Annotated in this window: 57 protein-coding genes and 1 other RNA gene (2 of these 58 only partly in view); 26 read left to right on the top strand and 32 right to left on the bottom strand. The window is 66.3% G+C overall.

Going from position 1 to position 55,753, the window contains the following annotated elements; all coding sequences use genetic code 11:
• The 3 genes from KZX42_RS14570 to KZX42_RS14560 all read left to right on the top strand — a co-directional run.
• Positions 1–552 carry the 3' portion of a PAS domain-containing protein gene (locus tag KZX42_RS14570; protein WP_248120439.1) on the top strand. 1,386 nt of this gene lie to the left of the window's left edge, so the window shows 552 of its 1,938 coding nt (coding positions 1,387–1,938); the start codon falls outside the window, past its left edge; it ends in the stop codon at positions 550–552.
• Positions 553–559: 7 nt separating this feature from the next.
• Positions 560–1,024, top strand: coding sequence for a response regulator (locus tag KZX42_RS14565; RefSeq protein WP_282438959.1), 465 nt, complete (start codon positions 560–562; stop codon positions 1,022–1,024).
• 69 nt (positions 1,025–1,093) lie between these two features.
• Positions 1,094–2,053: an aldo/keto reductase gene (locus tag KZX42_RS14560; RefSeq protein ID WP_248120435.1), complete on the top strand. Its 960-nt coding sequence runs from the start codon at positions 1,094–1,096 to the stop codon at positions 2,051–2,053.
• Positions 2,054–2,197: 144 nt separating this feature from the next.
• Here KZX42_RS14560 and trxB read toward each other — a convergent pair whose 3' ends face one another.
• The 7 genes from trxB to KZX42_RS14525 all read right to left on the bottom strand — a co-directional run bounded on the left by trxB (position 2,198) and on the right by KZX42_RS14525 (position 6,507).
• Positions 2,198–3,205, bottom strand: coding sequence for a thioredoxin-disulfide reductase (gene trxB / locus KZX42_RS14555; RefSeq protein WP_248120433.1), 1,008 nt, complete (start codon positions 3,203–3,205; stop codon positions 2,198–2,200).
• Between the two features lie 69 nt (positions 3,206–3,274).
• Positions 3,275–4,261, bottom strand: coding sequence for a mitochondrial fission ELM1 family protein (locus KZX42_RS14550; protein ID WP_248120431.1), 987 nt, complete (start codon positions 4,259–4,261; stop codon positions 3,275–3,277).
• The gene (locus KZX42_RS14545) at positions 4,258–4,680 is read right to left on the bottom strand and encodes a VOC family protein (protein WP_248120430.1); all 423 of its coding nucleotides are present in this window, start codon (positions 4,678–4,680) and stop codon (positions 4,258–4,260) included. Before KZX42_RS14545 ends, KZX42_RS14550 begins: the two co-directional genes overlap by 4 nt.
• Before the next feature lie 4 nt (positions 4,681–4,684).
• A complete protein-coding gene (gene greA / locus KZX42_RS14540) occupies positions 4,685–5,158 on the bottom strand; it encodes a transcription elongation factor GreA (protein ID WP_248120429.1) in 474 nt (157 codons plus the stop codon).
• Positions 5,159–5,303: 145 nt separating this feature from the next.
• Positions 5,304–5,504 (bottom strand): hypothetical protein, encoded by a 201-nt coding sequence (locus KZX42_RS14535; protein ID WP_248120428.1) that lies wholly within the window; start codon positions 5,502–5,504, stop codon positions 5,304–5,306.
• Between the two features lie 54 nt (positions 5,505–5,558).
• Positions 5,559–6,224, bottom strand: a complete 666-nt coding sequence (locus tag KZX42_RS14530; RefSeq protein WP_248120426.1) for a glutathione S-transferase — start codon at positions 6,222–6,224, stop codon at positions 5,559–5,561.
• Positions 6,225–6,282: 58 nt separating this feature from the next.
• Positions 6,283–6,507, bottom strand: a complete 225-nt coding sequence (locus tag KZX42_RS14525; protein WP_248120424.1) for a cysteine protease — start codon at positions 6,505–6,507, stop codon at positions 6,283–6,285.
• 130 nt (positions 6,508–6,637) lie between these two features.
• Between KZX42_RS14525 and KZX42_RS14520 the strand changes: the two genes are divergently transcribed.
• Positions 6,638–7,942, top strand: coding sequence for a cation:dicarboxylase symporter family transporter (locus KZX42_RS14520; protein WP_248120423.1), 1,305 nt, complete (start codon positions 6,638–6,640; stop codon positions 7,940–7,942).
• 194 nt (positions 7,943–8,136) lie between these two features.
• Positions 8,137–10,050: a methyl-accepting chemotaxis protein gene (locus tag KZX42_RS14515; RefSeq protein WP_248120421.1), complete on the top strand. Its 1,914-nt coding sequence runs from the start codon at positions 8,137–8,139 to the stop codon at positions 10,048–10,050.
• A gap of 56 nt (positions 10,051–10,106) precedes the next feature.
• On the opposite strand, the gene carB is transcribed toward KZX42_RS14515, so the two are convergent.
• From carB to KZX42_RS14495, 4 genes are all read right to left on the bottom strand, one after another.
• Positions 10,107–13,403 (bottom strand): carbamoyl-phosphate synthase large subunit, encoded by a 3,297-nt coding sequence (gene carB / locus KZX42_RS14510; protein ID WP_248120419.1) that lies wholly within the window; start codon positions 13,401–13,403, stop codon positions 10,107–10,109.
• A gap of 25 nt (positions 13,404–13,428) precedes the next feature.
• Positions 13,429–13,743 (bottom strand): ribonuclease E inhibitor RraB, encoded by a 315-nt coding sequence (locus tag KZX42_RS14505; RefSeq protein WP_248120416.1) that lies wholly within the window; start codon positions 13,741–13,743, stop codon positions 13,429–13,431.
• Between the two features lie 197 nt (positions 13,744–13,940).
• Positions 13,941–17,276 (bottom strand): TonB-dependent receptor, encoded by a 3,336-nt coding sequence (locus tag KZX42_RS14500; protein ID WP_248120414.1) that lies wholly within the window; start codon positions 17,274–17,276, stop codon positions 13,941–13,943.
• A 295-nt stretch (positions 17,277–17,571) separates the two neighbouring features.
• The gene (locus KZX42_RS14495) at positions 17,572–18,270 is read right to left on the bottom strand and encodes an HAD family hydrolase (RefSeq protein ID WP_248120412.1); all 699 of its coding nucleotides are present in this window, start codon (positions 18,268–18,270) and stop codon (positions 17,572–17,574) included.
• Between the two features lie 129 nt (positions 18,271–18,399).
• Between KZX42_RS14495 and KZX42_RS14490 the strand changes: the two genes are divergently transcribed.
• Positions 18,400–19,668 (top strand): S41 family peptidase, encoded by a 1,269-nt coding sequence (locus tag KZX42_RS14490; protein ID WP_248120411.1) that lies wholly within the window; start codon positions 18,400–18,402, stop codon positions 19,666–19,668.
• Positions 19,669–19,826: 158 nt separating this feature from the next.
• Here the strand turns inward: KZX42_RS14490 and KZX42_RS14485 are convergent, their stop codons facing one another.
• The 4 genes from KZX42_RS14485 to tkt all read right to left on the bottom strand — a co-directional run bounded on the left by KZX42_RS14485 (position 19,827) and on the right by tkt (position 25,479).
• Positions 19,827–20,009: a YbdD/YjiX family protein gene (locus KZX42_RS14485; RefSeq protein WP_167334135.1), complete on the bottom strand. Its 183-nt coding sequence runs from the start codon at positions 20,007–20,009 to the stop codon at positions 19,827–19,829.
• Between the two features lie 43 nt (positions 20,010–20,052).
• Positions 20,053–22,140, bottom strand: coding sequence for a carbon starvation CstA family protein (locus tag KZX42_RS14480; RefSeq protein ID WP_248120407.1), 2,088 nt, complete (start codon positions 22,138–22,140; stop codon positions 20,053–20,055).
• A 106-nt stretch (positions 22,141–22,246) separates the two neighbouring features.
• Positions 22,247–23,440: a formate-dependent phosphoribosylglycinamide formyltransferase gene (purT, locus tag KZX42_RS14475; protein WP_248120405.1), complete on the bottom strand. Its 1,194-nt coding sequence runs from the start codon at positions 23,438–23,440 to the stop codon at positions 22,247–22,249.
• A gap of 47 nt (positions 23,441–23,487) precedes the next feature.
• Positions 23,488–25,479, bottom strand: a complete 1,992-nt coding sequence (gene tkt, locus KZX42_RS14470; protein WP_292047482.1) for a transketolase — start codon at positions 25,477–25,479, stop codon at positions 23,488–23,490.
• A gap of 96 nt (positions 25,480–25,575) precedes the next feature.
• Here tkt and KZX42_RS14465 point away from each other — a divergent pair, with 96 nt between their 5' ends.
• The 3 genes from KZX42_RS14465 to ssrS all read left to right on the top strand — a co-directional run bounded on the left by KZX42_RS14465 (position 25,576) and on the right by ssrS (position 26,369).
• On the top strand, positions 25,576–25,842 hold the full coding sequence (locus KZX42_RS14465; protein WP_248120403.1) for a hypothetical protein: 267 nt from the start codon (positions 25,576–25,578) through the stop codon (positions 25,840–25,842).
• The gene (gene zapA, locus KZX42_RS14460; protein ID WP_248120402.1) at positions 25,842–26,156 is read left to right on the top strand and encodes a cell division protein ZapA; all 315 of its coding nucleotides are present in this window, start codon (positions 25,842–25,844) and stop codon (positions 26,154–26,156) included. Before KZX42_RS14465 ends, zapA begins: the two co-directional genes overlap by 1 nt.
• Positions 26,157–26,208: 52 nt before the next feature.
• Positions 26,209–26,369, top strand: a non-coding RNA gene (gene ssrS / locus KZX42_RS14455) — 6S RNA.
• A gap of 5 nt (positions 26,370–26,374) precedes the next feature.
• Here ssrS and KZX42_RS14450 read toward each other — a convergent pair.
• Positions 26,375–26,521, bottom strand: coding sequence for a hypothetical protein (locus KZX42_RS14450; RefSeq protein WP_248120400.1), 147 nt, complete (start codon positions 26,519–26,521; stop codon positions 26,375–26,377).
• Here KZX42_RS14450 and KZX42_RS14445 point away from each other — a divergent pair.
• Genes KZX42_RS14445 through KZX42_RS14430 form a run of 4 tightly spaced genes read left to right on the top strand, consistent with a single transcriptional unit; the run spans position 26,520 to position 28,781 of the window.
• Entirely contained in the window at positions 26,520–26,942 is a 423-nt protein-coding gene (locus KZX42_RS14445; RefSeq protein WP_248120398.1) for an antitoxin Xre/MbcA/ParS toxin-binding domain-containing protein, read from the top strand. The two genes, KZX42_RS14450 and KZX42_RS14445, sit on opposite strands and share 2 nt — an antisense overlap.
• Positions 26,939–27,421 carry an RES domain-containing protein gene (locus KZX42_RS14440; RefSeq protein ID WP_248120396.1) on the top strand — a complete coding sequence of 161 codons (483 nt, stop codon included), beginning with the start codon at positions 26,939–26,941 and terminating at the stop codon, positions 27,419–27,421. The genes KZX42_RS14445 and KZX42_RS14440 overlap by 4 nt, the downstream gene beginning before the upstream one ends.
• Positions 27,418–27,963, top strand: a complete 546-nt coding sequence (locus KZX42_RS14435; RefSeq protein WP_248120394.1) for a 5-formyltetrahydrofolate cyclo-ligase — start codon at positions 27,418–27,420, stop codon at positions 27,961–27,963. The genes KZX42_RS14440 and KZX42_RS14435 overlap by 4 nt, the downstream gene beginning before the upstream one ends.
• A complete protein-coding gene (locus KZX42_RS14430) occupies positions 27,960–28,781 on the top strand; it encodes a TIGR00282 family metallophosphoesterase (protein ID WP_248120392.1) in 822 nt (273 codons plus the stop codon). Before KZX42_RS14435 ends, KZX42_RS14430 begins: the two co-directional genes overlap by 4 nt.
• A 31-nt stretch (positions 28,782–28,812) precedes the next feature.
• Here KZX42_RS14430 and KZX42_RS14425 read toward each other — a convergent pair whose 3' ends face one another.
• The 3 genes from KZX42_RS14425 to purL all read right to left on the bottom strand — a co-directional run bounded on the left by KZX42_RS14425 (position 28,813) and on the right by purL (position 32,878).
• Entirely contained in the window at positions 28,813–30,087 is a 1,275-nt protein-coding gene (locus tag KZX42_RS14425; RefSeq protein ID WP_248120390.1) for a cytochrome P450, read from the bottom strand.
• Positions 30,088–30,236: 149 nt separating this feature from the next.
• Positions 30,237–30,665 (bottom strand): DUF305 domain-containing protein, encoded by a 429-nt coding sequence (locus tag KZX42_RS14420; RefSeq protein ID WP_248120388.1) that lies wholly within the window; start codon positions 30,663–30,665, stop codon positions 30,237–30,239.
• Entirely contained in the window at positions 30,662–32,878 is a 2,217-nt protein-coding gene (gene purL, locus KZX42_RS14415) for a phosphoribosylformylglycinamidine synthase subunit PurL (RefSeq protein ID WP_248120386.1), read from the bottom strand. The genes KZX42_RS14420 and purL overlap by 4 nt, the downstream gene beginning before the upstream one ends.
• A gap of 112 nt (positions 32,879–32,990) precedes the next feature.
• Here purL and KZX42_RS14410 point away from each other — a divergent pair, with 112 nt between their 5' ends.
• A complete protein-coding gene (locus KZX42_RS14410) occupies positions 32,991–33,134 on the top strand; it encodes a hypothetical protein (RefSeq protein ID WP_248120384.1) in 144 nt (47 codons plus the stop codon).
• Complete coding sequence (locus KZX42_RS14405) at positions 33,131–33,379, top strand: Tat pathway signal protein (RefSeq protein WP_248120383.1); 249 nt, start codon at positions 33,131–33,133, stop codon at positions 33,377–33,379. Before KZX42_RS14410 ends, KZX42_RS14405 begins: the two co-directional genes overlap by 4 nt.
• A gap of 59 nt (positions 33,380–33,438) precedes the next feature.
• On the opposite strand, the gene KZX42_RS14400 is transcribed toward KZX42_RS14405, so the two are convergent.
• Positions 33,439–34,236: a hypothetical protein gene (locus KZX42_RS14400; protein ID WP_248120381.1), complete on the bottom strand. Its 798-nt coding sequence runs from the start codon at positions 34,234–34,236 to the stop codon at positions 33,439–33,441.
• 116 nt (positions 34,237–34,352) lie between these two features.
• On the opposite strand from KZX42_RS14400, the gene KZX42_RS14395 reads away from it, so the two are divergent.
• The gene (locus KZX42_RS14395) at positions 34,353–34,751 is read left to right on the top strand and encodes a hypothetical protein (protein WP_248120379.1); all 399 of its coding nucleotides are present in this window, start codon (positions 34,353–34,355) and stop codon (positions 34,749–34,751) included.
• 56 nt (positions 34,752–34,807) lie between these two features.
• A complete protein-coding gene (locus KZX42_RS14390; RefSeq protein ID WP_248120377.1) occupies positions 34,808–35,005 on the top strand; it encodes a hypothetical protein in 198 nt (65 codons plus the stop codon).
• Between the two features lie 5 nt (positions 35,006–35,010).
• On the opposite strand, the gene KZX42_RS14385 is transcribed toward KZX42_RS14390, so the two are convergent.
• The 6 genes from KZX42_RS14385 to purC form a co-directional block, all read right to left on the bottom strand.
• On the bottom strand, positions 35,011–35,847 hold the full coding sequence (locus KZX42_RS14385) for a hypothetical protein (protein WP_248120376.1): 837 nt from the start codon (positions 35,845–35,847) through the stop codon (positions 35,011–35,013).
• 31 nt (positions 35,848–35,878) lie between these two features.
• Entirely contained in the window at positions 35,879–36,541 is a 663-nt protein-coding gene (gene purQ / locus KZX42_RS14380; protein ID WP_248120374.1) for a phosphoribosylformylglycinamidine synthase subunit PurQ, read from the bottom strand.
• A 33-nt stretch (positions 36,542–36,574) separates the two neighbouring features.
• Positions 36,575–37,792 carry an MFS transporter gene (locus KZX42_RS14375; RefSeq protein WP_248120371.1) on the bottom strand — a complete coding sequence of 406 codons (1,218 nt, stop codon included), beginning with the start codon at positions 37,790–37,792 and terminating at the stop codon, positions 36,575–36,577.
• Between the two features lie 37 nt (positions 37,793–37,829).
• A complete protein-coding gene (locus tag KZX42_RS14370; protein ID WP_248120369.1) occupies positions 37,830–38,309 on the bottom strand; it encodes a YbhB/YbcL family Raf kinase inhibitor-like protein in 480 nt (159 codons plus the stop codon).
• A gap of 89 nt (positions 38,310–38,398) precedes the next feature.
• A complete protein-coding gene (gene purS / locus KZX42_RS14365) occupies positions 38,399–38,635 on the bottom strand; it encodes a phosphoribosylformylglycinamidine synthase subunit PurS (RefSeq protein ID WP_248120367.1) in 237 nt (78 codons plus the stop codon).
• Positions 38,635–39,393, bottom strand: a complete 759-nt coding sequence (gene purC, locus KZX42_RS14360) for a phosphoribosylaminoimidazolesuccinocarboxamide synthase (protein WP_039244425.1) — start codon at positions 39,391–39,393, stop codon at positions 38,635–38,637. The genes purS and purC overlap by 1 nt, the downstream gene beginning before the upstream one ends.
• A 315-nt stretch (positions 39,394–39,708) precedes the next feature.
• Here purC and KZX42_RS14355 point away from each other — a divergent pair, with 315 nt between their 5' ends.
• Positions 39,709–40,032: a DUF1476 domain-containing protein gene (locus KZX42_RS14355; RefSeq protein WP_248120365.1), complete on the top strand. Its 324-nt coding sequence runs from the start codon at positions 39,709–39,711 to the stop codon at positions 40,030–40,032.
• A 182-nt stretch (positions 40,033–40,214) separates the two neighbouring features.
• Here KZX42_RS14355 and KZX42_RS14350 read toward each other — a convergent pair whose 3' ends face one another.
• From KZX42_RS14350 to purB, 4 genes are all read right to left on the bottom strand, one after another.
• On the bottom strand, positions 40,215–40,847 hold the full coding sequence (locus KZX42_RS14350) for a fasciclin domain-containing protein (RefSeq protein WP_248120363.1): 633 nt from the start codon (positions 40,845–40,847) through the stop codon (positions 40,215–40,217).
• 106 nt (positions 40,848–40,953) lie between these two features.
• A complete protein-coding gene (gene purU, locus KZX42_RS14345) occupies positions 40,954–41,805 on the bottom strand; it encodes a formyltetrahydrofolate deformylase (protein WP_248120361.1) in 852 nt (283 codons plus the stop codon).
• Entirely contained in the window at positions 41,805–42,317 is a 513-nt protein-coding gene (locus KZX42_RS14340; RefSeq protein WP_248120359.1) for a DNA-deoxyinosine glycosylase, read from the bottom strand. Before KZX42_RS14340 ends, purU begins: the two co-directional genes overlap by 1 nt.
• A complete protein-coding gene (gene purB, locus KZX42_RS14335; RefSeq protein WP_248120357.1) occupies positions 42,318–43,616 on the bottom strand; it encodes an adenylosuccinate lyase in 1,299 nt (432 codons plus the stop codon).
• Between the two features lie 163 nt (positions 43,617–43,779).
• Here purB and KZX42_RS14330 point away from each other — a divergent pair, with 163 nt between their 5' ends.
• The gene (locus KZX42_RS14330; RefSeq protein ID WP_248120355.1) at positions 43,780–44,100 is read left to right on the top strand and encodes a multidrug efflux SMR transporter; all 321 of its coding nucleotides are present in this window, start codon (positions 43,780–43,782) and stop codon (positions 44,098–44,100) included.
• Positions 44,101–44,221: 121 nt separating this feature from the next.
• The gene (locus KZX42_RS14325) at positions 44,222–44,371 is read left to right on the top strand and encodes a hypothetical protein (RefSeq protein WP_248120354.1); all 150 of its coding nucleotides are present in this window, start codon (positions 44,222–44,224) and stop codon (positions 44,369–44,371) included.
• 4 nt (positions 44,372–44,375) lie between these two features.
• Here KZX42_RS14325 and KZX42_RS14320 read toward each other — a convergent pair whose 3' ends face one another.
• Together KZX42_RS14320 and KZX42_RS14315 are read right to left on the bottom strand one after the other, a co-directional pair.
• Entirely contained in the window at positions 44,376–46,067 is a 1,692-nt protein-coding gene (locus tag KZX42_RS14320) for a lytic transglycosylase domain-containing protein (RefSeq protein WP_248120352.1), read from the bottom strand.
• 94 nt (positions 46,068–46,161) lie between these two features.
• Complete coding sequence (locus tag KZX42_RS14315; RefSeq protein WP_248120350.1) at positions 46,162–46,974, bottom strand: uracil-DNA glycosylase; 813 nt, start codon at positions 46,972–46,974, stop codon at positions 46,162–46,164.
• 195 nt (positions 46,975–47,169) lie between these two features.
• Between KZX42_RS14315 and KZX42_RS14310 the strand changes: the two genes are divergently transcribed.
• The 6 genes from KZX42_RS14310 to glyS form a co-directional block, all read left to right on the top strand.
• On the top strand, positions 47,170–48,825 hold the full coding sequence (locus tag KZX42_RS14310; RefSeq protein ID WP_248120522.1) for an electron transfer flavoprotein-ubiquinone oxidoreductase: 1,656 nt from the start codon (positions 47,170–47,172) through the stop codon (positions 48,823–48,825).
• A gap of 102 nt (positions 48,826–48,927) precedes the next feature.
• Positions 48,928–50,808, top strand: a complete 1,881-nt coding sequence (locus KZX42_RS14305; protein WP_248120348.1) for a tetratricopeptide repeat protein — start codon at positions 48,928–48,930, stop codon at positions 50,806–50,808.
• 62 nt (positions 50,809–50,870) lie between these two features.
• Positions 50,871–51,743, top strand: a complete 873-nt coding sequence (locus tag KZX42_RS14300; RefSeq protein WP_248120346.1) for a 4-(cytidine 5'-diphospho)-2-C-methyl-D-erythritol kinase — start codon at positions 50,871–50,873, stop codon at positions 51,741–51,743.
• Between the two features lie 209 nt (positions 51,744–51,952).
• On the top strand, positions 51,953–52,792 hold the full coding sequence (locus KZX42_RS14295; protein ID WP_248120344.1) for a fasciclin domain-containing protein: 840 nt from the start codon (positions 51,953–51,955) through the stop codon (positions 52,790–52,792).
• A gap of 109 nt (positions 52,793–52,901) precedes the next feature.
• Positions 52,902–53,795, top strand: coding sequence for a glycine--tRNA ligase subunit alpha (locus KZX42_RS14290; protein WP_248120342.1), 894 nt, complete (start codon positions 52,902–52,904; stop codon positions 53,793–53,795).
• A protein-coding gene (gene glyS, locus KZX42_RS14285; RefSeq protein WP_248120340.1) for a glycine--tRNA ligase subunit beta crosses the window boundary here: on the top strand, positions 53,795–55,753 show its 5' portion. Its footprint extends 114 nt past the window's final position; the window shows 1,959 of its 2,073 coding nt (coding positions 1–1,959); the start codon lies at positions 53,795–53,797; its stop codon lies off the right edge, out of view. Before KZX42_RS14290 ends, glyS begins: the two co-directional genes overlap by 1 nt.

Below are 55,753 nucleotides of genomic sequence, written 5' to 3'. Positions count from 1 at the left end.
CAGTATCCGGAGGCCAAGGCTTTTTCGGCCTCGCTGCGCACGCGCATCGCCGCCCTAGCGCGCGCGCACGAGTTTGTTCGCCCCCACACCGAAACGTCCAGGACGACGATCGGCGCCACGACCCTGCACACCTTCCTGGCGGACTTGTTCAGAGCCTATGCCGACGAGGTTGGCCTGCCGCGCGTCATCATCGACGGGGACGATGCGGTGTTCGACGACCAGGCGGCGACATCCGTCGCCCTGCTGTTCCACGAACTGGCCACCAACGCCGCAAAATACGGAGCCCTGTCCGACAAGGCCGGGACCGTGCTGCTGAACACGACCAGAGACGAGGATCGCTTCATCCTGACCTGGACCGAGCGCGATGGTCCGCGTGTCGAGGGACCGCCGACACGCTCGGGCTTCGGATCGTCGCTGGCGACACTGTCGGTGCAGGGGCAGTTGGGCGGCAAGCTGGATCGGCAATGGAACCCGGACGGGTTGAAGGTCATCGTGGATTTGCCCGCCACCGCCCTGTCGCGCCGCCGAGCCGCGATCTCGGGCGGGCTATAACTTTTCATTGAAACCCATCCTTCTAAACCGCGTTACGTACGCCAACGATCAAACCTTCCCCGCCATGACCGCTCGCATTCTCATCATCGAAGACGAAGCCCTCGTGGCCATGGAACTCCGCTTTGTGCTGGAGGACCTGGGACACGACGTGATCGGCGTGGCCGCCACCGCCAAGGCCGCGCGCGACATCGCCCGCGAGAACGATGTCGATCTGGCCCTTGTCGACATCCATCTGTCTGACGGTGCGACCGGCATCGATCTGGGCCGCGAACTGGGCCAGGACATGGGCGTCAGCGTCCTGTTCATGACGGCCAATCCGGGCATGGTGCGCAACGGCGTCGCGGGCACCATCGGCGTCCTGTCCAAACCGACCGATGAGCGCGCGGTTCAGACCGGCGTGGACTATGCTCTTCGCCGCCGTCAGGGGCAGCCGACCGATTACGCGCCGCCGGGTCTTCAACTGTTCGGCTGATAAACTCATAGGCGGTTGCGGCGGCTCCTCCGCCCCCTATGTCCAAGGCTCCCCGAAATGGAGCCTCCCATGAACAATCTCGCAAAACGTCCCTTGGGCGGCAGTGGTCTGGATGTCGCGCCTCTCGTCTTTGGCGGCAATGTCTTTGGCTGGACGGCGGACAAGGCGACATCGTTCGCCTTGCTTGATGCGTTCATGGGGGCCGGTTTCGACGCCATCGACACGGCCGACGCCTATTCGCGCTGGGTTCCCGGTCACTCGGGCGGCGAAAGCGAGACCATCATCGGGGAATGGCTGCACGCGCGCGGCAATCGCGAGGCGGTCAAGATCTTCACCAAGGTGGGCTCCGACATGGGGCAAGGCCGCAAAGACCTGTCCCCCGCCTGGATCGAGAAGGCGGTCGAGGACAGTTTGCGTCGGCTCCAGACCGACTACATCGATCTGTACCAAACCCACTGGCCCGACCCGGACACGCCACAGGAGGAAACGCTGCGTGCGCTCGACAGTCTGGTGCAGGCGGGCAAGGTGCGGGTCATCGGCACATCCAACCACACGGCCGAACAGGTCGCTGAGGCGCTGTCGATATCCGAACGCGAGGGACTGGCCGCCTACGCCTCGCTCCAGCCACACTACAACCTCTATAGCCGCAACACCTTCGAAGGGGCGCTGCAGGATCTGGCGGTTCAGAAGGGGCTTGGCGTCATCACTTACTTCAGCCTGGAAAGCGGCTTCCTGACCGGCAAATACAAGACCGTCGACCAGATCGCCGGGGCCAAGCGAGAGAGCGCGCTGCAGGACAAGTTCGACGAGCGCGGCGTGCGCATTCTGGCCGTTCTGGACGCCATCGCCCAAAAGAACGAGGCCACCCCCGCTCAGGTGGCCTTGGCCTGGCTTCTCGCGCAGCCAGGCGTCACCGCTCCGATCGTCAGCGCCACCACGCTGGAGCAACTGTCCGATACGCTAAAGGCCGCGACCCTGGCGCTGTCGGACGAGGATGTGGCGGAACTGACAGAGGCTTCGGCTTCTTAAGCCGCGCGCGCCCATTCAAATCCGTCATCCCCGAGCTATCCCGAGGATCCATACGCCCGGTGTCGGAGAGTGCGAACCGTCTTCGACGGAGGCTATGGATCCTAGGCGCAGGGCCTAGGAGGACGGATCTTTTTGGGTTGCGGCCTACCAGACGCCGATCTTCTCGGCCTCGGCGTGGCTGATGGGGTGGTTGGCCTTGGCGTGGTCTTCCTCGGCCAGGAAGCGGCTGGCCTCAAGGGCGGCCATGCACCCCATGCCGGCGGCGGTGACCGCCTGGCGATAGACGTCGTCGGTGACGTCGCCGGCGGCCCAGACGCCTTCGATAGCAGTGGAGGCTGTTCCGGGCTTGACGCGCAGATATCCGCCCGAGTTCGTCTCAAGCTGACCCTTGAACAACTCCGACGACGGGGCGTGGCCGATGGCGATGAAGACGCCGTCCGCCGGGATTTCACGGGTCGCGCCATCCTTGACGTTCTTCAGGCGCACGCCGGTGACGTTCCTGGCCATGCCGTCGACGACGCCCACGATCTCTTCGATGGCCACGTTCCAGATCACCTCGACCTTGGGGTTGGCGAACAGGCGGTCCTGCAGGATCTTCTCGGCGCGGAACTCTTCACGGCGGTGAACGACCGTGACCTTGGAGGCGAAGTTGGTCAGGAACAGCGCCTCTTCGACGGCCGTGTTGCCGCCACCGACCACGACCACTTCCTTGCCGCGATAGAAGAAGCCGTCGCAGGTGGCGCAGGCGGAAACGCCGAACCCCTGATAGGCGGCCTCGCTCTCCAGACCCAGCCATTTGGCCTGCGCCCCGGTGGAGATGATGACCGTCTCGGCCAGGATTTCCTCACCGCTGTCCAGCGTCAGGCGGAACGGACGCTGCGACAGGTCCGCAGAGGTGACGATGTCGTGGATGACCTCGGTCCCCACGTGCAGGGCCTGGGCCTGCATCTGCTCCATCAGCCACGGGCCCTGAATGGTGTCGGCGAAGCCGGGATAGTTCTCGACGTCGGTGGTGATGGTCAGCTGGCCGCCGGGCTGGATGCCGGCGATGACGACGGGGTTCAGCGACGCGCGGGCGGCGTAGATGGCGGCGGTCCAGCCGGCGGGGCCGGATCCGATGATGGCGACGCGAACGGTACGAGCTTGGGTCATGACGCCTATTTAGGCGGTGATTCCCGTTTGCGCGATGGCGGTCATGACGGATGACGACGAAGCGTCGCCTTATCGCGCCCGCATCGCCTCCAGAACCGCCCGCGCCGCGCGGTCGGTTTCGGCCAGCGCCTCATAGGTCCAGCTATCCAGCGTCCCGTCCAAGGGGCGGGTCGCGCCGCGCGATTGAAGGTCGTCATGCAGGCGGGCGAACTTGCCGCCGGACTTCAGCGGGATCATCGGCAGGATGTGGACCGGCTTGCCGGTCGAGGCGGCCTCGGCGGCCATGTTGGCGCTGTCCTCGGTGACCAGGATATGGTCGGCGAAGTGCAGGAAGCCGAACAGGGGATTGTCGCCGCTCCCGTCCCAGATCCAGCCGGGCAAATCTGACAGGCGCGCGGCCAGGGCCGCCTTGGCCGTCTCGGGCGTGCGGCGCGAGAAGGTCAGCATCAGCGAACCGCCCGACGCCCGAACGGCCGCCGCGATCCGGTCGGCCAGGTCGGCGGCGTGTTCGGCGGGCAGGTCGAACGCCTTGGACTTGCCGCCGATCAGGACCGCGACGCGCGGATGGGGCAGGGGGGCGATGCGGTCGGCGAAGGCAGGTGCGGCTTCGGCGATGCGTTCAGCCGTTATGCGGTGGGGCGAGCCGGTGATTTCGAAGACATTGTCGCCCGAGAGGCCGTCATGGGCGGGGGCGATGATCATGTCGTAGCGGTGGTTCGCCCAACGCGGATCCTGGGTCTGGACGACGAATGTCTTGCCCGCGCTCCAGGTCTTAACCCTCGTTGACAGGGGCAGGGTCGCGCGGCCCGTCGCGATCCACAGATCGGGCCAGGGCGCGGCGATCGGATCGGACGCGGGGTCCAGCATCGCCGCCGTCTTCAAGGCGGAGGGCAGGCGGTCGAAGACGGGCCGCCAGCGGATATGTTTGATGGTGATTTCGGCGGGGGTCAGCCGCTTGACGGCCTCGGCCAGACCCAGGGCCTGGTTCTCGATCCCGGCGCGGCCGTCCGAGACGACCCAGATGCTTAGAGGGCTGGGGGACGGAATGGGGGTCACGCCCCGGTCACGTCGGCCCGCACCCAGGTCATGGCCTCGATCTTGTTGCCGTCAGGATCGCGCAGGAATGCAGCGTAGTATCCAGGCGCATATTCAGGACGAAAACCGGGCGCGCCCGCATCATGGCCGCCCGCCGCCAGACCTTGGGCATGGAAGCGATCGACGGCCTGTCGGTCCGGCGCGGCGAAACAAACATGGGCGCCATTGCCGGCCGACGCGGCTCCATGATCCTGAGGGACGGACGCCCAGAACTCGGGAAAGGCGCGGCCATAGGCCACACCCATCGGGTGTTCCATCACCCGCCCAATGCTCAGCGCGTCGAAGACCGCGTCATAGAAGACGCCAGCCCTGGCCAGGTCCGTGACGCCCACCGAAACATGCGACACCAGGGGCGGGCGTGTTTCGGCGGCGTCGGTCATGGCCTTATTTCCACTCGACCTTGAGGATTTCGTAAGCCTTCACCCCGCCGGGCGTGTTGACCTCGACGACATCGCCGACCTCCTTGGAGATCATGGCGCGGGCGATGGGGGAGGCGATGGAGATGCGGCCCTGTTTCACGTCGGCCTCGTGCTCGCCGACGATCTGGTAGCGGCTCTCTTCCTCGGTGTCCTCGTCCACCACGGTGACGGTGGCGCCGAACTTGACCTGGTCGCCCGACAGTTTGGACACGTCGATGACCTGGGCGCGGCTGATCTTGTCCTCGATCTCGGCGATCTGGCCCTCAATCCAGCCCTGCCGCTCCTTGGCGGCATGGTATTCGGCGTTCTCGGACAGGTCGCCGTGTTCACGGGCCTCGGAGATGGCCGCGATCACGCTGGGCCTCTCGACCGACTTCAATTGCTTCAGTTGATCGTCGAGGACGCGATAGCCCTCGGCCGTCATCGGCACTTTTTCCATTGTGTCGTGATTTTTCTTGTTCGCCCAGAGACTGGAAAGACGCGGAAGTAGGCACATAAAAGGCCGCGGGGCGGGCGCGGCCGGGCATCAAAGCTAGGGGTAATCACGCCTAAAATCAAGTCCGCCGCCCCACACGGGCCATATTTCAGGCCCGCGCGGGTGGTTCCGACTTATGATCGCGGCGCAAAACGCCCTTGATCAAGCTGTAGGCCAGCCAGCCGATTGCGGCCAGACCGGCGAACATGAACAGGCCGGAAACCAGCGCCGCTCCGGCAGCCATGAAGGCGAGGACGAAGGCGACGGCGGCGGCGAGCCCGGCGATGATCTGAATGGTTTGAAGGCGCATGATCCGTTAACGCCTAGCGCCCTGTCGAGTTGCGATCAGCCGATCACGATCCGATCACGCATAGCTGTATTCGCCGCCTCGCTCCAAGGCGCGGCGATAGGCCGGGCGGGCATGAATGTGGTCTAGGAAGGCCTTCAGGCGCGGCTTGCTGGCGGCGTCAAAGGCGCGATCGGCCCCGGCTTCCACGGGGAAGCTCATCATGATGTCGGCGGCGGTGAACTGATCCCCGGCAAACCATTCCGAGCGTCCCAACTCACTCTCCCAGAAAGCGACATGGGTGCGAAGTTGGGGTTCGACAAAACTGGCCAGCGCCTTGTTCGCCACGCCCTTGACCAGCGGCTTCATCAGGCCCGGTGCGCGCTGGGGCAAGATTGAGAAGACCAGTTTCAGCAACAGCGGCGGCATCGCCGAGCCTTCGGCGTAGTGCAGCCAATAGGTGAAGCGACGCGCCTCGTCCGTACCCGCCGCCGGGCGAAGCCGACCCTGGCCATACGCCTCTAGCAGATATTCGACGATGGCTCCGGTCTCAGCCACCGTGATGGAGCCGTCTTCGATCACCGGCGACTTGCCCAGAGGATGGACCTTAAGCAGTTCGGGCGGCGCCAGCCTGTTGCCCGCGTTCCGCTCGTAGCGGATCACCTCATAATCCAGCCCCAACTCCTCCAGCAGCCACAGGACACGTTGCGAGCGGCTGTCGTTCAGGTGATGGACTTTGATCATCGGTCGGCTCCGGTAGGCGAATGGCGACTATTCGCGCCGCAGGATGTGAAGTCGAGGCCTAATGCGGCTTACGGCCGCTCCACCTGGCGCGCGGACGCGGCCGGGTCTGGGCCTGGTTCTGAGCGGCGGTCCCGGGTCGGGCGCTCTCGCGACGGCTGCGCCAGACCTCATAGGCCAGGGTGGCCAGAGCCAGTTTGCCGGCGTGACGCCCCGCCAGGCGGCGTCCGCCCTTGGACAGCAAGAGGCCGCCCAGCATGGGAACCAGTTTGTGCAGACGGGACATGGTCGATCTCCTTGTTCTCGTCTCCAACGCACCGGCGGAGTTCGCGTTTCGTGCTGCGACGACCTGATCTGCCAAAGACCGCCAGAAGGTTTGGCGCGCGCGCGGCGAAAAGGGGTGCTAGCTCTGGTCGATGCGCTCTTCTCGTCTCGCCGCTTTCTTCACCTCGCTCAGCTTCTTCGTCATCGCCGCCCTGGTCGCCGGGGTGGTGGTCGGGGCGATGGCCCAGGGCGCGGACGCGCCATGGCTGACGGGCGGGTTGGGCGTGGTCGAAAGCCTGGGGCAGGTCTGGCTGAACGCGCTGCGCATGACCGTCATTCCGCTGGTGTTCAGCCTGTTGGTCACCGGCATTGTGTCCATCGCCAACGCGGCCGCCACCGGGCGTATCGCGGCGCGGTCGCTGATGGTCTTCGGCGTGTTGCTGGTCGGGGCGACCATCTATGCGATCCTGGCGGGTCTGGGACTGCTGGCCCTTTGGCCCATCGACCCGGAGGCCGGTCGGGCCCTGCTGGCGGGAACCCCGGCGGATTCGGTCGCCGTGGTGGGCGAGGCGGCGCGAACGGACGGCCTTCGCGCCTTCCTGTCCAGTCTGGCGCCGGCCAATGTGGTCAAGGCGGCCGCCGACGACGGGGTGCTGGCCGTGGTCGTATTCGCGGTGGCCTTCGGCTTCGCCGCCACCCGGATCAAGACCGAACTGCGTCGGCCCCTGGCCGGTTTCTTCGAGGCGGTGGCCGAGACCATGGTGGTCATCGTCCACTGGGTGCTGCTGGCTGCGCCGTTCGGCGTCTTCGCCCTGGCGCTGGGCGTGGGGCTGCGCGCGGGCCTGGGGGTGGCGGGGACGCTGGCCCACTATGTCGCCATCGTCTGCCTCAGCCAGATCGGCCTGATCCTGATCACCTATGTCGTGGCGGTGGTCTGGGGGCGGATATCGCTGGCCCGGTTCGCACGTGCCGTCGCCCCCGCCCAGGTCGTCGCCGTCTCGACCCAGTCGTCGCTGGCCAGCCTGCCGGTTATGATCGAGCGGGCGCGCGATTGGCTGGGCGTACCGCAGACCTCGGCTGGTCTGATCCTGCCGCTGGCGGTTGCGGTGTTTCGCATCACCAGCCCGGTCGCCAACCTGGCGGTCTGTCTCTATGTGGCGCAACTGAACGGGATTGACCTAAGCCTCGGCGTTTTGATCGCGGGCGGACTGACGGCCATCGCCGTGTCCATCGCCTCGGTCGGCCTGCCGGGCCAGGTCAGCTTCTTCGCCGCTATCGGCCCCATCTGCCTGGCCATGGGGCTGCCGCTGGGTGTCCTGCCTCTGTTGCTGGCGGTGGAGGTGATTCCCGACATCTTCCGCACGGTCGGCAATGTCACGGCCGACCTTGCCGCGACCCGGATCGTGCAGGGTAGGGCTGCGAAGCTAATCGATTTCGAGCATTCCAAGACGTCATAAGAAACTGGCGCGAAACTATTCTCTCCTTTTCGGAAAGAATGGTGCAACTGGCACGTGTCCTGAAAGTTGAGAAGATTCTTTATTTCAAAAGCGCCGATTGAGACTTGCTTAATGGGCGTTCTGTAATCGCCCCGTGAACGAGGACAGGCGCGGCATCGGCACGCGCGATCCCCCTTCAAGGTGAAAGTGCGATTATGAGCATCAAAGCGCGGCTCTTGCTGTGTCTGGCCGCCCTGGCCGTCGGCATGGCGGCCATCGGTCTCAGCGGGTGGGTCTCTGCATCGGTCATGAACCAGCGCATGCAGTCGGTGCTCTCCAATCGCGTGGTCCCCATGCAGCAGTTGAAGGCGGCCGTCGACATGTATGCCGTCAACATCGTCGACACCGCCCATAAGGCGCGCGACGGCGCGATGACATCCGATCAAGCCATCCAGGCCATCACGGCCGCCAAGTCCACGATCGCCAGCAACTGGAACGCCTATCGCGTCACGAGCATGACGGCCGATGAGCACGCTTTGGTCGAAAGCACGTCTGCCGCCCTGCCCGCCGCCAATGCGGCTGTAGAAGAGCTGGAGCGTTTGCTGCGCGCGGGCGACGCTGCGGGGCTGGATCGGTTCGTCCGAACCGACCTTTATCCCGCAATCGATCCGGTCAGCGCCAACATGGCCAAGCTTGTCGATCTTCAGGTTCGCGTAGCTCGCGAAGATGGCGTGGAAGCCGCAGGAGTCTTCAAGATCGCCATGATCGTCATGGCTCTGATCGCTCTGGCGGCTGTCGGCCTGCTGGTCTTCGCCACCCATGTGATCGTCAAACGGGTCTCCACGCCTCTGCAGGCCATGACGGGCGCCATGTTGCGCCTTGCAGACGGCGACCACGGTATCGTCGTACCGGCCGTGGGGCAGCGCGATGAACTGGGACAGATGGCCGACGCCGTGGTGGTGTTCCGCGACGCCGCCATCGCCAAGATCAAGGCCGACGCGGCCATGGTCGAGGCCAAGGCCAAGGCCGACCACGATCAACGCGTCGCCAGTGAAACGGCCATCGCCGAACAGCAGGCCCTGGTCGTGCAGTCGTTCGGTGTGGCGCTTGATCGTCTGGCGCAGGGCGACCTGACCTATCACGTCAATGACAGCCTGCCGGTGGAGTACGAAAAGCTGCGTTCCGATTTCAACGCCGCCATGGCCGCGTTGAAGGATACGATGTCGGTTGTGGTGACCAATGTGTCGGCCATCCGTTCGGGTTCGGGCGAGATCAGCCACGCCGCCGACGACCTGTCGCGCCGCACCGAGCAACAGGCCGCCAGTCTGGAGGAAACCGCCGCCGCGCTGGATCAGATCACCGCCACCGTCAACCGCACCGCAGCCGGCGCGCGCCAAGCCTCCGATACGGTTCTGGCGGCCAAGAACGACGCTGAAACATCAGGCGTCATCGTTCGTGACGCCGTGCAGGCGATGGGCGATATCGAGAAATCGGCGCAGGAGATCAGCCAGATCATCGGCGTGATCGACGAGATCGCCTTCCAGACCAACCTCCTGGCCCTGAACGCCGGGGTGGAGGCCGCCCGCGCGGGCGAAGCCGGTCGGGGGTTTGCGGTCGTGGCCTCCGAGGTGCGCGCCCTGGCCCAGCGCTCGGCCGAGGCCGCAAAGGAGATCAAGACTCTTATCTCCGCGTCCACGCGCCAGGTGAACACAGGCGTCAATCTGGTGGGCCAGACGGGCGAGGCCCTGCAACGCATCGTCGGTCGCGTTGCGGAAATCGATGGCTTGGTGTCGGAAATCGCCGCCTCGGCCCAAGAGCAGGCCGTCGGCCTGGCCCAGGTCAACACCGCCGTGAACCAGATGGACCAGGTGACCCAACAGAACGCCGCCATGGTCGAGGAATCGACGGCGGCCAGCCATTCTCTGTCGCAAGAGGCCCTCGGACTGGCGGACTCCGTCGCACGGTTCAACCTCGGCGCGCCCCCTTCGGCCGCGCGTAAGGCTCCGGTGCCGCCTTCCGCCCGTCAGGCCCCGCGGCCCGTCGTTCAGATGCGCAACATCGGGTCTGGCGCCGCCGCCGTCCGGCGTCCGGCGCCGGTCGCCGAGGAAGCGGGCTGGGAAGAGTTCTGAGCCGCTAAGCCCGAAAAGCCGACGGGCGGAGGTCGAAACCTCCGCCCGTCGATCGCTCAGTATTCCTGGATCGCCTTCACATCCAGATCACCGGCCTTGATGGCGCCAATGGCCTGGGCCGCCGCCAGCGCGCCGGCGGTGGTGGTGTAGTAGGGCATCTTCATCATCAGGGCCGTGCGGCGCAGGCTGAAGCTGTCCTGCAGCGACTGCTTGCCCGAGGTGGTGTTGAAGACCAACTGGACCTCGCCGTTCTTCATGGCGTCCACGATGTGCGGACGGCCTTCCAACACCTTCTTGACCCGCTTCACCTCCAGCCCCTGTTCGACCAGATAGGCGTGGGTGCCGCCGGTGGCGATCAGGCTGAAGCCCTCGGCTAGCAGGGTCTTGGCCGCATCCACGATAAACGGCTTGTCCTCGTCCTTGACAGAGATGAAGGCGCAGCCCGAGGTCGGCAGGGTGGTCCCGCCGCCGATCTGCGACTTGGCGAAGGCGCGGGCGAAGGCCGGGGCCATATCGGCCTCGCCCTCACGCTTCCAGTCCAGACCCATGACCTCGCCGGTCGAGCGCATTTCCGGGCCCAGGATGGTGTCCACCCCCGCGAAGCGCGCGAAGGGGAAGACGGCTTCCTTGACCGCGATATGGTCGTAAGGCCTGTCCGTCAGGCCGAAGGACTTCAGCGGAACCCCGGCCATCACCTTGGCGGCGATGGAGGCGATGGGTTGGCCGATGGTCTTGGCCACGAAGGGCGCCGTGCGCGAGGCGCGCGGGTTGACCTCCAGCACGAAGATGCGCGGGTTCTCGCTGTGCGGTTCCTCGATGGCGAACTGCACGTTCATCAGGCCACGCACCTTCAGGGCCTTGGCCATTTCGGTGGTCTGGCGCTTCAACTCCGTCACCGTCTCGGCGGACAGCGAGTAGGGCGGCATGGAGCAGGCGCTGTCGCCCGAGTGGACGCCAGCTTCCTCGATGTGCTCCAGCACGCCCGCGACGAAGACCGTCTCGTCGTCGCACAGGGCGTCCACATCCACCTCGGTGGCGCGGTTCAGATAGTGGTCGATCAGGACGGGATCATCGCCCGAAACGCGCATGGCCTCATGGACGTAACGGTCCAGTTGCTCGCGGTCGTGGACGATCATCATGCCGCGTCCGCCCAGGACGTAGGAGGGGCGCAGGACGACGGGATAGCCGACCTCTTCCGCCTTCTGCGCGGCCTCTTCAGCGCTGCGGGCCAGGCCGTTGGGCGGTTGGCGCAGGCCGATGCCTTCCAGCATCTGCTGGAAGCGCTCGCGGTCCTCGGCCAGGTCGATGGAGTCGACGGATGTGCCCAACACGGGGATATTGTCGTCCTGCAGCGCGTGGGCCAGCTTCAGCGGCGTCTGGCCGCCGAACTGCACGACGCAGCCGATAAGGTCGCCCCTGGAGCGTTCGACCTCGATCAACTCCAGCACGTCCTCGGCCGTCAGCGGCTCGAAATACAGGCGGTCGGAGGTGTCGTAGTCGGTCGAGACGGTCTCGGGGTTGCAGTTGACCATGATCGACTCGACGCCGATCTGGTCGAAGGCGAAGGCCGCATGACAGCAGCAGTAGTCGAACTCGATCCCCTGGCCGATGCGGTTCGGACCGCCGCCCAGGATGATGGCCTTCTTCTTGTCCGACGGCTCGGATTCGCACTCGGGGATTTGGCCCAGCGCGCCGGTCTCATAGGTCGAATACATATAGGCGGTGGCCGAGGCGAACTCGGCGGCGCAGGTGTCGATCCGCTTGAACACCGGCCGCACGTTCAGGCCGCGACGGGCCAGACGCACGGCCTTTTCGGTCGCGCCCGTCAGTTGGGCGAGGCGAGCATCGGAGAAGCCCTTGGCCTTCAGGCGGCGGAACTCTGTCGGGTCGGTCGGCAGGCCCTTGACCCGCACATGGCCTTCCTCGCGCACGATGTCGGCGATCTGACGCAGGAACCAGGGCTCATAGGCGCAGGCCGCGTTGACCTCTTCCACCGACAGGCCATGGCGGAAGGCCTGGGCGATGACGCGGATGCGGTCCGGCGTAGGGACGCCCAGCGCCCGCACCACGGCGGCGCGCGCCGTCGCATCGTCGGCGGCCCCGGCGACGCCCTCGATCTCCACCTCGTCGAAGCCGGACAGGCCGGTCTCAAGCCCCCGCCGGGCCTTCTGCATCGATTCCTGGAAGGTGCGGCCGATGGCCATGACCTCGCCCACAGACTTCATCGAGGTGCCGAGCAGGGGCTCCGAGCCCGGATATTTCTCGAAGGCGAAGCGCGGGATCTTGGTGACCACATAGTCGATGCTCGGCTCGAAGCTGGCGGGCGTGACCTGTGTGATGTCGTTCTGCAGTTCGTCCAGCGTATAGCCGACGGCCAGACGCGCCGCGACCTTGGCGATGGGGAAGCCGGTGGCCTTGGACGCCAGGGCGGACGAACGCGACACGCGCGGGTTCATCTCGATCACGACCATTCGGCCGTCGGCGGGGTTGATGGCCCACTGGACGTTCGATCCGCCCGTCTCAACCCCGATCTCGCGCAGGACGTTGATCGAGCCGGTCCGCATCCGCTGATATTCCTTGTCGGTCAGCGTCAGGGCGGGGGCGACGGTGATGGAATCGCCCGTATGGACGCCCATCGGATCGACGTTCTCGATGGAGCAGATGATGATGCAGTTGTCCGCGGTGTCGCGGACGACCTCCATCTCATATTCCTTCCAGCCTAGCACCGACTCTTCGATCAGGACTTCGGTGGTCGGCGACAGGTCCAGTCCGCGAAGCACGATCTCCTCGAACTCCTCACGGTTGAAGGCGATGCCGCCGCCGGTGCCGGCCAGGGTGAACGACGGGCGGATCACGGCGGGCAGGCCGACGAACTCCAGTCCCTCCAACGCCTCTTCCATCGAATGTGCGGCCTTTGAGCGGGGCGATTCCAGGCCCAGCTTGTCCATGGCGTCGCGGAACTTCTGACGATCCTCGGCCTTGTCGATCACCTCGGCCTTGGCGCCGATCATCTCGACCCCGTGCTTCTCCAGCGCGCCGGATTCATGCAGGGCGAGGGCCGTGTTCAGCGCCGTCTGGCCGCCCATGGTCGGCAGCAGGGCGTCGGGCTTTTCCTTGATGATGATCTTCTCGACCATTTCGGGCGTGATCGGCTCGATATAGGTGGCGTCGGCCACCTCCGGGTCGGTCATGATGGTGGCGGGGTTCGAGTTGACCAGGATGACCCGATAGCCTTCCGCCTTCAGCGCCTTGCAGGCCTGAACGCCGGAATAGTCGAACTCGCACGCCTGGCCGATGACGATCGGGCCGGCGCCGATGATGAGGATGGACTTGATGTCTGTGCGCTTGGGCATCGCCAGCTCTTCTTCTTATAGAACGCTAATGGGTCACGACCGCGCAGTCCCAGCCGTCATAGTCCAGCTGGAAGGCCGCGGCCCAGGTCTGCATCATGGCTGAGGTCGCCGAAAACGACGCCTCGTCCACCGCCATGGTGGTCTCTAGAATGGTGGAATCGTCGGCGCCGCTGGTCAGGAAGCCCGCACGGCGCGCCACCTCGTTCAGGTCGCCGTGGTCGCCTTCGCCATAGAAGTGGAACCGCGTGTGGCGCGGGGTCACGCCGCTGTCGCCCTGTTCGGCCAGCGCCGCGCGCACCATGGCGTCGCGTTCGTCATGACTGATGTCGGTGGCGAGCAAGAGCGGCCTGTTCCTTCGGTCTCTACGCGCGCGAGAAGCCCCCGCACGGCAGGGCCATGCGACGTTCGCGTCATGTTGTCGGTTAAGCGGCCCGTTTAGAGAGGCAGGGGACGCCTGACAAGGCGGTGCGGCCTCTGAGCAAAGAAAAAGGGCGGCGTCTTGCGACGCCGCCCTCCAGTCTCAGAAGCGAACCTCCCTTAGAAGGGGCGGAAGTTCAGGCCGACGAAGAAGCGACGGCCGTAGGGATCGTAGTTGGAGTAGATGGTCGTGCCCAGGATATCGCGCTGTTCTGCGTCGAACAGGTTAACCACCCCGGCGCGCAGCGTCAGATCGTCCCGCACCTTGTAGCGAACGGTCAGATCGTGGCGGACGAACGGTCCAGTCTCCATCTGGTCGACCAAGCGGGCGTCGGCGTTGTTGATGAAGTCGCGCGCCCGAATGATGTTGGCGCTCGACTGCCAGTCGGCCGTCCAGTTGATGTTCCAGGTGTCGTTCGGACGCCATGCCAGCGACGAGCTCAGACGCACACGCGGATAGACGTTGGTGCCGCTGAGACCGATGCTTCCGGCCAGTTCATCGTAGTCGCTCGGGTCAGATTCGTTCAGATATTGCTTCTGCTCGATCAGCCATGACCCGTTCACACGCCAGTCGAAGGCGCCCCAATTCTTGCCGAAGTCAGCCGTTTCCAGCGTGTAGTTGGCGCCGAAATCGAGCCCGCGGGTCTCGAGAGCAGCGTAGTTGAACGACCGCTCGATGAAGCCGCCGATCGCATTGCCGGACGGTGCGCCGACACCGAACGGAATGTTCGGCGAGTTGCGGAAGATCGAGTTACAGGCGTCCAGGTTTAGTTCCGCGCCATTGACGCAGTTGTTCGCGATCCCTTCAGCCGAGACCGAGGCGATCACCTTGTCGATGCGGATCTCGTAATAATCCAGCGTCATGGTCAGGCCGGGGATGAAGCGCGGCTGAAGCACGGTCGAGAAGGTGAAGGATTCGGATTCTTCCGGCTCCAGGTTCGGATTGCCGCCGCTGACGCCGGCGATGCCCGAGGTGTAGTCCGGGCGGAAGTCGTCGGTGTTGGTGGCGGTCGCGCCGGCGAAGTCGAACATCAGACCCTTCTGCGCGGCCAGGGCCGTGCAGTTCTTGATGCGGTTGGCCTTGGTCTCCTGGTCGTTCACCGCGGCGATGCTAGCGGTCGCGCATGGATCAACGAAGCTGTTCGCGAAGGTTTGGCCGAACGGAGAGTAGTTCTCGCCGAGGTTCGGAACGCGAACAGAGGAGTTGAAGCTGGTCTTGAAGGTGATGTCGCGGATCGGGCGATAAACCAGGTTCACGCCGTAGACATCGACATTGCCGACCGTCGAATAGTCGGCCCAGCGGTACGAACCGCTGAGTTCGGCATATTCGCCAAGACGGGAATCGCGGAACAGCGGCACGGACAGCTCCGTGAACACTTCCTTGGATTCATAGCTGACTTCAGGGAAATCCGCTCCGGTGTTGAGGAACAGCAGGCGGTCGCCGGCCGTTGCGCTACGACCGATGGCCGATGTCGTTTCCTTGCGCCATTCACCGCCGAAGGCGAAGCCGAGGTTGCCGGCGCCCCATAGATCCCAGAGTTCGGTGGAGATCGATCCGACAGCCTGCTGCTGTTCGTTCATTTCCTTAACAACGACGGCGGCGTCCACGTACTGCAGCGCTTCAGCCGACTGATTGCCTGCGCCGAAGATGTTCAGCGGCGCACATTGCGCGATCGAGTTGCGGCCGTATTCCGTGTCCAGCAGGTTGGTGGGGTCGCCGTTTGCGTCCCTGCGGTGCTTGTCGGCGATGAAGGTCGCGCCTTGCGCCTGAAGCAATTTGGAGCGGCAGACGATGGAGCCTGCCGGGCCAGCGACACCCAGTCTGTCGATGACCGAGTCGGCGGCGAGCGCCATGCGCTGCGAATCGACAGCGCGCTCGATGTTTTCGATCTCGGCCTTGCCGTAGGTGTAGCCCAGGTCCCAGGACAGCGACTTGGCGAAGCCCATCGGCCCGTGATCGCCCTTGAAGCCAGCGACATAGCGTTGGATATCACGGGTGTTCGACTGCGTCCGGTCAGGGCCGAAGAAGCTGTGACGCGCGATCGGCAACGCCTGGCTGCGGATCAACTGGCCCGCGTTTGCTGCCGTCGGCGGCGCATACACATCGATGCGATTGGCGGCGATCGCCGTCTTCAGGTTCTGCGGCAGGAAGGCGTTGTCGTCCCAGCGCAGGTCGAAGGCCGAGGTGCCCCAGATCGAATTCGTGTCGTTCGCAGCATAGGAGCTATTGTCCAGATCGATGTCGAAGAACGTCCGCTGACCCCGCATGAAGGTGTCTTCGGTGACGTATTTCGCCTCTGCAAAGAAGCTGATGGCGTCCGTGACCTTGAAGTTGGTGCCGACCTGGTAACGCTGCGATTCCGATGCAGGCACGCGGCTGTAGCCGGCCACTTCGCCCAAAGGCATGCCGTCACCGCCGATGTTGTAGGGGCGGTTGATGCCGACGTTGCCGACGCGTTGACCGAAGTTCGCCAGACGGCCGTTCGCGCCGTCATAGACGTAGGTCTTGCCGGGCGTGATTCCGTAGCAGTTTGCGGCATAGGTGAAGCCGCTGTCGCCAAAGCAGTTTTGGTAAGGAATGTTGGGGTTAGTCAGGTCGCTGGGCTGTTGCAAGTTGGCCAGCGTGGTTTGGCCCCACGGCAGGATGTCCAGACGGTTAACGCCATAGAAGACCGTGGCGTCGAGACGGCCGTCATAAGGCGCCGTCGTGGGATCGGCGTCGATAGCCAGGCGGATCGGGGCGCGACGGATCCAGTTGATGTCCATCGAATCGACGTTGTCGATCTTTTCGTACTCGGCGTGTGCATAGACGTTCAGCCGGTCATCGAAGAAGTTCTTGCCGACCAAGCCTGAAATGCGGCGGCTAGCTTCGCCGTTACTGTTGATCTGGCCGTAGTTGGCGTCGATCTCCAGGCCTTCGAAGTCCTTCTTCAGGATGAAGTTGACAACGCCGGAAACCGCGTCGGCGCCGTACACCGAAGAGGCGCCGCCCGTGATGATTTCAACATTCTGGATAAGCAGGCGCGGAATGGTGTCCACGTCCACCGAAAGCTCGCCGCCGGAAGACCCGACATGCCGACGACCGTCGACCAGCGTCAGCGTGCGACCCGCGCCCAGCGAGCGCAGGTTGGGCAGCGAGAGGCCGCCGGTGTTCAGGGTTTGTCCGGTGGTGTCGGAGGGCACCGTCGAGTTTTGAAGCGCCGGAATGGTCGCTAGATAGTCGATGACGCTGGTCTGGCCGGTCGACAGGATTTCATCCTGCGACACCTGGATCAAAGGCGTCGGCGCATTTGCGGCGCTGCGACGGATGCGCGATCCAGTGACGATGATTTCGCCCAGTTGCGTGGCCGAAGCGTCTGAGGGGGACGTCGTCTGGGCAGGCAAATCTTGAGCGAAGGCGGTCGTGGCGATCAGGGCGCCCGCGAGCACCGTTGATGACAGTAGAATATTTCGCATATGGACTCCGTATGGCGCGGCCGATGGGGGACAAGACGCCAAAAGACGTCGTTGATCCGCCGCTTGCGGGTCACAAACCTGACACAGAAGGTGACGTCAAGGCAGGTCGCGATTATAGACCGAATAACGACGTTATACATTCTTACTGTTTTAGAATAGACACACTTACCCATCCTGATGGGAAGCTGAGCTTTTAGCCTGCTCAAGCACCGTATGACGTTATTCAAGACTTATTATGGGCCTTCCGGCTTACCGTCTTCTCGGGACCGCCAGGGCTTTCAAAGTAGGCTCTGTCTCAACAATTGATCGCCGCGATCCAGTCGGGCAGTTCGCCGATGCGGGCCAGGGAGACGTAGCGGGGCTCGTCAACAGGGGCGTCGGCCAATTCGTGGGCCCAGGTGACGTGGTAAGGGATGTGGACGCCGAAGGCGCCGGCGGCGATGGCGGGCAGGACGTCGGACTTCATGGAGTTGCCGGCCATGACGGCCTCGGCCGCGCCTGTTCCGTGACGCGCGAAGACGCGGTCGTAGGTGGCGCGGTCCTTCTCGGACACGATCTCGACCGCGCTGAACCGTTCACCCAGGCCGGACGCGGCCAGTTTGCGTTCCTGATCCAGCAGGTCGCCCTTGGTGATCAACACAAGGCGATATTTCTCTGACAGTTCGGCGATGACTTCGTCCACGCCGGGCAGGGTTTCGACCGGGTGGGCCAGCATCTCGCGGCCGGCCGCCAGTATCTCACGCACGACTTGGGGCGGGGCGGAACCGCCCGTCAGCTCCATCGCCGTCTCGATCATCGACAGGGTGAAGCCCTTCACGCCGTAGCCATAGAGACGCAGGTTGCGCTGTTCGGTCTCGGCCAAACGCGCCTCGATGGTCGCCTCGTCGCCGTGGTCGGCCAGCAGATCGACGAACCGCGCGTGGGTCAGGCGGAAGATCGTCTCGTTGTGCCAAAGGGTGTCGTCGGCGTCGAGGCCGACCGTGGTGATGCTCATTCCGCGCCCCTATCACGGCATGGGGCGAGAAGGGAGACGCGATGAACGGTTCGGCGTTGCGGCCCATCTGCGCCAATGACGCGCATTCGTGATTTGAGACGACCGGGGCGGCAAGGTCAGATGCGGCCTATGCGTCTATCTCTTTCGTCTCGCCTGTTCGGGGTCGTGTTGCTGGGGCTGCCCCTCGGGTCGGCGGCTTCGGCGGTCGCTGCGCCCCTGGCGCCGGTCAGCGCGGCAGGCGTCGCGCCAAGTCGCGCGCAGGAACGGTTGAATCAGCGTGTGTTCGACCGGGTGTGGGACGAGGTTCGGCGCGGCTATTACGACCCTTCATTGCATGGCGTGGACTGGCGCGCGGCGCGGACCCAGTTCCGACCTCAGGCCATGGCGGCGCCGGACGAGCGGGCGCTGTACCGGGTGCTGAACGCCATGCTGGACCTGCTGGATGACGGCCACGCCGCCGCCAGCCCGCCGGCCGCCGTCCGGCGTCAGGAAATGCAGTTCGCGCGTCGGGCCGTGATGGGTATGACCCTGATGCGGGGCCAGACGCCGGACGACTGGACCGTGGAGCGCATCCGACACGGTTCTCCGGCCGAGGAGGCGGGCATCCAACTGGGCTGGGCGCTGAAAACCGTTGACGGTCGGCCGTGGGGACCGGACGTGGAGGCGTTCGACGGCCGACCCGTGCATCTGGTCCTGACCGACGAGGCGGGCCAGCGGCGAGAGACGACCCTGACGCCGCGCATCATGGATGCCGTCCAGCCCTTCGTCGCCGATACGTCGCGGCCCGGCGTCCTGGTGCTGCGGGTCGAGCAGTTCGACAAGGGCCTGGGACCGTGGATGGGCAGCGCGCTGGAGGGACTGCCGCCCGATGTGGACGTGGTGCTTGATCTGCGCGGCAATCCTGGCGGGCGATTGTGGGAGGCCGAATCGGTCCTGACCTGTTTCCTTCCTCGCAATCAGGCCTGGGCGACGCGGACGGGGCGAACCGGGCGGGCGGTGGTGCTGAGGGCGGCGGGCGACTGTGGCGACCGGCGCGATCCCCTGGCCAACCCCGTCGCCGTCCTGGTCGATCAGGGCAGTCGCAGCGCGGCTGAACTGACGCCGGCGGCCCTGCAAGAGGCGCGACGCGGCATCGTGGTGGGGGAACGGACCGGCGGGTCGGTGCTGATCGCGCAGGAGACCAATCTGCCGGATGGAGGGCGGCTGACCCTAAGCCGGGCGGATTTCGTCACCGCCGGCGGGACGCGGCTGGAAAAGCGCGGGGTGACGCCAGACATCGCCGCCCCTCGCACGGTGGCCCAAAGACGCGCCGGCGACGACCCGACGCTGGAGGCCGCCATTGCGGCGCTTCGCAGCCAGGATCGGGCGGGCGCCGCTGACCGACCCGGCCCGCTCTAGCTCATTTTCTTCTATCGCCCCATCCCGGCGAAAGCCGGGACCCAGTTCTTTTGCAAGATGGGTACGTTGGATTGGCGGCTGGCGCTTTGGGTCCGGGTTGAACGTCCAAAGCGCTGGGTCCCGGCTTTCGCCGGGAGGAGCGCAAGATCAAAGAGCGATCAGCAGCATTTGAACCCGCCCGCCCCGCCGAACCGGCGTTGTTCGTGCAGGCGGAAGAAGGCGGTCTTGTCCAGCGGCGGCTGGTCGGGATGGGTCGCCGCCGCATGGTCGACATAGGCCTGATAGTCCGGCTGGCCGATCATGGCCCCGGCCGTGCGCCTGACGCCGCGACCCCACCGCAGGGCGGTTTCGCGGCACAGGCACAGCAGGTCCTCGTTCGAGGGGTCAGGCACGGGCCACGTCCGCGGCTTCGTCGGCCGGGGTCAGTTCGTGGCTTTCGGGATATTCGCGCACGGTCGGACGGTTGTTGCGATAGGCCTTGCGGCAGGCCAGGACGCCATAGACGACCATGGTGATGACCACGAACAGGAAGCCCGCCGTCAGCGCCGAGTTGACGTAGTCGTTGACCACGATCCGATGCATGTCCGCCGCCGACTTGGCCGGGGCGATCAGTTCGCCGGCGCCCAGCGCCTCCTGATACTTCCGGGCATGGGCCAGGAAGCCGATGCGGACCTCGGGGTGGAACAGCTTCTGGAAGCCCGCCGTCAGGGTGCAGATCAGCAGCCAGGTCGCTGGCACGACCATGACCCAGGCGAACTTCTCGCGCTTCATCTTGAACAGGACCACGGTCCCCAGGATCAGGGCGACGGCCGCCAGCATCTGGTTGGCGATGCCGAACAGGGGCCACAGGCTGTTGATGCCGCCCAGCGGATCGACCACGCCGGTATAGAGGAAATAGCCCCACAGACCGACCGTCAGGGCCGTGGCCACGACGTTGGCGGCCCAGGACTTGGTTTCGCGCATCTTGGGAACCGCGACGCCCAGCAGATCCTGGATCATGAAGCGGCAGACGCGGGTGCCGGCGTCCACGGTCGTCAGGATGAACAGGGCCTCGAACAGGATGGCGAAGTGATACCAGAAGGCCATCATCGCCTTGCCGCCGATCACGCTGGACAGGATGTGCGCCATGCCGACCGCCAGGGTCGGGGCGCCGCCCGCGCGCGACAGGATCGAGTGCTCGCCCACGTCGCGGGCCAGTTGCTCCAACTCTCCGGGCGTGATGTGGAAGCCCCACTGGGCCACGGCGGCGGCGGCCGAGGCCGCATCCTTGCCGATCACGGCGGCCGGGCTGTTCATGGCGAAATAGACCGCCGGGTCCAGAACCGTGGCGGCGATCAGGGCCATGACCGCGACGAAGCTTTCGCACAGCATGGCGCCATAGCCGATCATCGGGATCTGGGCTTCGTTCTCCAGCAGCTTGGGCGTGGTGCCCGAAGAGATCAGGGCGTGGAAGCCCGACACGGCGCCACAGGCGATGGTGATGAACAGGAAGGGGAACAGGGCCCCGGCGAAGACCGGGCCGGTGCCGTCGATGAAGGGGGTGATGGCCGGCATCTGCAGGTGCGGACGCACGATCAGGATGCCGACGGCCAAGGCCACGATGGCGCCGATCTTCAGGAAGGTGGACAGGTAATCGCGCGGCGCCAGCAGCAACCACACCGGAATGACCGAGGCGATGAAGCCATAGATCATCATCAGAATGGCCAGGGTCGGGCCGGTCAGGGTGAAGGCCGGGCCCCAATAGGGATCAGCCGCGACATGGCCGCCGCCGATGATGGCCAGGATCAGCAGGACGACGCCAATCACCGACACCTCGCCCACGCGGCCGGGGCGCAGGAAGCGGGTGTACAGGCCCATGAAGATGGCGATGGGGATGGTGGCGGCGACGGTGAACGTGCCCCACGGGCTTTCGGCCAGGGCCTTGACCACCACCAGGGCCAGAACGGCCAGGATGATGACCATGATCATCAGGACGCCGACCTGGGCGATGATGCCGGGGATATTCCCCATCTCGGTGCGGATCATGTCGCCCAAGGACTTGCCGTCGCGGCGCGTGGACATGAACAGGACCATCATGTCCTGCACCGCCCCCGCCAGCACGGCGCCGACCAGGATCCACAAGACGCCGGGCAGATAGCCCATCTGCGCGGCCAGCACGGGCCCGACCAGCGGCCCGGCCCCCGCGATGGCGGCGAAGTGGTGGCCGAACAGGACATTTCGGGGCGTCGGCACATAGTCCAGCCCGTCGTTGCGACGCATGGCGGGCGTCAGGCGCGCGGGGTTCAATCCCATGACCTTGTTGGCCAGATACCGGCTGTAGAACCGATAGGCGATCGCATAGGTGCAGACGGCGGCGACCACCATCCAGACCGCGCTGATGCTCTCGCCCTGATGCAGGGCGATGACGCCCAGGGACACGGCCCCCAGGATGGCGATGGCGCCGAAGATTATGGGTGTGCTCAGCTTGCCCACGACAGTTCCCTCCCAGCCGACTGATCGCGGCCCTCGCCCATGGTTTGCACCACAATGCGGGACAAGGCCAATCGACCAAAGTCGTAGAGGTGGAGGAGGGTCGGCGTCAGCCCCGAACGACCTTCACCCGCCCGGCCGCCTCGCGCGCCCGTTCGCGGGCCTGATCCACATCGGCGCCGCGCGCGGTCGCCACGCCCATGCGGCGGCGCTCGAAGGCTTCGGGCTTGCCGAACAGGCGCAGGTCGGCGGTGGGGACCGACAGGGCCTCGGCCACGCCCTCGAAGGCGACGCCCTCAGCCTCCAGGCCGCCATAGATGACCGCGCTGGCGGCGGGCTCGCGCTGGGTCACATCGACCGGCAGGCCCAGGATGGCGCGGGCGTGCAGGGCGAACTCGCTCATGGTCTGGCTGGCCAGGGTGACCAGGCCGGTGTCGTGCGGACGGGGCGAAACCTCGGAGAACCAGACCTGATCGCCCTTGACGAACAGTTCGACGCCGAAGACGCCCAGGCCGCCTAGCGCCTCCGTCACCTTGCCGGCGATGTCCTGCGAAGCGGCCAGCGCGGCGGGCGTCATGGCCTGAGGCTGCCAGCTCTCGACATAGTCGCCCTTGACCTGGCGATGGCCGATGGGGGCGCAGAAGTCGGTGACGACCACGCCATCGCGCAGCGAACGCACGGTCAGCAGGGTGATCTCGAAGTCGAAATCGATCCGGCCCTCGACGATGACGCGCGCGCCCGCGACGCGGCCGCCTTCCTGGGCATAGGTCCAGGCGTCGGCGATTTCGTCGGGGTTCTCGACGAAGGACTGCCCCTTGCCGGACGAAGACATGACCGGCTTGACGAAGTTGGGATAGCCGACGATCTCAGCGCCCGCCGCCAGTTCCTCAGGCGATCCTGCGAAGGCGTAGGGGCTGGTGGGCAGGCCGAGGGTCTCGGCGGCCAGCTTGCGGATGCCCTCGCGGTTCATGGTCAGCTGAACCGCGCGGGCGGTGGGAACGACCCGCGCCATGCCCGCCGCCTCGATATCGGCCAGAACCTCGGTGGCGATGGCCTCGATCTCGGGCACGATGATGTGCGGCGCCTCGGCCAGGATGACGCCGTTCAGCACCTGGGCGTCGGTCATGGGGATGACGTGGCTGCGGTGCGCGACCTGCATGGCCGGAGCGTTGGGATAACGGTCCACAGCGATCACCTCGGCGCCCAGCCGCTGCAGCTCGATGGCGACCTCCTTGCCCAGTTCGCCCGCGCCGAGCAGCATCACGCGCACGGCGGTGTCGGAAAGCGGGGTGCCGAGTTTCATCATCTGCTCCTGAAGTCCTCCCCCGCCAGCGGGGGAGGATCTGAGGCCTAAAGCCGGGCCTTGACCGCCGCCACTACGGCGTCCGAGGTGATGCCGAACTTCTCGTACAGGACTTCGGCCGGGGCCGAGGCGCCGAAGCTGGACATGCCGATGAAGGCGCCGTCTTCGCCGATGAACCGCTCCCAGCCCTGTTTGATGGCGGCTTCCACCGCGACGCGCACGGTGCCGCGACCAATGACGGCGGCCTGGTAGGCGGCGTCCTGTTGCTCGAACAATTCGAACGAGGGCACCGAGACGACGCGGGTGGGCGTGCCTTCGGCTTCCAGAGTTGCCGCGGCGTCCAGCGCCAGAGCCAGTTCGGTGCCGGTGCCGAACAGGGTGACCTTGGCCTCGCCATTGGCGGCCTTGATCTCATAGGCGCCCTTGGCTGACAGGTTTTCGGTCGCGGCGGCGGTGCGGACGGCAGGCGTCTTCTGGCGCGACAGGGCCAGGGCCGAGGGCGCCGTCTTGGTCTGAAGCGCGATCTGCCAGCACTCCATCGCCTCAATCGTGTCGGCGGGGCGGAAGACCAGCAGGTTCGGAATGGCGCGCAGGGCCGCCAGATGCTCGACCGGCTGGTGCGTCGGGCCGTCTTCGCCCAGACCGATGCTGTCGTGCGTCAGGACGTGGATGGCGCGCACGCCCATCAATGCTCCCAGACGAATCGCCGGACGGCTGTAGTCCGAAAACACCATGAAGGTGCCGCCGTAGGGGATGACCCCGCCGTGCAGGGCCAGGCCGTTCATGGCCGCCGCCATGCCGAATTCGCGGATGCCCCAGTTGACGTAGCGGCCTTCATAGGTCGGCGCGTCCAGGACCGGCGTGCCCTTGACGAAGGTGTTGTTCGATCCGGTCAGGTCGGCCGAGCCGCCGACCAGTTCGGGGATGGCGGCGAACAGTTCGTCCAGCGCAGCGCCTGACGACTGGCGCGTGGCCTGTGCGGGCTTAGCCTCGACCAGTTCGGCGATCTTGGCGTTCAGGGCGTCGAAGGCGGCCTCGGGCAGGTCGCCCTTCATGGCGCGGGTGAAGTCGGCGGCCTGGGACGAGGCGGCGAGGCGGGCCTCCCACTTCTTGCGGTCCTTGGCGCCGCGACGGCCGACCTTGTGCCAGGCCGACAGGATGGTCTCGGGCATTTCGAATGGGTCGTGATCCCAGGCCAGGCCCAGGCGGGTGGCGGCGATCTCGGCGGCGCCCAGGGCCGCGCCGTGGGTCTTGTGGCTGCCTTCCATGGTGGCGGCGCCCTTGCCGATCTTGGTCTTGCAGGCCAGCAGGACGGGCTTGTCCTGGCGGATGGCCCATTGCATCGCCGACTTGATCGCCTTCATGTCGTGGCCGTCGACGGCCTTGACCGCCCAGCCGGCGGCCTTGAAGCGGGCCTTCTGGTCAACGGCGTCGGACAGCGAGACCTTGCCGTCGATGGTGATCTCGTTGTCGTCCCACAGCACGGTCAGCTTGTTCAGCTTGTAGCGGCCGGCAAGCGCGATGGCTTCCTGTGACACGCCCTCCATCAGGCAGCCGTCGCCGGCGATGACCCAGGTGCGGTGATCGACCAGGTCGTCGCCGTATTTGGCGGCCAGATGACGCTCGGCCATGGCGAAACCGACCGAGGTGGCCAGACCCTGACCCAGCGGGCCAGTCGTGACCTCGACGCCGGGCATATGGCCATACTCAGGGTGGCCCGCGGTCTTGGAACCCCACTGGCGGAAGTTCGACAGTTCTTCCTTGGTCGCCGCCTTGTAGCCGGTCAGGTGCAGCAGGGCGTAGATCAGCATCGAGCCGTGGCCGGCCGACAGGATGAAGCGGTCGCGGTCGGCCCAGTCGGGGCGCGAGGCGTCAAACTTCAGGAACTTGGAAAACAGCACCGTGGCGACGTCGGCCATGCCCATCGGCATGCCGGGGTGGCCCGACTTGGCCTTCTCCACGCCGTCCATCGCGAGGACGCGGATGGCGTTGGCCATCTGTTCGGGGGTGGCCTTGGGTGCGGATTTGGCGTCGGTCACGGCGGAGACCTTTCGAACGATGCGGAATTTAAGAGGCGGCGCCGCTTTACCCCGGCGCGTCCTCGGGTTCTATACGCAATTTGCAAGGAGCGACCGATGGCAGACGCCACCACGGCCGCACGGGCGCGCATCGACCGCGCCCTGGCCGACCTCGAACGCAAGATACTGGAGCTGAAGGCGCGCCCCGCCTCGGCGCCCGCCGTTGCGGACGACGACCTGTTCGCGCCCCGCCCCGCGGATGCGCGCCTCGCCGAGTTGGAGGCCGCAGGCCGCGAGGCGTCCGAGGCCCTGGGTCGTGCGGCCGAGGCCGTGCGCGAGGTTCTGGAAGAGGCGCAGGATATGACCGAAGGCAAGGATCGCTGATGGCGACGGTGACGGTTGAGGTGAACGGCCGCCCTTATGCGGTGGGTTGCGCCGATGGTCAGGAAGAGCGGGTCCGCATCCTGGCCAAACAGTTCGACAATCAGGTTCGCGCCGTGGCCCAGGATGTCGGTCAGGTCGGCGATCTGCGCCTGTTTTTGATGTCGGCCCTGATTCTGGCCGATGAGTTGCACGAAGCCCGCCTGGGCGGAGGAAAGGCGCCGGCCGCCGCGCCCGCGCCCGCTGCGACCGACGGGGTCGCCGAGGCCCTGAACGCCGTCGCCGCGCGGATCGAGAAGATCGCTCAAAATATCTGACGTCGGGCCGCTGGCGTGTTCGCGCGCAAGGCCCTATCTTGTCTGGCGGCGGGTCATGCTGCGGCTCACGTCGAAGACAACATATCCTTCTGACCTTAATTCACTCTACGGGATCTGTCCCTGTCCGGGCTCGAGGGCCTGGGCATATGGAGCCCACCTGGCTACCCAGGTCGAGAGGATTTAAACGTTCTTCACGGTTCGCGCGGCGCCGCCACCTTTCATTCCTTCTGGCGCAAACGCTCGCCGCGCGGCGGCTCGCTGCTTGAGCGCGCGTTCGTCATTCCACTCAGCGTCGGCTGTTTGCTGTCATTGACAAGCGTCTCATGTGAGACAACATGCTGTCTATGTTGAGCGAGGTCGGTCATGTCTGACTATTCCACTGTCGCCTATGTGCTGGGGGTCAAGGACGCCGCCAGCATTTCGCCTATGGATCTGGCCCGATCGGTCAGCGCCGGTCTGCCGACACGCGCCCTGACGCTGGTGGCCGACGCCGTCAGCCCCGACGACAACGGTTTCCGCCACAAGGTCGTGCCGCGCGCCACGGCGGCCCGCAACAAGTCCGGCGTCCTGTCTCCCGCCGCCAGCGAGCGGGTCGCCCGCGTCGCGCGCGTCTGGGCCGAGGCGGTGGCGGTCTGGGGCGGCGATGTCGCGGCGCGCGGCTTCCTGTTCCGCCCCCACGCCATGCTGGAAAATCAGGCCCCGATGACGGTGGCCATCGGCAGTGAACTGGGCGCCGAATTGGTTTGCGATATTCTGGGTCGATTGCGCTACGGCTCGGCGGCTTGACGGCGCAACGGCTGGACAAGGGGCTGACCGCCTACCGGATCGGTGATCCGGAGGGGGCGGCCTATCCGATATTCGACGCCACAGGATCGACCATCAATCCAGGCCGCTGGAACGACCCGACGCATCCGTTGATCTATGCGGCGCAACACTATTCCACTAGCTTGCTGGAGAAGCTGGTCCACGGCTCCGGCGCCCTGCCGCCGAACCAGCACTATGTCGAGATCGCCATCCCCGCAGGCGTCAGCTACGAGGTGTTTCAGCCCGCAGCCCATCCGGGCTGGGATTTGGCGAATGGCGCGGTCAGCCGCGCTTTCGGTTGCGAATGGCACAGATCGGCGCGGTCGTTGATCCTGATCGTTCCCTCCGTCGTGGCGCGGCTGGACAGCAACATCCTGATCAATCCCAACCATTCCGACTTCGCGCGGATCACGACCGGGCTGAACATCCCTGTCTATTGGGACGCGAGACTGTTTCCATGAGCGACAAGTCCCAACGGCGCTCGGACATGCGCATGCTGCGCAAACGTCTGGCCGGGCTGGATCCAGAGGCGGCGGCGCGCGCCGCCGATCATGCGGACCAGTTGCCGAAGGGTGAGTTCGTGGCCCTGTACCGCGCGATGGGGTCGGAGCTGGACACGGACGCCCTGGCCCAGGCCCTGTCACGCCAGGGCCGTCGTCTCTGCCTGCCCGTGGTGATCCAGCGTGACGCCCCGATGATCTTTCGCGCCTGGTCGCCGGGCGAGCCGCTGGAGCTGGACGCCGCCGGATGCCCCGCGCCCCTGCCGTTGGCCCAGACTGTCGATCCCGATCTGATCCTGGCGCCCCTTCTGGCCTTCGACGATCAGGGCGGACGCCTGGGGCAGGGCGGCGGCTTTTACGACCGCACCTTCGCGGAACGGCCGCACGCCCTGCGCATCGGCTTCGCCTATGCGGGTCAGGTGGTCGAGCGGCTGATTTTGGATGAACACGACATTCGGCTGCATGGCGTTCTGACCGAGAACGGCTATACGGCTTCCAAATGAGACTGGCATTTTTCGGCGACGTCATCGGCAAGTCCGGCCGTGACGGCATCAGCGATCACCTTCCTGGCTTGAAGCGCGACCTGAAACTCGATTTCGTGGTGGTCAACGCCGAGAACGCGGCGGGCGGGTTCGGCATTACTGAGAACACGGCGCGAGAGCTGTTCATGGCGGGCGCCGACTGTCTGACGCTGGGCAACCATTCGTGGGACCAGCGCGAGGCCCTGACCTATATCGTGCGCGAGCCGCGCCTGATCCGTCCAGCCAACTATCCGCGTCTGATGGATGCGCCGGGCGCCGGGGCCAATCTGTTCGAGACCGATACCGGGCGAACCGTTCTGGTCATGAATGTGCTGGGGCGCGTCCATATGGACCCGATGGATGATCCGTTCGGCGCGGTGGAGCGGGAACTGGCGGCCGCCCCGCTCGGCGCCGTCGCCGACGCCGTCATCGTGGACATGCATTGCGAAGCGACCTCGGAGAAGATGGCCATGGGCCACTTCTGCGACGGACGCGCTTCGCTGGTCGTGGGCACCCACACCCACGTCCCGACCGCTGACTGCCAGATCCTGCCGGGCGGCACGGCCTATCAGACCGACGCCGGTGGCTGCTGCGACTATGACAGTGTCATCGGCAACGAAAAGGACGAGCCGCTGCGCCGTTTCACCACCAGAATTTCGGGCGGCCGCTACACCCCGGCCTCGGGTCCGGCGACTATCTGCGGCGTCTTCGTGGAGACCGACGACCGGACCGGGTTGGCGACGCGCGTCGAGCCGATCCGGGTCGGCGGTCGCCTGTCCCAGGCGATCCCGGTCGTCTAGGCTGGGTTGGACGGGCGCCTCGCCGCCCTGATCAGCGACGCCGCGCTCGCAGCCTCAGCCGCATCGGTTCGCGGCTGCGCAGGGTGATCTGGTGGACAGGGCGGGGTTCGGCGGTCGTCAAAGGCTCCACCTCCGCCACGTGGAGTATGGCGGCCAAGGCGATCATCGCCTCCTGCAGGGCGAAGGCCGCGCCGATGCAGACGCGGGGCCCGGCGCTGAAGGGGATATAGGCGTAGCGGTCGATGGCCTTGCGATGTTCGGGCAGGAACCGTTCGGGTCTGAAGGCGTCGGGATCGTCCCACCAAAGCGTGTGGCGTTGCAGAATCCACGGGGACACGATCACCGTCGCGCCGGCCCTGATCTTCTGGCCCCCGATCTCGTCGTCCGCCAGCGCCTTGCGCGCCATGGTCGGGGCGGGCGGGAACAGGCGCATCGTCTCTTCCAGCACGGCGCGGGTCCAGGGCAGGGCCTCGGCCCATTTGGGATTGGCGACGTCGAACTGGTCGGCTTCCGCCTGCACCCGGGCCAGATACTCCGGCTGACGCGACAGCAGATGCAGCACCCAGCCCAGGGCGCGCGCTGTGGTCTCATGCCCCGCCAGGATGAAGGTCAGGATGTTGGAGGCCACCTCGGCATCTGACAGACCTGGGCCGCCGTTCTCGTCCCTGGCCAGCAGAAGGGCGCTGAGCAGATCGGCCGGCGGAGCGTCGCCCGCCTGGATGTGCGCCCGCCGCGCCTCGACCAACCGCGTCACCCGCTGTTCGAAGAACCGGGCCGAGCGGAAGCTGGCCAGCCGCCCCAGACGCGGGGCCCAGTCGGGCGCGCCCAGCACATCCAGCGGGTCGATGCGCGCGCCATTGGCCAGGAACTGGTTCAGCGCCCGCTCGAACCCACGCGCTTCGCCGCCCAGCTCGTCCGAAAACATGGTGGCCGACAGGATGTCGAAGGTCAGGCCCGACATCTCGGAATCGACGTCCAGCACTCGCCCTCGCGCCGACAGCGCCCAGGCGGCGACGCGCGCATGGCAGACCTCGGCCATGCGCGCGTTCAGCGTGGCCATCTTCGCCGGGGTGAACAGGGGCGCCAGGATGCGTCGGGCGCGGCGCCATTTGTCGCCCTCGGTCAACAGCAAGCCCTCGGCCAGCATCGGACCCAGCACCCGCTTCTGCAACTCGCCCTTCTCATAGTTGGCGGCGTTCTCGGTCAGGACGTGCCGAACCCCCTCGGGATGGCTGACAACCAGAACCTCGCCAAAGGCCGAGTGGCCGTAAATCTGCGGCTCGGTGAAATGCCGCTGCGACCACATGCGGATCGGATCACGCCAACTGACCCAAAGGAACGGCAGCAGAGAAAGAGGCTTGCCCGCCCTTCGGGGCGGTATTGCGGGACGAAAGGGCGTTGCGCCGTCAGCCATTCCCGAACCCTAGGCGCGGGATGTGACGTTCGAAAGGCGGATCAGCGCGTCGTCGGCGTGGAGGGTGCCCAGGCCTTCATTTGCGTGATCTCGCGCGTCTGCGCGTCGATCACGGTCTGGGCCATGCGACGGATGGCCGGGTCGCGGCTGTCGCGCAGGGCGACCTTGGCCATGTCGACGGCGCCCTCGTGGTGGGCGATCATCTTGGCGACATAGGCCTGGTCGATCGTCTGGCCCGACGCTGCGGCCATCTTGCGGTGCATTTCGGCTTCCGACGCGGCGAAGGCCCGGTCGCCCGGCGTGACGCCCGACGCCGGGCTATGGGACGTCTCGACTTCGGCCGTGGTCCGGGCCGCCGCCGCGTGGTTGGCGGCCGAGGTGTCGCGCAGCGCCTGCTGCACCGGGTCGCCGCCGCCGTCACAGGCCCCCAGCAACAGGACCAGGGCGACGGGCGCGGCGGTGCGGATCATGCGGCGTCGCCCATCCAGCCTGGCATCCAGCCTTCGTGCCATTCGCGCAGATGGGCGACGGGGATGCTGAACAGTTCGCCCTTGTCGCCCTTGGAGGCGAAGGCGTCGCCGCCCGCATGGCCGACGACCGAGGCATGCAGACCGGCGGCCTGGGCCTTGGCGATCAGGGCGTCGGCGTCGGTCACGGCGACCAGATAACGGGCCTGGTCTTCTCCGAACAGGAAGATGTGGGCATGGGCGGCGCTGGAGGCGTCCAAGGTCACGCCGACGTCCGAGGCCAGCACCAGATCGGAGACGGCGCCGATCAGGCCGCCGTCGGACAGATCATGCACCACGGTCAGTTCGCCAGCCTCGATCAGGCCGCGCACGAAATCACCTGTTTGCTTCTCAAGCTTCAGATCGACAGGCGGCGGGGCGCCGTCCTCGCGGCCAAGAACCTCGCGCAGATAGATGGAGGCGCCCAGTTCGCCGTGCGTCTGGCCGATCAGGACCAGCGTATCGCCCTCGGCCATGCCGCCAAAGCCGGTCACCACGTCATAGTTGGGCAGCAGTCCCACGGCGCCCACGGTAGGGGTCGGCGGAATGGCGACGCCGTTGGTCTCGTTATAAAGGCTGACGTTGCCGCTCACGACCGGGAAGACCAGTTCTCGGCAGGCCTCGGCCATGCCGTCGATGGCGCGCACGATCTGGCCCATGATCTCGGGGCGCTGCGGATTGCCGAAGTTCAGATTGTCGGTGATGGCGATGGGGCGCGACCCCACGGCGGTCAGGTTGCGCCAAGCCTCGGCCACGGCCTGTTTGCCGCCCTCATAGGGGTCGTTCTGGACATAGCGCGGGGTGCAGTCCGAGGTGACGGCCAGACCCTTGTCCGTACCATGCACCCGCACCACGCCCGCGTCGGCGCCGGTGGCCGAATCCTGCAGCGTGTCGGCCATGACGTGGCGGTCGTACTGTTCCCAGATCCAGCGCTTGGAGGCCATGTCGGGGCAGGCGACGACCTTCATCACCGCATCGTCCCAGTTCTCGGGCGCGGGGATGTCGGCGTGGTTCAGTTTCGGCTGAAGCTCCGGCTGGACCCACGGACGGTCATACAGGGGCGCATCGTCGAACAGGGGCGCCAGCGGCACGTCGCACACGGTCTCGCCGTGATGCTTCAGCACCAGACGGCCGGTGTCGGTGGTCACGCCGATGACGGCGGCGTCCAGGCCCCACTTCTTGAAGATGCGGTGACCGTCTTCCTCGCGGCCGGGCTTCAGGACGGCCAGCATCCGCTCCTGACTTTCCGACAGCATCATCTCATAGGCGGTCATGCCCTCTTCGCGCTGGGGCACGGCGTCCATGTTCAACTCGATGCCGACGCCGCCCTTGCCGGCCATTTCGACCGAGGAGGAGGTCAGGCCCGCCGCGCCCATGTCCTGGATGGCGGCGACCGCGCCGGACGCCATCAGCTCCAGCGTCGCCTCGATCAGCAGTTTCTCGGCGAAGGGGTCGCCGACCTGGACGGTGGGGCGTTTGGATTCCGATTCGTCGTCGAACTCGGCCGAGGACATGGTTGCGCCGTGGATGCCGTCGCGCCCTGTCTTGGACCCGAAATAGACCACCGACAGGCCCGCCGAGGGCGCGGCCGAATAGAAGATGCTGTCGGCCTTGGCCAGGCCCACGCACATCGCGTTGACCAGGATGTTGCCGTTGTAGCCGGAGTGGAAGTTGGTCTCGCCCGCCACGGTCGGCACGCCGACGCAGTTGCCGTAGCCGCCGATGCCCGACACGACGCCCGAGACCAGACGCCTGGTCTTCTCATGGTTCACATCGCCGAAACGCAGGGCGTTCAGCAGGGCCACGGGGCGCGCACCCATGGTGAAGACGTCGCGCATGATGCCGCCCACGCCCGTCGCCGCGCCCTGATAGGGTTCGATGAAGCTGGGGTGGTTGTGGCTCTCCATCTTGAAGATGCAGGCGTCGCCGTCGTCGATGTCGATCACGCCGGCATTCTCGCCCGGACCGCAGATGACGCGCTCGCCCGTGGTCGGGAACTTGCCCAGGTGGATCTTGGAGGATTTGTAGGAGCAGTGCTCGGACCACATGACCGAGAAGACGCCCAGTTCGACGTGGTTGGGCTCGCGCCCCAGTCGGTCGAGGACGACCTGATACTCGTTCGGGGCCAGGCCGTATTCAGCGGCCAATTCGGACATCGTCTTTTCAGGAGCGCTCATGGGCGGCGCTTCTAGCCGCAGATGCGCCGATTGTCAGCCCGCGTGGCGCAAGATCGGGGAACATCGACCACGGCGAGCGGTTGATTTCGGCGACAGTTCCAAGGAGCACACCATGACCGACACCCCTATAGACCCGGCCGCCACGCCCGAGGACGACGACCGGCCCGAGATCGCCGCCGATGACGCGGGCGCGTCCGCCCTTGCCGAAGCCGCTCAGAAGAAGGCGGAAGACGACGCCGAGGAGGACGACAAGTGAGCAAGCCTCACACCGACCGCATCGTCCCCGCTTCGGGTCAGCAGATGGATCGTTCGAACGACCCCGAGACGACGGCCGAACTGGACGCCGCCGCGCCAGAGGCCGCCCTGGCCAGTCGCCAGCGCCTGACGGGTTCCGCTGCCGGTGTCGGCAGCGTTGGATTCGACCAAGACGGCGCCTTCGACGTTGGGGCCGATGATCACGAGCCCCAGGATGATGCGATCACGGCTAAGCCTGAAGCCTGATCCATGGCTTCCCGCTCATCCCGACGACAGCAGGGATGAGCGGGAAAAGCTCCCGAACTCTAGCGGGCGCGCTCGACGCCGGGGCGCAGGCGGAAGCTCAACAGCACGCCGCCCACCAAAAGCACAACCGCGCCGCCCAGGGCCGTGAAGGCCACGGCGGGCTTGTCCGCCTGCTCCGCCACGAAGGCGCCCAGCAGGCCCCAGGCCGTCGGCAGCGGATAGGCCAGCGTCCGCAGAACCGCCGTGACGCCCAGCGCGATCACCGTCACCGCCACGATGGCGACGATAGCCCAAAGCTCAGGCGACAGGGCGGTGGGCAGGGCTTCAAAAGCGGTCAAGGTGGTGATCAGGTTCAGCGGCGCGGCGACCGTCAACCAGCCTGCAAGGGCGGCCAGCGGCCAGACCAGCAACAGCCGCTCGCGGTCCAGACGCGGCAAGCTCCGCACAAGGCCGGCGACGCTGAGCAGCGGCAGGAGCAAGGCCACCAGGGATGCGAAGATCACGACCACGCTGGCCGCCTTCAGGTTCAGGGCGGCGACGATGATCCATAACCCGATGCCGAAGAAGGAGACCGCCGAGGGCAGGCCCATCCGCGTCAGCAGAGGGCTTTCTCCGGTCTGCGGCAGGACCTGGCGGATGGCATAGGCCAGCACGCCCGCATAGATCAGCCCCCAGATGGCGAAGGCGTAGCCGGCGACGCGCAGGGTGCTGTTCCCGTCTTCGGCGAACTCGGCCTGGTTCAGGCCCAGGCCGGCCAGATTCTGGACCAGAGGCACGGCGATGGCGAAAACGGCGGCGGCCAGGACAACCAGGCGGCGTGTGCGTTGACCGGGGGTAGGGCGGATGATGGAGGACATTGGCTTTCCATTGCGAAGCTTGTGCGGGTCATACGCGCAGGACGGGAAGAAGGTTCATCCACTCCTCGGAAAAGTGAAGCTTGCATTACGCGCTGCCGGCGCCCTCTGCTGTTTCGATGCAAGATTCGAAACCTCTGGTCGTGTCGATTCTGGTCCTTCTATCGGCGGTCGGCGTTTCGACCGCCACTGTCGCGCAGGTGCAGCCGTCGGTTCAGACGGCGCCCTTGCCAGCCTCGGTTCAGGACGCCTGGGTCCAGGTGCGCGCCGCCCTGACGCCCGCCCAGCAGGCCAACGCCGTACGTGGCTTCCTGTCCGCGTTGGCGGCATACGAACGGCGGCCCACCCTGCCGCCCATGGACGCGCGCGACATCGCCTCCGGGCGCGCAGTGTCCCTGGACGATCCGGCCTTGCTGCAACGGCCACAGGCGCATGAGGTCACGATCACGGTCGGAGGACAGTTTCTGGTGTTCCGCCCCCTGTCCCGCGCCAGTCTGGAGCCCTTGTTCGGTCGATAGGAACCCAAGACGCCCGAAGGTGGTTTTTCGGCTGAACCCGCATAGAGGATGACCCCATGGCCGACCCCGACAACGAAGACCTGCACCTGACCGAAGAGGTCGAGGCCAACCTGGCCATCGAACAGGGGTTGGGCGTCGGCGCGCGCGAATTGGCCGCCCAGCGCGAGGCGGGGGAAAAGGCGTTCGACGGCCAGGACGAAGACGATGCGGCCGCCGATCTTTCCGATGGGCGCGCCCAGATCAAGGATGTCTGAGCGCCTCAGGGCTCCATCTTGAAGTTGACCGAAAAGCGTACCATCCGGCCGCCCAGCGTCAGACCTGCGGCGGCCGCTTCTTCCGAAAGCTTGAGGCGCGCGCGAGGCAGAGAACGTTCGACCGAGCGCCACAGATTATAGCCCGCAGGTTGCTCGCTTTCCGTCTGACAATCGGTCATCTGCCCGGTATCGGTCAGGACGCAGGACAGCACGACATAGCCCTCCAGCGGACTTCGACCATTTACCGATTCTGGGAATGTCGGGCGCGGCACGGTCTGCCATTGCACGGTGTCAGGCAGTCCGTCCTGCCCATTGCCGTCGATTTCTCGGGCCCTCGCTTCGCGCGGATCGACCATCGGCCGGCCGCAGGCGGTCAGTGTCTGTTCGATCGCGGTGCTGGACGTATCCAGATCCATGACGTAGCGCGTCCGCCGACCGTTTGGGGGCGATGCGGGCACGATGACCTGAAGCTTGCCGCCCTTCGCCAAGTCGCGCGCGACGACCGCGGGCAATCGACTGAACGCAGTGTTCCGCTGCGTGCCTACTGTCCAGACCGAGGTGTAGGGTTCAGTCTGGTCGCCGGCCTGGATTCCAAGTTCGCGCGACAGGTCGCGACGCGGCGCGTCGGGAAGGCCGGTGATCAGGACGTCATAGACCCCATCCATACAGCGGGCGGCTATGGCAAGGCCCGATGTGAAGTCGATCGTCGCCATCACAGCCTTGCGTTCAGGCACGGACGTCAGCGTCCAGTCCTCGGCCTGAGGAGTGCTCTCTTGTGCCAGGACAGGCGAAGCTGCGGCGAGAGAAAGGAGAGCGGCGGTTAATCGAAGGCGATTGTGCATCGCCTTAATCCGCACCAACTTCTGATTGCCGTCAAGCGGCGGCGTAGATGCTCTGGAACAGCACGGCTCCGTCGGCGGAACCCAGTTCGGCTTCGAAGGCGCGGTCCGGGTGGGGCATCATGCCCAGGACGTTGCCGCGTGCGTTCTGGATGCCGGCGATGGCGTTGACCGAGCCGTTGGGATTGTCGACGTAGCGGAACACGACTTGGCCCTCGCCCTCGATGCGGGCCAGGGTTTCGGCGTCGGCGAAGAAGTTTCCGTCGCCGTTGCCCTGCGTCATCACCACCTCGCGCTGGCCCTGATAGCCGGCGGTGAAGCGGGTCTGGCCGTTGGCGACGGTCAGGGCGATGGGCTTGCAGACGTATTTCAGACCCTGATTGCGCAACAGGGCGCCTGGCAGCAGTCCGGCCTCGCACAGGATCTGGAAGCCGTTGCAGATGCCGACCACGGCGACGCCGTCTTCCGCCGCCTTCTTGACCGCCTGCATCACCGGCGACTGGGCCGCCATGGCGCCGCAGCGCAGATAGTCGCCGTAGGAAAAGCCGCCGGGAATCACGATCAGGTCCAGACCTTGAGGCAGCTCGGTCTCGGCGTGCCAGACCATCGACACCGGCTCGCCGGTGGAGCGTTCGACGGCGACCTTGCAGTCGCGATCGCAGTTGGAACCGGGGAAGACGATGACGGCGGCGCTCATGGCGCGGGCCTTTAGCAGGCTTCTTTCGGCTTGTCAGGCCGTCGCGTGCTTGCGACCGGTGACCCAGGCGATGACGAAGATGACGAAGCCGCCCAGCGACAGCCCCATGCCGACCCAGCCGGTCGAGGCCCAGCCATAGCCGGCCGCGATGGCCATGCCGCCCAACAGGGGGCCGATGGCGTTGGCGGTGTTGAAGGCCGAGTGGTTCAGCGCCGCCGCCAGGGTCTGGGCGTCGCCGGCCACATCCATCAGCCGGGTCTGAAGGATCGACCCCAGCCCCCCGCCGGCGCCGATCAGGAAGATCACGATCATCACCGCCCACAGATGCGGCGTCGCGATCGGATAGAGCGCCAGGGCCGCCGCGCTCCACAGCAACAGCAGGCCTGCGGCCTTGAACCCGATGTGGTCCGCCGCCCATGCGCCCAGGATATTGCCCATGAACATTCCCACGCCGAACACGGCGAAGATCCAGGGCATGACAGCGGCGCTCACGCCCGTCACCGCCTCAAGCGTGGAGGCCAGATAGGCATAGACCGCGAACATGCCGCCGAAGCCGACGGCGCCGACGCCCAGCGTCAGCCACACCTGACTGCGCTTCAGCGCGCCTAGTTCGCGCAAGGGGCTGGCGTCGGGATGGGCTGGATCGCGCGGCGCGAACAAGGCGACCAGCGCCATGGTCACGACGGCCAGCAGGCCCACGATGGCGAAGGTCCAGCGCCAGCCGTGGGCGTGGCTGATGATATTGACCACCGGCACGCCCAGCACGGTCCCGACCGTCAGCCCCATCAGTATGGTCGAGACGGCGCGGGTGCGGAAATGAAGCGGCACGACCGAGGCTGCGACCAGGGCCGCCACGCCGAAATAGGCTCCGTGCGGCAAACCGCTGAGAAAGCGGAACACCAGCATCCAGTGATAGGTGGGCGCGAGGGCGCTGGCGACATTGCCGATGGCGAACAAGGCCATGAAACCGATCAGCAACTGCCAGCGCGGCAGGCGCGCGCCCAGCACCGCCAGGATCGGCGCGCCGACCACGACGCCCGCGGCATAGGCGCTGATGACATGGCCCGCAGTCGGGGCATCGACACCCAGACCGGCGGCGAAGTCGGGCAGGATGCTCATGGCCGCGAACTCTGTCACGCCGATGGCGAAGCCGCCCATGGCCAGGGCGACCAGAACCAGCGCCACTGCCCCGCGAGAGAGCGTTGGCGAGTCGGGAAGAAGAGCGGCCTGGGCCATGTTGCGGCGCAACATACGCTCGCCTAATGACCCGACAAGGGCAAACCCGCGATCAACCCTGGTTTTCGTAGGTCGCCGTGATCGACGCCTTGGCCAGGGTGTGGAAATGCAGGTTGAAGCCGAACACGGCGCCGGAATTGTCGGCCGTGACGTCCAGGCTCTCCACATCCACCGCGAAGACGGTGAAGATGTAGCGGTGCGGGCCGTGGCCGGCCGGAGGTGCGGCGCCGCCGAAGCCGGCCTGGCCGAAGTCCGTGCGCCCCTGGATCGCGCTGTGAGGCAGATGTCCCCCCGCCGATCCGGCGCCGCTCGCCAGTTGGGTCACATCCGCCGGAATATTGGCCACTGTCCAGTGCCAGAAGCCCGAGCCGGTCGGCGCATCGGGATCATAGCAGGTGATCGCATAGCTCTTGGTCCCCTCCGGCGCCCCGGACCAGGCCAACTGCGGCGAGGTGTTGCCCTTGGCGTGAACCTGGGCGTCCGGCAAAACCCCGCCGTCCTGAATGTCGGTGGAGGTGAGGGTGAAGGTCATGGGCGCTCCGTCGATCAAGCCGTCTGCTAAACTGGCGCCCATGACGAAGGATGCAACCGTCTCCACCTCAATATGTCGGGGAGGAGCCGTCAGGCCGCCTCGATGCGGTAGCTTTCGATCACCGTATTGGCGAGCAGTTGCTCGCACATCTTCTTGGCTTCGCCTTGCGGGTCTTCGACCCCGGTCAGGTCGAATTCGATCAGCTTGCCGACGCGGGCGTTCGATACGCCGGGCCAGCCCAGACCCTGCAGGGCGCCTTCGACGGCCTTGCCCTGAACATCCAGAACGCCCGGTTTGAGGAAGACGTGAACCTTGACCTTAGCCATTAGTGCAGTCCCCCCTGGATGACGGTCGGCATGCCCTTCATGATGCCCAGGCGACGCGCAACCTCGGTGTAGCTTTCGATCACATTGCCGAGGTCGCGACGGAAGCGGTCCTTGTCCAGCTTCTCGCCGGTCGAGGCGTCCCACAGGCGGCAGCTGTCGGGGCTGATCTCGTCGGCCAGCAGCACGCGGCTGAAGTCGTTCTCCCACACGCGGCCGAACTCGATCTTGAAGTCAACCAAGGTGATGCCGACGGCGCTGAACAGGCCCGACAGATAGTCGTTCACCCGCACCGTCATGGCCAGCATGTCGTCCAGTTCCTGGGTCGAGGCCCAGTTGAAGGCGGTGATATGCTCTTCGGTGACCATGGGGTCGTTGAGCTCGTCCTTCTTGTAGTAGAATTCGATGATTGAACGGGGCAGGGGCGTGCCTTCCTCGATGCCCAGGCGCTGGCTCATCGAACCGGCGACGATGTTGCGGCAGACGACTTCCAGCGGAATGATCTCGACTTCGCGGATCAGCTGCTCGCGCAGGTTCAGGCGTTTGATGAAGTGGTTGGTCACGCCGATGCCGTTCAGGCGCGACATGATGAACTCGCTGATCTGATTGTTGACCACGCCCTTGCCTTCCAGCACGGCCTTCTTCTGCGCGTTGAAGGCGGTGGCGTCGTCCTTGAAATACTGGATCAGGGTGCCGGGCTCGGGTCCTTCGTAGAGGATCTTGGCCTTGCCCTCGTAGATTTTCTTGCGCTTGCTGTTCATCGTCCGGTCCCGGCTTACGGGCGCCTTCCAGAAACAAAAATCGCGCGGCCATGAATGGAAGGGCAAGACCCGGTCCTGGCGGCGCGTTTCGGAATCGTTCGGGCAGTCAATCTCGTTCGGCGTCTCCTTAGCGGAACCCGGGCTATGATACAAATGAGGATGGCGGTCGCGCCCTGTTGACCCCAGCGTGACACATGCGCCGGATGAGGACAGACGGTCCCAGACGACTGAACTCAGGTTGCGTTCATGGCCGGGCGGTCTATAGACGGCCGTTGCCCCGACGTTAGCGGGGCGTACGGAGCTATGCTGAGCGAAATGACGACCTTCGACGATCGGGAAAAGGCCTTCGAGGCCAAGTTCGCCCTCGATCAGGAGCAGGAGTTCAAGGCCATCGCCCGGCGCAACCGGATGCTGGGCCTCTGGGCCGCCGAAAAGATGGGCCTGTCGGCCGAAAGCGCCGATCAGTACGCCGCAGCCGTCGTGCGAGCCGATTTCGAGCAGCCGGGCGACGAGGACGTGTTCCGCAAGGTCGCCGGCGACTTCAAGGCTTCGGGCCTGTCCGTGTCCGAAGGCGAGATTCGCTCCAAGATCGACGAACTGGCCTCCATCGCTCGAGAGCAGATTCGCGCCGGCGAATAAGCCTTCGGTCGGGGTCGATATCGAAATTCGAAAGGGCCGCACCCGGGGGAAAGTGCGGCCCTTTCTTTTTTGCCGGGGACGTTGGGGGATGTCTCACCCGGCGTACTGTGCGTCTCGCGCCCCTAAACAACGCCGGCGCAAGATTTTGGTTTCAGCGCCGAGAGGCCGAAACCCAATTATTTTTACGGCATCAGAACCGTGTCCACGACGTGGACCATGCCGTTCGATTGCGCCACGTCCGCCTGGGTGATGGTGGACTTGCCGCCCTTGGCGTCGGTGATGACCCAGGTGTTGTTCGGGCCGGCCGAAACCTTCAGTTCTTCGCCCTGAACCGTCTTCAGCGTGGCGACGCCGCCATTGGCCCGAGCTTGGGCGGCGATGTCGGCGGCCGTCAGACGACCGGCGACGACGTGATAGGTCAGAATCTTGGTGAGATCTGCCTTCATCGCCGGCTGCATCAGGCTGGTGCGGGTGGCCTCGGGGATTTTGCCGAAAGCGGCGTTGTCAGGCGCGAAGACGGTGAAGGGACCAGCGCCCTGCAAGGTGTCAACCAGGCCGGCGGCTTTGACGGCCGAGACCAGGGTGGTCAGATTCGACGCCTTGGAGGCGTTGGCGACGATGGTCTCGTTCGGGCTCATCGCGGCGCCCCCGACCATTGGATCGGTCGCGGGGGCCATCGCCGCGCCTTCGGCTGGCGCCATGGCGGTCGTTTCCGCGGGCGCGGTCTTTGCCGGTTCGTTGTTGTTGCAGGCGCCTAGCGCCATCAGCGCGCCGCCGGATACGGCGACGAGCATAAGATTGCGAAGATTTTTCATGGTGTTTCGTTCCCTATTTCCCGCTCACGAGGCGGTAACGGGAACGTTACGTTTACGAAGGCCGAGAGGATGCATGTCGCGCGACAAGAAATCGCAGCTTCACCATTCAGTCTTCGAACACGACCGTCTTTGCACCATGCAGCAAAACGCGGTCTTCCAAATGACGACGGACAGCGCGGGCCAAAACGCGGCGCTCGATGTCGCGGCCCTTGCGGATCAGGTCTTCGGGGCGGTCGCGGTGGCTGATCCGCTCCACGTCCTGCTCGATGATCGGCCCTTCGTCCAGGTCGGGCGTGACATAGTGGGCGGTGGCGCCGATGACCTTCACCCCGCGCGCATGGGCCTGGTGATAGGGTTTGGCGCCCTTGAAGCCCGGCAGGAACGAGTGGTGGATGTTGATGCATCGCCCCGCCAGCGCGCGGCTGAGGTCGTCCGACAGGATTTGCATGTAGCGCGCCAGCACAACCAGCTCCGTGCCGGTCTCTTCGATCAGGCGCAGCAGGGTCTTCTCCTGATCCGCCTTGGCGGGGGCGTCGCCCGCCTTCAGCGGCAAGTGGTGGAACGGCAGGTCGCCCAGATCGACATGACCGATCAGCTCGCGCGGATGGTTCGACACGACGGCCGTCACCTGCATGGGCAGTTCGTCGATGCGCCAGCGGTACAGCAGGTCCGCCAGGCAGTGATCGAACCTGGACGTCAGGATCATCACCTTGCGTAGTTCTGCCCCACGCAGCGTCCAGTCCATCTCGAACCGCGCGGCCAGAGGGGCGAAGGCGTCCCTGATCACGGCCTCGACGTCACCGTCGGCGGGTTCGAACACCACCCGCATGAAGAAGGTGTCGCTGTAAGCGTCGCCGAACTGCTGGGCGTCGGAGATGTTGGCGTCGCGCGCCAGCAGAAACGAGGAAACCGCCGCGACGATGCCGTGGCGGTCAGGGCAGGAAAGGGTCAGGATCATCAGTCAGCAGGCTTATCTGGCAGAAACTTCCCCAGTATGGCCCAGGTTGTCGACTTTGCCGACAAGGATATTGCATGGGCGGGGCTGGATGACGGCAAATCCAGCAGTTCGACGCCGCCCACGCCGCTCAGGATCCGCCGCCCCAGCCGGGCCGCCAAGCCGCCATTGAAGGCGACGGCTCGCAGCGCCGGCAGGCTTTCGACCAGTCCGCGCAGATCGGCGGCCTCGGGCGAGCGGATGGCGGCGTCCAGACTGCCCGACCGTTCCGCCGAGGCGATCACGTCCCACAACCCGACCCCGCACGCCTTCAACCGTTCGAGCCGTTGCTCATAGGGCAGGGCAGGCAGGTCTTCGCCCAGCACGCCGCCGATCAGCGCCCAGAAGCCGTTGCGCGGATGCGCGTAATACTGCGCCGCCTTCAGAGACGCATCCCCCGGCAGACTGCCGAGAATGAGCAGGCGGGCGCCCGCATCGACAATGGGTTCAAAGCCGATGCGGCGCTGGTCAGACACTCAGTCTCCGAACACCCGCTTGAACACCACATCCACGTTCTTGGTGTGGTAGCCCAGGTCGAACAGGGCTTCGAGCTGGTCGTGGGGCAGGGTGACGCGATCGTCGGCCTTCAGGAAGTCGATGAAGGCGCCTTCGCCGCGCCAGACCTTCATGGCGTTCTCTTGAACGGCGGCATAGGCGTCTTCGCGCAAAACGCCCGCCTGGGTCAGGGCCAGCATGACCCGTTGCGAGTGAACCAGACCGCCCAGGCGGTCGATGTTCTTCTGCATGTTCTCAGGATAGACGTTCAGCCGCTCGACGACACTGGCCAGGCGGTGCAGGGCGAAGTCCAGGTGGATGGTCGCGTCGGGGCCGATGCCGCGCTCGACCGAAGAATGGCTGATGTCGCGCTCATGCCACAGGGCGACGTTCTCCATCGCCGGGGTCACGGCCGAACGGACCAGACGGGCCAGGCCGGTCAGGTTTTCGGTCAGGATCGGGTTGCGCTTGTGCGGCATGGCCGACGAGCCCTTCTGGCCCTTGTCGAAGAACTCTTCGGCTTCGAGAACTTCGGTGCGTTGCAGGTGGCGGATTTCGACCGCGAGGCGTTCGACCGACGACGCGACCACGCCCAGAGCGGCGAAGAAGGCGGCGTGGCGGTCGCGCGGGATGACCTGGGTCGAGACCGGCTCGACCTGAAGGCCCATCTGGTCGGCGACATACTGTTCAACGGCCGGATCGACATTGGCGAAGGTGCCGACGGCGCCCGAGATTGCGCAGGTGGCGATCTCTTCCTTGGCGGTGATCAGGCGGCGTTTGGCGCGCTGGAACTCGGCGTGATAGCCGGCCAGCTTCAGGCCGAAGGTCACCGGCTCGGCGTGGATGCCGTGCGAACGGCCCACGGTCGGGGTGTATTTATGCTCCTTGGCGCGGGTCTCCAGCGCGGCCAGCACCCGGTCCACGCCCTCGATCAGCAGGTCCGACGAGCGCGCCAGTTGGACCGCGAAACAGGTGTCCAGCACGTCCGATGAGGTCATGCCCTGGTGCAGAAAGCGGGCTTCCTCACCGACGATTTCCGCGACGTGCGTCAGGAAGGCGATGACGTCGTGTTTGGTGGTGCGTTCGATCTCGTCGATGCGATCGGCGTCGAAGGTCGCGTCCTTGCCCTTGGCCCAGATGGCCTCGGCCGATTCCTTCGGAATCACGCCCAGTTCTGCCATCTTCGTGGCGGCGTGGGCCTCGATCTCGAACCAGATCTTGTACTTGGTTTCCTGGGACCAGATGGCGGCGGCGACGGGGCGGGAATAGCGCGTGATCATGGGCGGTTCGTGTCGGTCTGACGGGCCTCGGAGTCAAGGTTCGCCGGACGCCAGCCTTGACTTTGCGCTGCCCTGTCCCAGATTAGGCGCGCTTTCAGGAGGACGACCTCCCCCACATGGGATCAACGCCGGGACGACCCGGCGCCATGCAGGGAGATACGTCATGGCCTGGGCTTTCCTTCTTTTCGCCGGCCTGCTCGAAGTGATCTGGGCCTTTCTGATGAAGGCGTCTGTCGGTTTCACACGGCCGTGGCCGACCGTGGGGATGATCGTCTTCATGATCGGGTCGTTCGGCCTGTTGTCGATGGCGATGAGAACCCTGCCGCTGGGCACGGCCTACGCTATCTGGACCGGCATCGGGGCGGTGGGCGCCTTCGCGGTCGGGGCGGTCTTTCTGGGCGAGCCGCTGACGCCTCTCAGACTCGTCGGCGTGACCCTGGTGGCGTCCGGCCTGATCGTGCTGAAACTGGCCTCCAGCCATTGACGGTCTTGCAGGTTTGAGGCGGCGGCGAAATCCTAAACGAACGCGAACCATTTCGGCAGACGCCGCGTTAAGCCGACGTCGTTACCTGAAGGACGGCGTTTCCCTTATTCGGACCTGTCAGATGCCCCGCACGGCCATGCCGACAATTCAGCCCCAAACGGACGCGGACGCGGACGCTGCGCCGCGCGCCATGCATCCGGTCGTGGGCTATGGTCTGGCGGCCCTGATCGGAACCGCCTTCTGGGCCAGCCTGCTGATGGCGATCTTCTAGGCGGCTATCGCTCGCCTCCGACCGCGCTGGCCTGGGCGATCAGGACCGGCTCGGCCTGAGGCGGCGGAGCGACATAATCCAGGGCGATCGGCGCGGCCCGGGCGCCCGATGCCAAGGCGTCCAGCGTTTTCAACGGCCCGCCGAACATTCGCTGATAGATCCAGTAGCTGGCCACGACCTTTTCGACGTAGTCGCGGGCCTGGGGTACGTCGATGGTTTCGATCAGCAGCAGGGGATCGGCGTCTGGTCCCAGCTTCCTGACCGCCGCCAGCATCGGCCCCGGCCCGGCGTTGTAGGAGGCCACCGCCCGCAGGAGGTCGCCCTGGAAGGCCGGCAGGGCCAGCATTCGACTGATATAGGCCTGACCCAGTCGCAGGTTCACCGCAGGGTTGAACAGACGGGTCGGATCGTTGACGAAGCCCCGATCCCCGCTCAGTTCCGCCGCCGTCGTCGGCATAACCTGCATCAGGCCATAGGCGCCGACGCTGGATCGCGCCGTGGCGTTGAAATCGGTCTCCTTGCGCGCCAACGCATAGACCAGGGCCTTTTCGATGACGAAGCCGCCCTCGGGCGCCAGGTCCGGCATGGGGTAGCGGGTCGCATCGATGCGACTGGCCTCAGCGGCGGTGTTCACCGGCATGATGGCGCGGGCCAGGGCGGTCCACATCTTGGCGGCGTCGCCGACGGCGGTGCGCAGGTTGGATCGCAACTCCGTCTCGGCGTCGGCCCGGCGTCCGACCTCGTAGAAGGCGACAGTGCGCTTGGCGCGCGTGTCGCTCTGGACGAAGGCCTCCAGCGCGGTCGGCTCGACGCTGGCGCTCTGGGGCACATAGGTCGCGCGGCGCAGGCGCGCCTCGGCCTCATAGGGGCGCGGCCCCATGTTCTCGATGGTCGGCTCCTCGCCCAGCTGACGCAGGGCGATCTGACCATAGAAGGTGGCGGGCCATTGTCCCGCCAGATGCAGATAGTCGTTGACCCGATCCTGGCGGCCGGACTGCGAGGCCGCGCGCGCGGTCCAATAGGCGGCGCCGGCGCGCACCCACGGATCCTCGGTCGGGTCGTTGGCGACGCGCTCGAAGGCGGCGAAGGCTTCGTGGAACTGGCCCAGCCGCCATTCCGCCAAGCCGACCGTCCACCAGTCGCCGATCTGGCGACCGATGGCCGAGGCGCCGGTCAGGTCGTCGTTGTTGTAGGCGACGCGCGCCGCCTTGGCCGGATCGTCGACCCCGCCGCCGCCGGAAACCGCCGTCACCAGGCTGTTCCAGGTCCGGCCGATCACGCCGCCGGGCCGCGTCGGCTCGGGCGCGCCGTCCGGGCGACGACGCAGCGCCAGCGTATAAACGCGGTCGGCGCAGGGCAGGTCGGAATAGGTTTCCAGCCAGGCCGTCAGTTCTTCATAGGTGGCGATGTGGTCGGGGTGGAACAGGCTCTCGAACTCGACCTGGCCCAGCAGCACCCGGTCCTGGGCCTGGCGCGCGGAGGCCCGCGCCGTCTCGATGTCGCCGCGCCGCAGGGCGTCGAAGGCGGTGGTGTAGGAAATCCGGTCGGCGGAGCTCAGGGCGACGGGGCGGCCGGAACCGGCGCTCGAATCCGCCGTTGAACCGCCGTAGGGCGTTTCGGCCCACGCCGCGCACGATACGGCGCAGACGGCGACAGCCAGCGTCGGCGCGAGGAACGCGCGGCGGAACAGGTGCATAAGCGGCGGCCCCCTCGTTGGCGACGGCTGCCTGTCAACAGGACAAAGGCGGCGCGTGTATGGCGATGGTCGTCAGCATGTCACAATGCCGCCGTTAGCCTTGTTCTTCAACCGAGTCCGTTTCAAGGCGAACCGCCAGCGAAAGCAGATCGGCCCAGACCTGGCGTTTGGCCTGGGGCTGACGTAGCAGAAACGCGGGGTGCAGCGTCGGTATGACGGGGGCGGAAACGCCGCCCTCCGCGAGCCGCCACTCCTGCCAGCGGCCGCGCAGCTTCATGATCCCGTCCTCGGCCTGAAGCACCCCGCGCGCAGAGGCGGCGCCCAGCAGCAGCACCGCGCGCGGCTTCAACAAGGCGAAGGCGCGCTCCACGAAGGGGGCGCAGACCGCCTGCTCCTGGGGCGTGGGCGTGCGATTGCCGGGGGGGCGCCAGAAGACGGTGTTGGTGATGAAGACCCGGTCGGTCAGGCCGGCCGCCGCCAGCATCCGGTCCAGCAACTGACCCGCCTTGCCGACGAAGGGCTGGCCGATCCGGTCCTCGTCCGCGCCGGGGCCTTCGCCGACGATCAGCACGGGGGCGTTGGGATTGCCGCGTCCGAACACCGACTGGGTCGCGCCCATGCCGCGCAACGGACATCCTTCGAAGGCGGCGACGGCGGCGGCGAGATCCTGCAAGGTCGCCGCGCCCGCGGCCAGACGCCGGGCCTCGGACACGGCGTCCTCGGCGGCGTGTCCGGCCAGGGCCGGGGCCACAGAGGCGGTCGCGCGCTGCACCGCCTTCACCGCCGGCGGCGGAGCGATATGGGTGTGGTCGACCGGGGCGTCGCCATAGCAGGCGTCCACCCCCGCATCCCGCCAGAAGGCGAGCAGGCTTTCGACTGCAGCGATGTCATGGGGTTGCGCGTTCATGTCTGCGGGTACCGATAGGCCTTGACCGCCCTCGCGTCACCTTCCGATAAGCGGCATAACCACACGGACAACCGGGATTCAGGGGAAATCATGGCCGAAGACGCCATCGAGGGCGGCGCCGAAAACGCCCGTCAGGAAGCCATCATCGACAATCTGCCGCCGCTGGAGGCGCTGAACGGCGTCGAGCGCGAGATCATGGAATATGATGTCGTGATCGTCGGCGGAGGCCCGGCTGGCCTGTCGGCGGCCATCCGCCTGAAGCAGCGCGCGGAGAAGGACGGCAATGAGATCACCGTTGCGGTGCTGGAAAAGGCGGCCGAGGTCGGCGGTCACATCCTGTCCGGCGCCGTGATCGATCCCAAGGCGCTGAACGAGTTGTTCCCCGACTGGAAGGAACGGGGCGCGCCGCTGGAGACGCCCGTCACCAAGGATCGCTTCCTGTTGCTGGGGCCGCAAGGGTCGGCGCCGCTGCCGATGCCGTTGTTGCCGCCCTTCATGCACAACCACGGCTGCTACATCGCCTCGCTGGGCAATGTCACACGCTGGTTGGGCGAACAGGCCGAGGCGCTGGGCGTCGAGGTCTATCCCGGCATGGCCGCCAGCCATGTCGTCTGGGAAGAAGAGACGGGCCGGGTGAAGGGCGTCGTCGCCGGCGTCTTCGGCATCGACCGCGAAGGCAAGCCGACCGACGACTTCCAGCCGGGCATCGAACTGCACGGCAAATATGTCTTCATCGCCGAGGGCGTGCGCGGCTCCCTGGCCAAGACCATCATCGCTCGTCACAAGCTTCAGGACGGCAAGTCGCCGCAGAAATACGGCATCGGCCTGAAGGAGCTGTGGCAGGTGCCCGCCGAACAGCACCAGCCCGGCCTGGCCCAGCACACGACCGGCTGGCCGCTGGACGAACACACCGGCGGGGGCAGCTTCCTGTATCATTTCGGCGACCGCTACGTGGCCGTGGGCTATGTCGTTCACCTGAACTACAAGAACCCGTTCCTGTCGCCGTTCGACGAGTTCCAACGCTTCAAGCACCACCCCGAGATCGCCAAACACCTGCAGGGCGGGACGCGCATCTCCTATGGCGCGCGGGCGATCACCGAGGGGGGGCTGCAGTCGATTCCGAAACTGTCCTTCCCCGGCGGCGCTCTGATCGGCTGTTCGGCGGGCTTCGTGAACGTGCCCCGCATCAAGGGCAGCCACAACGCCATGAAGACCGGCATGCTGGCCGCCGACGCCGCCTATGAGGCGGTTCAGGCGGGGCGGTCGGGCGACGAACTGTTTGAATACCAGACCGCCTTCGAAAAGAGCTGGGTCTATAAGGAGCTGTCGGTCGTCAGAAACGCCAAGCCGCTGCTCAGCAAGTTCGGCACGACCCTGGGCGGGGCGCTGGGCATGTTCGACATGTGGTGCCGAACGCTGCTGGGCGGCTGGTCGCCGATCCCGACGTTGAAACACGCCAAGACCGACGCCGCCTCGACCGAGTTGGCGGCCAACCACAAACCGATCAAATACCCCAAGCCGGACGGCAAGCTGTCGTTCGACAAGCTCTCGTCGGTCTTCATCTCCAACACCAACCATGCCGAGGATCAGCCCGCCCACCTGAAGCTGCTGGATCCGTCCATCCCCATCCGGGTCAATCTGCCCGAATACGGCGAGCCTGCGCGGCTGTACTGCCCGGCGGGGGTGTACGAGGTCGTCTATGGCGACGAGGCGGCCAAGGCTGACCCGCGCTTCGTCATCAACGCCCAGAACTGCGTCCACTGCAAAACCTGCGACATCAAGGACCCGTCGCAGAACATCGTCTGGACCACGCCCGAAGGCGGCGGCGGTCCCAACTATCCGAACATGTAAACACCCCTATCCGCCCATCCCGGCTTTCCTCGGGATGAGCGGAGTGGAGGAGCAATCATCCAGCCTCTTGCGGGGGAGGGGGAAAGCGTGAAGGGTCGCGGCATGATCGCCTCTCGTTCGCGCCGCTCGACTCTGATTTCCGCCTCCCTGACCGTCGTCGCCCTGGCCATGGCCGGACAGGCGGGGGCGCAGGACGCCGCGCCCGCCGCCCCAACGCCCCAGACCCATCCGCCGGCCGTGATCCTGGAGCCGGGCCAACCCATTCCCGGCCAGACGACCTCGCCGGCTCAGGGCGCCGCGTCCGATCCCCACATCGTCATCACCGAAACGCCCGCCGCCCCGGCGATACCGGCCGTCTGGGCGCCGATCCCGACAAACGCCGAGGGCCGCAGCGCCTATGGTCTGTATCTGGCCGGCAAACTGGCCCTGATGCAGGGGGAGGGCGCGCAAGGCTCCGACTATCTGGCCCGGGCCGAGCGGCTGACGCCGGAACAGCCGCGCGTGCGCGAACAGGCCTTCACCTCGGCGCTGCTGACCGGCGATCTGGACGTGGCGGCGGCATTGGCCCCGACCGACGCCACGGCGTCTCCGGCCTTCGTCGAGGGCGGGCGGCTGGTTCGATTGGTTCAGGATTACGCCCACGGCGACGCCCGCGCCGCCAACGCCGCCCTGGCGGCCAAGCCGATCGGCGCGCCCCACGCCCGCGCGGGTCTGCTGGTCGCGCCATGGATCGCGGCCGCCGCCAATGACTGGACGCGCGCGCTTCAGCCCGCTCCGACCGCCGGCGATCCGCTGACCCTGGCCTTCGCTCGCATCAACCGCGCATCCCTGCTGGAGCGCCGCCGCGACTATGCCGGGGCCGAGGTCGAGCTGAAAGCGGCGGCCGATGCGCCGACCATCGGCGCCCTGTTCAAACGCCCCTACGGCGAGTTCATGGAGCGGCGCGGTCGCCGTGATGACGCCATCACCCTCTATCGCGCGGCGACGGCGGTTCAGCCGGTCGATCCCGGCGTGACGCGCGCCCTGGAACGGGCCGAAGCCGGCGGTCGGCCTCCTGCCTTGCCTGATCTGCGCGAAGGCGCGTCCCAGGCCTTGGTCACCGCCGCGGCCCAGGCCTCGGCCGAGCGGGGCAACGAATTCGCCGCCGTCTATCTGCGCCTTGCCCAGAACCTCTATCCCGACGACGAGACCGAATATCAGCTGGCCCAGGTCCTGGCCCGCGCCGGGCTGAAAAGCTCCGCCCGCGCCGCCCTGTCGCGCATCGGGACCGAGGACGCGGCGCTCTATGCCGCCGCCCGTGCCCAGATGGCCGTCAGTCTGGAAGAAGAGGGGCGGTCGGACGACGCCCTGACCGAACTGCGCCGCGCCTTCGCCGCCAGCCCCGACAATCGCCAGATCGCCCTGGTCTTGGCGGGGCAGTTGATGCAGTTGAAACAGCATGAAGAGGCGCTGACCCTGCTGGACGGGCCGGTGCTGAACACCGCCGATCAGGGCGCCAACGTCCACTTCCTGCGCGGCGCCGCCTATGAGGCCCTGAACCGCACGACCGAGGCCGAGGCCGAGCTGTGGGCCGCGCTTCAGGCCGCGCCAAACGACGCCGACATGCTGAATTACCTGGGCTATCTTTGGGTGGACAAGGGGCTGCGCGTGCAAGAGGGCGCCGCCATGATCGCCCGCGCCCACGCGCTGGAACCCGACAACGGCAACATCCAGGACTCCCTGGGCTGGGCCCAGTTCAAACAGGGCCAGTACGACGTCGCGGTCAACACCCTGGAAGAGGCAGTGGACAAGGAGCCGGCCAACGCTGAGATCAACGACCACCTGGGCGACGCCTATTGGAAGGTCGGCCGCCAGCGCGAGGCCGTCTGGTTGTGGAACCGCGTCCTGGTGCTGAACCCCGACGACGAACGCCGCGTCGAGGTCGAACGCAAGATCGCCGATGGGTTGGACAAGCCTGCTTCGACCAGCGGCGTCTCGAACTGATCTCCGATCATTCGCGGGGATGAACGGATGAAATGCGCCCGGTCATGGGTTAGTCAGCGCCCATGACCGTCCGCACCGCCTTGGCCCCGGCCAAGATCAATCTGTTCCTGCATGTCGGGCCCCTGGACGGGGACGGCTATCATCCGCTCAGCAGTCTGGTGGCCTTCGCCGACGTGGGCGACCGGGTGTCCGTCGAACCGGCCGCGCGGCTGTCGCTTGACGTCGTCGGCCCGTTCGCCGCTGGCCTATCGGGCGCTGACGACAATCTTATTCTGCGCGCGCTGCGTCGACTGGGCGAGACGGTCGGCGCGGGCGAACCGGGGCTGAAGGTCGTTCTGGACAAGCGCCTGCCCATCGCGGCGGGCCTGGGCGGCGGATCGTCGGATGCCGGCGCGGCGCTGAAGCTGGCGCGCGACGTGCTGGCGCTCGACATCGACGATGCAGGGCTGGAGACGGTGGCGACCGTCGTCGGCGCCGACGGCCCCATGTGCGTCAGGATGCGCACCGCCTGGGCCGAAGGGCGGGGCGACGTCCTGACGGACGAACCGCGGCTGCCGCCGCTGCCGGCCGTCCTGTTCAATCCCGGCGTTACGTCGCCTACCGGCGAGGTCTATCGGGCCTATGACGCCGGGCCCGTCGCGGCGGCGGATCGCCCGGCGCCGCCTATCGACTGGAGCATCGGCGGCGTGATCGATTGGCTGTCGCGCCAGCGCAACGACCTTGAGGCGCCGGCTCTGGCCCTGACGCCCGCCATCGCCGGCGCCCTGCGCGCGGTCTCCACCACGCCAGATATCGCCCTTACGCGGATGTCCGGCTCGGGCGCGACGGTGTTTGGCCTCTATCCGAACGTCGATGCCGCCGAGGCGGCGTCGGCTTTTCTGGCCGAAGCTCATCCGACCGCCTGGGTTCAGTCGACCCGACTGGCTGTGCAGTAACGCCTCAGTCTTATGGCCGAATGCTGGCGATATGACGCATTTGGTCCAGCATTCGCCCAGGTCTCGCCGCGATGATCACAGGAGTTACGGTTTGTAACGAAATCTCGGAACCGGACCGCCGGTCTCCGACTTGGGCATGACAGTTCCGATGACTGGAACGGATCGTCTCTCTGCCGATGACGATCCTCAAACAGAAAAAGGATATCGTCATGCTTCGTGCCAAACTGCTTGCCGCGACCGCCGTGGCCACCCTGATGGCCGCCCCGGCTTTCGCCCAGGAAACCGCCCCCGTCACCCCGACGCAGGCGCCTGCGGAAACGCCGGCTCAGACGCCGGATCAAGCGCCCGCCGCTGCCGCGCCCGTGATGCAGGAGGTCGCGCCCGCCCGAACCGCCACGACCCAGGCCACGCCCGCCGCCGCCGAGACGGTGGTCGATGTGCTGAAATCCAGCGGTCAGTTCACCACCCTTCTGGCCGCCCTGGACGCCGCCCAACTGACCGATACCCTGGCTAGCCGCCCGGCCATCTCGATCTTCGCTCCGACGGACGCGGCCTTCGCCGCACTGCCCGAGGCGGATCGCACCCGCCTGATGGACCCGGCCAATGCGGCCGAGTTGCGCCAGCTGCTGCTCTATCATGTCATCGTCGCTGATGTGACGCCCGATCAGATCCAGGGCAAGAAGGGCGGCGTGCCGACCGCCGCGGACAGCCAAATCCTGCTGGACGGCACCGGCTCTGCCATCAAGGCGGATGGCGCGACCGTGGTCAGCGCCGAGCTTGACGCCTCCAACGGCGCGGTCTTCCCCATCGACAAGGTGCTGAACCCGGCCCAGTCCATGGCCGCCATGGGCGACGAAGAAGCCGCCGCCCCGGCCGACGCAGCCGCTCCGCCCGAAGCGAGCGACGGCGCTGCGGCCCCCACGGCGCCGACTGGCGAACCGGCTGCGACCACCACCACCACCGCCTCGCCCCCGGTCCAGAATCCGACGGATGGCCAGGTCGATCCGACCCCGGACGCCGGCGACCAGACCGCTCCGAACCCGAAATAGGACCGGCCGGGTTTCGCCCGCCGCCAAATGGGCGGGCGCAGCGTGTTGAAGCGAGAGGCGGCGGGCCCTATGGTCCGCCGTCTTTTTTGCAGCCCCTCCCGAGCCCGATTTGACCACCCCGACTGAGCCGCTCGCGTTTCAGGACCTGATCCTGACCCTTCACCGCTATTGGGGCGATCAGGGCTGCGCCATCTTGCAACCCTATGACATAGAGGTGGGGGCGGGCACGCTGCACCCGGCGACGGTGCTGCGCGCCCTGGGCCAGAAGCCTTGGAAGGCCGCCTACGTCCAGCCCAGCCGCCGCCCCGGCGACGGCCGCTATGGCGAGAATCCGAACCGGCTTCAGCACTATTATCAATACCAGGTCATCCTGAAGCCGAACCCGGACAACCTGCAGGAGCTGTACCTTGGGTCGCTGGCCGCCATCGGCATCGACACGAAACTGCACGACATCCGCTTTGTCGAGGATGACTGGGAAAACCCCACCGTGGGCGCCTGGGGCCTGGGCTGGGAGGTCTGGTGCGACGGGATGGAGGTGACGCAGTTCACCTATTTCCAGGGCGTCGGCGGCATCGAGGTGGACGTGGTGTCGGGCGAACTGACCTACGGGCTGGAGCGTCTGGCGATGTATGTGCAGGGCGTCGACAATGTGTACGACCTGAAGTTCACCAAGGAGGGGCTGACCTATGGCGAGGTCTTCCTGGAGAACGAGCGCCAGCAGTCGGAAGCCAACTTCCACGGCTATGACGTGGATGGTCTGAAGCGCCGGTTCGAGGACATGGTGTCGGAGGTCTCGCGGCTTCTGGCCATGACCGGACCCCAGGGCCAGCCGCTGGTCCTGCCCGCCTACGACCAGGTTCTGAAAGCCAGCCACCTGTTCAACCTGATGGATGCGCGTGGCGCCATCGCCGTGGCGGAACGCCAGAGCTACATCGGCCGCATCCGCGAACTCTGCAAAGCCTGCGCCCTCGCTTACGTCGAACAAGAGCGGAAAACCGCCTGATGCCCCAGCTTCTCCTCGAAATCTTCTCCGAAGAAATCCCCGCCCGCATGCAGCAGGGCGCCGCGCGCGATCTGGAGCGTATGGCGACCGAGCGTCTGAAGGCCGCTGGCCTGACCTGGGATGCTCTGACCACCTATGCCGGGCCGCGTCGCCTGACGCTGGTGGTGGACGGCCTGCCTGCCGCCACGCCCGACCGAGAGGACGAGGTCAAGGGGCCGAAGGCCTCGGCGCCCGAACAGGCGCTGGAAGGCTTCCTGCGCAAGACCGGCCTGACCCGCGAACAGCTGGTGGAGCGCGACGGCGTCCTGTTCGCCGTCCTGTCGTCCAAGGGCCGCGCCACCGCCGATCTGGTCGCCGAGACGGTCGATCAGATGGTGCGCGCCTTCCCCTGGCCCAAGTCGATGCGCTGGGGTGTCGGAACCCTGCGCTGGGTGCGGCCGATCAAGCGCATCCTGTGCGTCTTCGACGGGGCGGTGGTCCCGTTCGAGATCGACGGCATCGCGTCCGATGCGATCACGGAGGGCCATCGGTTCCTGGGTTCGGGCGCACCCTTGCGGGTCAGCGACTTCGCCGACTACCGCGCCCAGCTGGAGAAGAATTTCGTCCTGATCGACGTGGCCGACCGCAAGCTGCGTATCCTGGAACAGGCCAAGGCCGCCTGCGCCGCGCGCAGGCTGGTGCTGGTCGACGACGACGGCCTGCTGGACGAGGTGGCGGGTCTGGCCGAATGGCCGACGCCGATCCTTGGCGACATGGACCCGCAGTTCCTGGCTTTGCCGCCGGAAGTGATCCAACTGTCGATGAAGGTGCATCAGAAGTATTTCGCCGTCCGCGATCCGTCGAAAGATGGCCTGGCCCCCAACTTCCTGGTCGTGGCCAATGTCGAGGCGACCGACGGCGGCAAGGCCCTGGCCGCCGGCAACAGCCGCGTGCTGAGCGCCCGCCTGAACGACGCCCGCTTCTTCTGGGATGAAGACCAGAAGGTCGGCTTCGACGCCTGGAACGCCAAACTGTCCGGCGTCACCTTCCACGCCAAGCTGGGCACCCTGGCCGAGCGCGTCGAGCGTATCGCCGCCCTGGCCCGTGAGATCGCGCCGCTGGTCGGCGCCGACGCTGACGAATCCGAGATGGCGGCCCGCCTGTCCAAGGCCGACCTACTGTCGGGCATGGTCAGCGAATTCCCGGAACTGCAGGGAATCATGGGCGGCTATTACGCCCGCCTCGCCGGCCATTCTGACGCGATCGCCGACGCCGTGCGCGACCACTACAAGCCCCAAGGCCCCGCCGACACGGTCCCGACCGCGCCCGTCACGGTCGCCGTCGCCCTGGCCGACAAGCTGGACACATTGGTCGGCTTCTTCGCCATCGACGAAAAGCCCACGGGATCGAAGGACCCGTTCGCGCTGCGCCGTGCGGCGCTTGGGGTGGTTCGTCTAATTCTGAATAACAAGATCCGGCTTGCTCTAGCCGACGACGCTTTTGCTCCTGCGATTGCGCTCATTACAAGTCAGGGCAAGGTAGATCGCCAGGTCGATAAGCTGTCCCTTGGGTCAGAACTGGCGTCCTTCTTCGCCGACCGCTTGACCGTCCTCCTTCGCGATCAAGGCCAGCGCCACGATCTCGTCGCCGCCGTCTTCGCTCTGGGCGACGACGATCTGGTCCGCATCGTGCGTCGGGTGGAGGCGCTGGCCGCCTTCCTGGCCACGGACGACGGGGCCAATCTGCTGGCGGGCTACAAGCGCGCCTCCAACATCCTGCGCGCCGAGGAGAAGAAGGGACCGCTGCCGACCGGAATGGTCCAGACCGGCCTGCCGAACCAGCCCGAGGCCGAGATCACCCTGGCCTTCGCCGTCGGCGCCGCCCGCACGGCCGTCGAGGCGGCGCTGGACACCGAGGACTTCGCCGCCGCCATGACGGCGCTCGCCGCCCTTCGCGCCCCGGTGGACGCTTTCTTCGAG

Source organism: Brevundimonas sp. EYE_349 (assembly GCF_023147505.1).
In the GTDB taxonomy this organism is placed as follows: Bacteria; Pseudomonadota; Alphaproteobacteria; order Caulobacterales; family Caulobacteraceae; genus Brevundimonas.
This window is presented reverse-complemented; position numbering and strand designations above follow the sequence as displayed.

Coding starts and splice junctions, on each gene's coding strand:
- KZX42_RS14560 (WP_248120435.1), top strand. CDS start 1,094: ATGAACAATCTCGCAAAACGTCCCTTGGGCGGCAGTGGTCTGGATGTC.
- trxB (WP_248120433.1), bottom strand. CDS start 3,205: ATGACCCAAGCTCGTACCGTTCGCGTCGCCATCATCGGATCCGGCCCC.
- KZX42_RS14545 (WP_248120430.1), bottom strand. CDS start 4,680: ATGACCGACGCCGCCGAAACACGCCCGCCCCTGGTGTCGCATGTTTCG.
- greA (WP_248120429.1), bottom strand. CDS start 5,158: ATGGAAAAAGTGCCGATGACGGCCGAGGGCTATCGCGTCCTCGACGAT.
- KZX42_RS14535 (WP_248120428.1), bottom strand. CDS start 5,504: ATGCGCCTTCAAACCATTCAGATCATCGCCGGGCTCGCCGCCGCCGTC.
- KZX42_RS14530 (WP_248120426.1), bottom strand. CDS start 6,224: ATGATCAAAGTCCATCACCTGAACGACAGCCGCTCGCAACGTGTCCTG.
- KZX42_RS14525 (WP_248120424.1), bottom strand. CDS start 6,507: ATGTCCCGTCTGCACAAACTGGTTCCCATGCTGGGCGGCCTCTTGCTG.
- KZX42_RS14520 (WP_248120423.1), top strand. CDS start 6,638: ATGCGCTCTTCTCGTCTCGCCGCTTTCTTCACCTCGCTCAGCTTCTTC.
- KZX42_RS14515 (WP_248120421.1), top strand. CDS start 8,137: ATGAGCATCAAAGCGCGGCTCTTGCTGTGTCTGGCCGCCCTGGCCGTC.
- carB (WP_248120419.1), bottom strand. CDS start 13,403: ATGCCCAAGCGCACAGACATCAAGTCCATCCTCATCATCGGCGCCGGC.
- KZX42_RS14500 (WP_248120414.1), bottom strand. CDS start 17,276: ATGCGAAATATTCTACTGTCATCAACGGTGCTCGCGGGCGCCCTGATC.
- KZX42_RS14495 (WP_248120412.1), bottom strand. CDS start 18,270: ATGAGCATCACCACGGTCGGCCTCGACGCCGACGACACCCTTTGGCAC.
- KZX42_RS14490 (WP_248120411.1), top strand. CDS start 18,400: ATGCGTCTATCTCTTTCGTCTCGCCTGTTCGGGGTCGTGTTGCTGGGG.
- purT (WP_248120405.1), bottom strand. CDS start 23,440: ATGAAACTCGGCACCCCGCTTTCCGACACCGCCGTGCGCGTGATGCTG.
- KZX42_RS14465 (WP_248120403.1), top strand. CDS start 25,576: ATGGCAGACGCCACCACGGCCGCACGGGCGCGCATCGACCGCGCCCTG.
- zapA (WP_248120402.1), top strand. CDS start 25,842: ATGGCGACGGTGACGGTTGAGGTGAACGGCCGCCCTTATGCGGTGGGT.
- KZX42_RS14445 (WP_248120398.1), top strand. CDS start 26,520: ATGTCTGACTATTCCACTGTCGCCTATGTGCTGGGGGTCAAGGACGCC.
- KZX42_RS14450 (WP_248120400.1), bottom strand. CDS start 26,521: ATGACCGACCTCGCTCAACATAGACAGCATGTTGTCTCACATGAGACG.
- KZX42_RS14435 (WP_248120394.1), top strand. CDS start 27,418: ATGAGCGACAAGTCCCAACGGCGCTCGGACATGCGCATGCTGCGCAAA.
- KZX42_RS14430 (WP_248120392.1), top strand. CDS start 27,960: ATGAGACTGGCATTTTTCGGCGACGTCATCGGCAAGTCCGGCCGTGAC.
- KZX42_RS14425 (WP_248120390.1), bottom strand. CDS start 30,087: ATGTGGTCGCAGCGGCATTTCACCGAGCCGCAGATTTACGGCCACTCG.
- KZX42_RS14420 (WP_248120388.1), bottom strand. CDS start 30,665: ATGATCCGCACCGCCGCGCCCGTCGCCCTGGTCCTGTTGCTGGGGGCC.
- purL (WP_248120386.1), bottom strand. CDS start 32,878: ATGAGCGCTCCTGAAAAGACGATGTCCGAATTGGCCGCTGAATACGGC.
- KZX42_RS14410 (WP_248120384.1), top strand. CDS start 32,991: ATGACCGACACCCCTATAGACCCGGCCGCCACGCCCGAGGACGACGAC.
- KZX42_RS14400 (WP_248120381.1), bottom strand. CDS start 34,236: ATGTCCTCCATCATCCGCCCTACCCCCGGTCAACGCACACGCCGCCTG.
- KZX42_RS14395 (WP_248120379.1), top strand. CDS start 34,353: ATGCAAGATTCGAAACCTCTGGTCGTGTCGATTCTGGTCCTTCTATCG.
- KZX42_RS14390 (WP_248120377.1), top strand. CDS start 34,808: ATGGCCGACCCCGACAACGAAGACCTGCACCTGACCGAAGAGGTCGAG.
- KZX42_RS14385 (WP_248120376.1), bottom strand. CDS start 35,847: ATGCACAATCGCCTTCGATTAACCGCCGCTCTCCTTTCTCTCGCCGCA.
- purQ (WP_248120374.1), bottom strand. CDS start 36,541: ATGAGCGCCGCCGTCATCGTCTTCCCCGGTTCCAACTGCGATCGCGAC.
- KZX42_RS14375 (WP_248120371.1), bottom strand. CDS start 37,792: ATGTTGCGCCGCAACATGGCCCAGGCCGCTCTTCTTCCCGACTCGCCA.
- KZX42_RS14370 (WP_248120369.1), bottom strand. CDS start 38,309: ATGACCTTCACCCTCACCTCCACCGACATTCAGGACGGCGGGGTTTTG.
- purS (WP_248120367.1), bottom strand. CDS start 38,635: ATGGCTAAGGTCAAGGTTCACGTCTTCCTCAAACCGGGCGTTCTGGAT.
- purC (WP_039244425.1), bottom strand. CDS start 39,393: ATGAACAGCAAGCGCAAGAAAATCTACGAGGGCAAGGCCAAGATCCTC.
- KZX42_RS14355 (WP_248120365.1), top strand. CDS start 39,709: ATGACGACCTTCGACGATCGGGAAAAGGCCTTCGAGGCCAAGTTCGCC.
- KZX42_RS14350 (WP_248120363.1), bottom strand. CDS start 40,847: ATGAAAAATCTTCGCAATCTTATGCTCGTCGCCGTATCCGGCGGCGCG.
- purU (WP_248120361.1), bottom strand. CDS start 41,805: ATGATCCTGACCCTTTCCTGCCCTGACCGCCACGGCATCGTCGCGGCG.
- purB (WP_248120357.1), bottom strand. CDS start 43,616: ATGATCACGCGCTATTCCCGCCCCGTCGCCGCCGCCATCTGGTCCCAG.
- KZX42_RS14330 (WP_248120355.1), top strand. CDS start 43,780: ATGGCCTGGGCTTTCCTTCTTTTCGCCGGCCTGCTCGAAGTGATCTGG.
- KZX42_RS14325 (WP_248120354.1), top strand. CDS start 44,222: ATGCCCCGCACGGCCATGCCGACAATTCAGCCCCAAACGGACGCGGAC.
- KZX42_RS14320 (WP_248120352.1), bottom strand. CDS start 46,067: ATGCACCTGTTCCGCCGCGCGTTCCTCGCGCCGACGCTGGCTGTCGCC.
- KZX42_RS14315 (WP_248120350.1), bottom strand. CDS start 46,974: ATGAACGCGCAACCCCATGACATCGCTGCAGTCGAAAGCCTGCTCGCC.
- KZX42_RS14310 (WP_248120522.1), top strand. CDS start 47,170: ATGGAATATGATGTCGTGATCGTCGGCGGAGGCCCGGCTGGCCTGTCG.
- KZX42_RS14305 (WP_248120348.1), top strand. CDS start 48,928: ATGATCGCCTCTCGTTCGCGCCGCTCGACTCTGATTTCCGCCTCCCTG.
- KZX42_RS14300 (WP_248120346.1), top strand. CDS start 50,871: ATGACCGTCCGCACCGCCTTGGCCCCGGCCAAGATCAATCTGTTCCTG.
- KZX42_RS14295 (WP_248120344.1), top strand. CDS start 51,953: ATGCTTCGTGCCAAACTGCTTGCCGCGACCGCCGTGGCCACCCTGATG.